This window comes from Streptomyces sp. PA03-3a, assembly GCF_033792735.1.
Taxonomy (GTDB): domain Bacteria; phylum Actinomycetota; class Actinomycetes; order Streptomycetales; family Streptomycetaceae; genus Actinacidiphila.
This window is the reverse complement of the sequence record NZ_JARAVM010000013.1, coordinates 55457-111951: the sequence shown is the minus strand read 5'-3', so window position 1 is coordinate 111951 and position 56495 is coordinate 55457. Positions and strand designations below refer to the sequence as shown.

Genomic DNA, 56495 nt, shown 5'->3' with positions numbered 1-56495 from the left:
GGCCGCTGCCGCTACACGACGATCCAGAACTGGTCGAACAACGTGTACAACCTGGTCACCAAGCGCGCCGTGGCGTACGAGGGCGCGACCATGGAGTGGGTCGACGGCAACATCGGCTCCAAGGTGACCATGAAGTACCCGGCCGTCTACCTGATGGGCGAGCACGCCAAGGGCGAGACCCTGTCGATCGCCTTCGCGGGCGAGGGCCAGCACCAGGACGCCGGCGCCAAGATGGTGCACATGGCGCCGAACACCTCCTCCTCGATCGTCTCCAAGTCGGTGGCCCGCGGCGGTGGCCGCACCTCCTACCGCGGTCTGATCGAGATCGGCGAGGGCGCCGCCGGCTCCAAGTCCAACGTGCTGTGCGACGCGCTGCTGGTGGACACGATCTCCCGCTCGGACACCTACCCGTACGTGGACGTCCGCGAGGACGACGTGTCGATGGGCCACGAGGCGACCGTCTCCAAGGTCAGCGAGGACCAGCTCTTCTACCTGATGAGCCGCGGCCTGGAGGAGACCGAGGCGATGGCCACCATCGTCCGCGGCTTCGTGGAGCCGATCGCGCGCGAGCTGCCCATGGAGTACGCGCTGGAGCTCAACCGGCTGATCGAGCTGCAGATGGAGGGCGCGGTCGGCTGACGCCGCCCCCTCCGCCCGGGGACACCCCCTGGCATGGCAACCCCGTCAAGCTCGTGAGCGAGCCGAAGGGCGCGCCGCCGCCGACAGTGACGAGACCGAGCGACCGAGGAACGAGGGAGCGAAGTGTCGAGGGACGTCGGCGGCGGGTCAGAGCGCCCGGAGGCCAGCGAACACAGAAAGAGGCAGTAAGACAGCCATGGCTGAAACCATCCCGGCCGCCGGTGCCACCACCGAAGGCGCCATCCAGGTCGGCCAGCCCCGGGACGCCCGGGTCAGCGCGCCCGCGTCCTACGACGTGGCCGACTTCCCCGTGCCGCTCGGCCGCGAGGAGGAGTGGCGCTTCACCCCGCTGGAGCGGCTGCGCGGTCTGCACGACGGCACCGCCGTCGCCACCGGTGGCGGCGTCAAGGTCGAGGTGAGCGCCCCCGCCGGCGTCACCGTCGAGACCGTCGGCCGGGACGACGCCCGGGTCGGCAAGGCCGGCAAGCCGGTCGACCGGGTCGCCGCCCAGGCGTACAGCGCCTTCGAGAAGGCCGGTGTCGTCTCCATCCCCAAGGACGCGGTGCTCTCCGAGCCGGTGCGGATCTCCGTGCACGGCCAGGGCGGCGTGGCCTTCGGCCACCAGGTCGTCGAGGTCGGGGCCTTCGCCGAGGCGGTCGTGGTGATCGACCACACCGGTGACGCCACCGTCGCCGCCAATGTGGAGTACCTGATCGGCGACGGCGCCAAGCTGACCGTCGTCTCCGTCCAGGACTGGGACGACACCGCGGTGCACGTCGCCCAGCACACCGCGCTGGTCGGCCGCGACGCGACCTTCAAGTCCGTGATCGTCACCTTCGGCGGCGACCTGGTCCGGCTGAGCCCGCGGGTCGTCTACGGCGCCCCGGGCGGCGAGGCCGAGCTCTACGGCCTGTACTTCACCGACGAGGGCCAGCACCAGGAGCACCGCCTCTTCATCGACCACGACACCCCGCACTGCCGGTCCAACGTGGCGTACAAGGGCGCGCTGCAGGGCCGGGACGCGCACGCGGTGTGGATCGGCGACGTGCTCATCCGCGCCGAGGCCGAGGGCACCGACACCTACGAGCTCAACCGCAACCTGGTGCTCACCGACGGCGCCCGGGTCGACTCGGTGCCGAACCTGGAGATCGAGACCGGCGAGATCGTCGGCGCCGGCCACGCCTCGGCCACCGGCCGCTTCGAGGACGAGCAGCTCTTCTACCTGATGGCCCGCGGCATCCCGGCCGACGAGGCCCGCCGGCTGGTCGTGCGCGGCTTCTTCGCCGAGCTGATCCAGCAGATCGGTGTCGCCGACCTGCAGGAGCGCCTGCTGGAGAAGATCGACGCGGAGCTGGAGGCGTCCGTCGTATGACCACTGCTGAAGGCTTCGTCCGCGCCTGCGCGCTGAGCGAGCTCGAGGAGGACACGCCCAAGCGTGTCGAGCTCGGCGGCGTGCCGGTGTCGGTCGTGCTCACCGAGGGCGAGGTGTTCGCGATCAACGACATCTGCTCGCACGCGAACGTCTCACTGTCCGAGGGCGAGGTGGAGGACTGCCAGATCGAGTGCTGGCTGCACGGCTCCTCCTTCGACCTGAGGACCGGCAAGCCGTCCGGGCTGCCCGCGACGCGGCCCGTCCCCGTGTACCCCGTTCAGATCCAAGGGGACGATGTGCTCGTCTCCGTCACCCAGGAGTCCTGAGACACCCATGGCAACGCTTGAGATCCACGACCTGCACGTCTCCGTCGCGGCCGAGAACGGTCCGCGGGAGATCCTCCGCGGCGTCGACCTGACCGTGAAGCAGGGCGAGACCCACGCCATCATGGGTCCGAACGGCTCCGGCAAGTCGACCCTGGCCTACTCGCTGGCCGGGCACCCGAAGTACACCGTCACCGGTGGCACCGTGACCCTGGACGGCGAGGACGTGCTGGCCATGTCCGTCGACGAGCGGGCCCGGGCGGGCGTCTTCCTGGCCATGCAGTACCCCGTCGAGGTCCCCGGCGTCTCGGTCTCCAACTTCCTGCGGACCTCGGCCACCGCCATCCGCGGCGAGGCCCCGAAGCTGCGCACCTGGGTGAAGGAGGTCAAGGAGGCCATGGAGCGCCTGCACATGGACCCCTCCTTCGCCGAGCGCAACGTCAACGAGGGCTTCTCCGGCGGTGAGAAGAAGCGCCACGAGATCCTGCAGCTCGAACTGCTCAATCCCAAGATCGCGATCCTCGACGAGACCGACTCCGGCCTGGACGTCGACGCGCTGCGCATCGTCTCCGAGGGCGTCAACCGGGTGCGCGAGAGCGGTGAGGTCGGCACGCTGCTGATCACCCACTACACCCGGATCCTGCGCTACATCAAGCCCGACCACGTCCATGTCTTCGCCGCGGGCCGGATCGCCGAGTCCGGTGGCCCGGAGCTCGCGGACAAGCTGGAGGCCGAGGGCTACGAGGCCTATGTGAAGGGAGGCGCGTCCGCGTGACACCGCAGCTGCCGGGCCTGCTGGACGCCGAGGCGATCCGCAAGGACTTCCCGGTGCTGGACCGCCTGGTCCACGACGGGAAGAAGCTCGTCTACCTGGACAACGCCGCGACCTCGCAGAAGCCGCGCCAGGTCCTCGACGCCCTCAGCGAGTACTACGAGCGCTACAACGCCAACGTCCACCGCGGTGTGCACACGCTCGCCGAGGAGGCCACGGCGCTGTACGAGGGCGCCCGTGACAAGATCGCGGCCTTCATCAACGCGCCGAGCCGCGACGAGGTGATATTCACCAAGAACGCCTCGGAGTCGCTGAACCTGGTCGCCAACATGCTGGGCTGGGCCGACGAGCCCTACCGGGTGGACAGCGACACCGAGATCGTCATCACGGAGATGGAGCACCACTCCAACATCGTCCCGTGGCAGCTGCTCTCGCAGCGCACCGGCGCGAAGCTGAAGTGGTTCGGCCTGACCGACGACGGCCGGCTCGACCTGAGCGACATCGAGCGGGTCATCACCGACAAGACGAAGATCGTCTCCTTCACGCTCGTCTCCAACATCCTGGGCACGGTCAACCCGGTCGAGGCGCTCGTGCGCCGCGCCCAGGAGGTCGGCGCCCTGGTGCTGATCGACGCCTCGCAGGCCGCGCCGCACATGGTGCTGGACGTGCAGGCGCTGCAGGCCGACTTCGTGGCCTTCACCGGCCACAAGATGCTCGGCCCGACCGGCATCGGCGTGCTGTGGGGCCGCCAGGAGCTGCTGGAGGACCTCCCGCCGTTCCTGGGCGGCGGCGAGATGATCGAGACCGTCTCGATGCACGAGTCGACCTACGCGCCCGCGCCTCACAAGTTCGAGGCCGGTACGCCCCCGATCGCCCAGGCCGTCGGCCTCGGCGCGGCCGTGGACTACCTGAGCGCCATCGGCATGGACCGGATCGCCGCGCACGAGCACGCGATCACCGAGTACGCGCTGCGCCGGCTGAAGGAGGTGCCCGGGCTGAAGATCATCGGACCGGACACCCCCGAGGGCCGCGGCTCCGCGATCTCCTTCACCCTCGGCGACATCCACCCGCACGACGTGGGCCAGGTACTCGACGAGCAGGGCATCGCCGTGCGGGTCGGACACCACTGCGCGCGGCCGGTGTGCCTGCGGTACGGAATTCCCGCGACCACGCGAGCGTCGTTCTATCTGTACTCCACTCCGGCCGAGGTCGACGCCTTGGTCGAGGGCCTGGAGCACGTACGGAACTTCTTCGGCTGAGGGACGGACGGCGAAGCCTGTGAAGCTGGATTCGATGTACCAGGAAGTCATCCTGGACCACTACAAGAACCCGCACGGCCGCGGCCTGCGCGACGGTGATGTCGAGGTGCACCACGTCAATCCGACGTGCGGCGACGAGATCACCCTGCGCGTCAAGCTCGACGGCACGTCCATCCAGGACATCAGCTACGAGGGTCAGGGCTGTTCCATCAGCCAGGCCAGTGCCTCCGTGCTCAACGAACTGCTCGTCGGCCGCCAGGTCGACGAGGCCGTGAAGGTCCAGGAGGTCTTCCTGGAGCTGATGCAGTCCAAGGGCAAGCTGGAGCCCGACGACGCGATGGAGGACGTGCTGGAGGACGCGGTCGCGTTCGCCGGCGTCTCCAAGTACCCGGCGCGCGTCAAGTGCGCGCTGCTGAGCTGGATGGCGTGGAAGGACGCCACCGCCCAGGCACTGGGCGATGGCGCGGTCAGGGAGTCCGCATGAGCGAGAACGCAGAAGTGACGACGACGAAGCCGGCGAGCGAGGAGGAGATCCGTGAGGCCCTCTACGACGTCGTCGACCCTGAACTGGGCATCGACGTCGTCAACCTCGGCCTGATCTACGGCATCCACATCGACGACAGCAACGTCGCGACCCTCGACATGACGCTCACGTCGGCGGCCTGTCCGCTGACCGACGTCATCGAGGACCAGGCGAAGTCGGCCACCGACGGCATCGTCAACGACCTGAAGATCAACTGGGTCTGGATGCCGCCGTGGGGCCCCGACAAGATCACCGACGAGGGCCGCGATCAGCTGCGCGCGCTGGGCTTCAACGTCTGACCCCTCGCGAGGCCACGACTGCGGGACACCGCTCCGGTGAGGAGCGGTGTCCCGCAGTCGTATTCTCGTTTGCGCTCGTTTCCGCGGGCCCGCGAGTCTTCCGCGCATGAGCAATCACTTCGCCGCCATCGGACTCGGCGTGACCGACCAGGACTCCTTTCGCGCACTTGTCTCCGGGCTCCTCGAACGCGCCGCCGTGCAGACGGTCGGGGGCGACGTGCGGCAGCACGTGTGGACGGGCACCGGTGGTGCCCGGGTCGTGATCGAGACGTGACGGACTCCCCGGCGGCCGGGCACTGGGTCGACGGGGAGTTCTTCATGACCGGCTCGCTGGGGTCGGCCCCGGCGCCGGGTGCCGCCCGGAAGCGGTGGTGGTCGCGCCGGTCCTGAGGGGTCAGCCATGTGTACGGGTGTACACATCGATGTGTACGCTTGTACGCATGGCATACGCATTGCTGGGCGGGGCGATACTCGCCGAAGTGCTCGGTACGACGTCCATGAAGTACAGCGACGGCTTCACCAGGCTGTGGCCCTCCCTCGGCACCGCCGCCGGCTACCTGATCGCCTTCGCGCTGCTCGCGCAGACGCTCAAGTCGATGTCCGTGGGCACCGCCTACGCGATCTGGGCCGGCGTCGGCACCGCAGCGATCGCCGCCATCGGCATGGTCTTCCTCGGCGAGGCGGCCACCGCGGCCAAGCTGACGGGGATACTCCTGGTCATCGCCGGGGTGGTCGTCCTCAACCTGGGCGGCTCCCACTGATGGCCCGCCGGTACGACCCCGACCGGCGGCAGCGCCTCATCGACGCCGCGATCCGCGTGGTCGGCGAGCGCGGCATCGCCGGGCTCAGCCACCGGGCGGTGGCCGCGGCGGCCGACGTCCCGCTGGGCTCGACCACCTACCACTTCGCCACCCTCGACGACCTGCTCGTGGCCGCCCTGCGGCAGTGCAACGAGGCCTTCTTCCGCGAGGTCGGGGAACGCGCCCTGCTCGGCGCGCCCGGCGCCGACCTCGCCGCCGAACTGGCCCGGTTCGTCGAGGAGACGGTCTCCCGGGACCGCCCCCGTGCGCAGCTGGAGTACGAGCTCTACCTGGCCGCCGTCCGTCACGAGGCGGTGCGCCCGGTCGCCGCGGAGTGGGTGGACAACATGGCCGCCCTCCTCACCCGGTGGACCGATCCGGTCACCGCCCGCGCGCTGGCCGCCCTCACCGACGGTATGTGCCTGCAGGCGCTGCTGACCGGGCGCGACATCGACCGGGAGGAGGCCCGCGAGGTCTTCGCGCGGATCATCGGCACACCCGGGCGAGACTGCTGACCTATACCGGCCGCGACCTGATCCGGCATCCTCACGCGCCGCATTCACGCCTTCACGTGATCGATTCTTGTAGAGCGTCGATCGGAGGCCAGTAAATGAAACAGGCGATGAAGGACATACCGAAGGTGGTGTGGCTCCTTGCCACCGGCATGTTCTTCGTGGCGGCGGTGAGCTTCACCTTCGTCTACCTCTTCGTCTACCTGACCGGACCTCGTGGGCTCAGCACCTCCCAGGCGGGACTCATCGCCGGTGTCGGCGGCGTGGGCATGGTCGCCGGCAACTTCACCGGCGGGTGGTTCGGCGACCGCTTCGGGCACCGCCGCACCCTCATCACCGGCATGGTCGTGTCCGGTCTCGGCCTCGCGGCCCTGCCCCTGACGCCGACCGCCGCCCTCGCGGTGGTCTTCCCGGTCGCCCAGTACGCCACCGGCGTCACCCGTGCCTCCAACTCGGCGCTCATCGCCTTCTCCGTACCCGAGGGCTCCCGCCGCCAGGGCTTCGCCCTGCTGCGCTTCATGGCGAACCTCGGCGTCACCGTGGGCCCGCCGCTGGGCGCGCTGATCGCCACCTCCGTCTCGTACGACTGGCTGTTCGTCGCCGACGGCCTCGGCATGCTCTTCTTCGGCGTCTACGCGCATTTCATCCTGCCCGCGAACGGCAACCACCGGCCCAAGGGCGAGGCCTCGCCGGACGCTCCCGGCCTGTGGGCCGCGCTGCGCGCCCGGCCCGCCGTGCTGGTGCTGCTCGCCGCGATCCTGGTCGCCGACACGATCTACCGCCAGCAGTACTCCACCCTGCCCGTGTACCTGAAGGACCACGGCATCGGCACCGGCGTCTACGGCGCCCTGATCGCCGTCAGCGGCGCCCTGGTCATCCTCCTCGAACTCCCGGTCACCGTCGCCCTGCGCCGGCGCGCCCCGCTGCCGATCATCGGCCTCGGCGTGATGCTGGTCGGGCTCGGCTTCGCCGCGCTGGCCACCGGCCACTGGTACATCGCGGCCGCCGTCGTGATGATGATCCTGCTGACCGTGGGCGACATCCTCTACAAGTCGCCGTCCACGGCCTACGTCGCCGACAGCGCCCCCGACCACCTGCAGGGCCGCTTCCAGAGCATGTACGCGGGCGCCTCCATCAGCGGCGTGGTGCTGGCCGCCCCCCTCGGCGGCGTGCTCTACGAGCACGCGCCGGGCGCGCTGTGGCCGCTGTGCGCCGTCCTCGGCGTCGTCGCCGGGGCGGCCGTGCTCGGTGCCCAGCGGCTGCCGGGCGTACGGGACGAGGCCGTCGAGCCGGACGCGGTCAAGGCCGCGACGCAGTCCTGACCGCCTCCAGCGCCTCCGCCACGCTCGCCGTGATGTCCGTGACCGGGTAGAACACCCGCCGGACCACCCGGTCCGCGCCGACCACCAGCGTCAGCCGCTTCAACCGCGCCGTGCCGCCCGCGCGGAAGGTCGGCAGCCGCAGCGCCGCGGACAGCGTCAGCTCCGCGTCCGACAGCAGCGGGAAGGGCAACCGCTCCCGCTCGGCGAACTCGGCCTGCTCGTCCGGGCGCTGGGCGCTCACCCCATGCACGGCCGCGCCCGCCGCGGTGAACTCCGCCGACCGGTCGCGGTAGGTGCAGGACTCCAGCGTGCAGCCCGCCGTCCCCGGGATGTCACCCCAGCCCGGGGGGTAGGACGCCGGCCGCGCGAAGGCGCCGGGGAAGCAGTAGAGGACCGTGAACGGACGGTCCGCGGCCACCGGGTCGCGCGGTTCGCCGTCCGGGCCCGCGGGCAGCAGCAGCGCGGGCACCCGGGTCCCCGCGAGCGCGTGCACGCGCTCGGCCTCCGGCGAGCCGTCCGCCGCGGTGCCGGTGGTCGTGCCGTCGCCCAGCACCCACTGGTCGCCCCAGTCCTGGAGGGCGATCAGCACCGGCAGCAGCGCCCGGCCGCGCGGGGTGAGCCGGTACGCGTACCGCACCGGCCGCTCCTGGTAGGGCTCGCGGGCCAGCACGTCCGCGTCGACCAGCAGGCGCAGGCGTTCGGCCAGCACCTTGCGGGAGACGCCGAGTTCGCGCTGCAGGTCGTCGAAGCGGTCGACGCCGCGGGCGGCGTCCCGCACGATCAGCAGCGTCCACCAGTCGCCGACCACGTCGAGGGCCTGGGCGATGGAGCAGTTCGCGTCACCTAGGTGTGTGCGGCGGGCCATGCCGCTATCCTGCCAGCCGAGAGTGAGTTCCCAAAAGGAACTCACTGGGGCGGAGGAGGGAGTCGGGGTATGCGCGAGGTGCCCAGGGTCGTCTGGTCGCTGGCCGCGGGGGTCTTCACGAACGCGGTCGTGAGCTTCACCTTCGTCTACCTCTTCGTCTGGCTGACCGCGGTACGGGACCTGCCCGTCCCGCAGGCCGGGCTGATCGCCGGCACGGGCGGGGTGGGCCTGGTCGCCGGCAACTTCACCGGCGGCTGGTTCGGCGACCACCTCGGCCACCGCCGCGTCCTGCTCGCCGGATCCGCCGTCTCCGGCGCCGGACTCGTCCTGCTCCCCACCCTGCCCACCGCCGTGCTGCTGCCCGTCCTGCTGCTCGCGCAGTACGCGGCCGGCACCGTGCGCGCCGCCAACTCCGCGCTCGTCGCCGTCTCCGTGCCCGAGGGCGCGCGCCGCCAGGGCTTCGCGGTGCTGCGCTTCGCCTCCAACGCGGGCTTCACCGTGGGGCCGCCGCTCGGCGCGCTGCTGGCCGCCCACACCTCCTACACCTGGCTCTTCGTCGCCGACGGCGTCGGCACACTGCTCTTCGCGGGCTACGCCGCCCGCGCTCTGCCCGCGCAGGGCGTCCGCCGGGCCCGCGCCGTGCGCCCCGCGGACGCCACCGGACTGTGGACGGCGCTGCGCGCGCGGCCCGCGGTCATGCTGCTGCTGGCTACGATCCTCGTCACCGACACCGTCTACCGGCAGCAGTACTCCACCCTGCCCGTCTGGCTCGCCGACCACGGCATCGGTACCGGCGCGTACGGCTGGCTGATCGCCGTCAACGGCGGCGTCATCCTCTGCCTGGAGATCCCGGCCACCGTCGCACTGCGCCGCCGGCCGCCGCTGCCGATCATCGGCACCGGGCTCGTCCTCGTAGGCGCGGGCTACGCCGCCCTGGCCGGCGGGCCGTACATCGCCACGGCGGTGACCATGATGGTGCTCCTCACGGCGGGGGAGATCCTCTACAAGACCACCGCCACCGCCCACGTGGCCGACAGCGCCCCGGAGCACCTGCAGGGCCGCTTCCAGTCCCTGTACGCGGGCGCCTCCGTCAGCGGCACCGTCCTCGCCCCGCCCCTGGGCGGCGCCCTGTACGAGGCCGCCCCCGGCGCGCTGTGGCCGGTCTGCGCGGTGCTGGCCGCGCTCAGCGGGGCGGTGCTGCTGACGGCCGCCGCGCTGTGGCGGCGCGGTGCGGGGGGCGGGGACGGGGAGGCCGAGTTCGCGACGGGCGTGCCGGATGGGGCGGACGCGACGCGGCGGCGTTCCGGATGGCGGGCCGGTTGGGCAAGCGCGGGACGCAGCGACTAGCGTTCGACACATGACTGAAACGACCGCCACCTCTCGCGCCACCGGTGCCGTTGCCGCAGGCCTCGCCACGATCGCCGACGACGGCACCGTCCTCGACACCTGGTTCCCCGCGCCCGAGCTCGTGGCGGCCCCCGGCCCCGCCGGGACCGAACGGCTCACCGCGGACCAGGCCGCCGAACTGCTGGGCGACGCCGCCCCCAAGGCGCTGGGACCGGACCCGCGCCGCGGCGTCGAGGTCGTCGCCGTACGCACCGTCATCGCCTCGACCGACGACAAGCCGCTCGACGCCCACGACGCCTACCTGCGTCTGCACCTGCTGAGCCACCGCCTGGTCAGGCCCAACGGCCAGAACCTGGAGGGCATCTTCGGCCTCCTGGCCAACGTCGCCTGGACCTCCATCGGCCCGGTCCCCGCCGGGAACATCGAGCGCGCCCGCCTCGCCGCCCGCGCGGAGGGCCTGCACCTGTCGGTCTACGGCGTCGACAAGTTCCCGCGCATGACGGACTACGTCGTCCCCGCCGGCGTCCGCATCGCCGACGCCGACCGCGTGCGCCTCGGCGCCCACCTCGCGTCCGGCACGACCGTGATGCACGAGGGCTTCTGCAACTTCAACGCGGGCACGCTGGGCACCTCCATGGTCGAGGGCCGCATCAGCCAGGGCGTCATCGTCGGCGACGGCTCCGACATCGGCGGCGGCGCCTCGATCATGGGCACCCTCTCCGGCGGCGGCAAGTCCGTCATCTCCATCGGCGAGCGCTGCCTCCTGGGCGCCGAGGCCGGCATCGGCATCTCCCTGGGCGACGACTGCGTCGTCGAGGCCGGCCTCTACGTCACGGCGGGCACCCGGGTGTGCCTGCCCGACGAGACCATCGTCAAGGCCAAGGAGCTCTCCGGCGCCGACAACCTCCTCTTCCGCCGCAACTCCATCACCGGCGCGGTCGAGGTCCTCCAGCGCACGGGCTCGTGGGGCGGGCTGAACGAGATCCTGCACAGCCACAACTGACGGCGTGCGGCGCGCGGTCCGGGTACCGCGGCCGCGCCGGCCGTCCGACGAGCGCCCTCCCATGGCCGGTGGCCCGGGAGGGCGCTCGCGCGTTCAGCCCTCGTCCGGGCCCGAGGCCGTGTCGTAGTCCGCGGCCGCGGCCTGCCGAGAAGGGGGGCGGGCAGCCTGCCCGCGCAATTCCGGGTCCGCGCGGGCGACCGACGAGGACAGGCATCCGCGTGATGCTGCCCGAGAGGTCAGATGATGCCGGTCCAAGGGGAGGGGCAAGGTGGGCGTATACGTCTCCATCAGGGGGTGGCTGGAGTGCGACGAGCAGCAGCTCGCCGCCGTCCGCCGAGTGATCGCGGACCATTCCGACGGGCACTACAGCGACGGCTGGGGCTTTCCGGCCCGGCACTTCAACTGGACCTCGTACGTCTTCTATGGCGGCGACGTCCGTGTGTCGGCCGTGGACTGGTTCATGGACCAACTGCGGGCGATGGCCGCGATCCCCGCGTCCGACGAGGACGGGGACGGGGTCCGCGGGCTCTTTGTGGTCAGCAGCGAGGTGGCCGCGCAGGTGGAGTGGCAGGTGCGAGACGGATCGGTGACGGTCCGGCCGGCCGAGGCCGGTCTTGCCTACCTGGCCGAGTAACGCGGGCTGTTGCACGATGCTGCGGCGGCCGGCATCGCTGCCGCGACCGCTCCCCGGGGAGACGCGGGCGGCAGGACTCCGGTGGCGTTCCGGGGCCCGGGCGGGCATCGGGGGCCGGGAACTGCCGCGCAGCGGACCGTGGCCCGTCGAGGGCGGTCCGCCGCACCCCGGCGTCGGTCAGGTCGCGGTGGGTCCCGGAGGGAGAGCGAGCCGCAGGACGATCTCGCCGTCGTCGATGTCCCCGGTGGGCTCGAAGCCGAACTTCCGGTAGAAGGGCCAGGGCTCGCCGTCGCCGGGCTCGTAGCTGGTCAGCAGCTCCGTGGCGCCGTCCGCGCGGACCAGGTCGGCGATCTGCGTGAGCACCTCACGGCCGATGCCGTGCCCCTGGTACCGCTTGTCGATCAGGAGCCGCCAGATGAAGTGCCGCCCCCGGTAGGGGCCGGACGGCGGCTTCCACGACAGCATCACGAAGCCGACCGGTTCGTCGCCGCGGTACACGGCGCGGTACCAGGGACTGGCGTCCGGCATCTTCGCCGCCTGCTTCAGCGACAGGGACACCGAGGCGACGAACTGCTTCTGGCGGTGCCGGACGCGCAGGGCACGGACGGCCTCCCGGTTCTCGTCGGTGATCTCCCGGAGGTGAACGTCTGGGGACGCCATGCCACACCCTCTCCCGCCTGCCAGGTCGGCCGTCCTCGCAGCGTATGCGGCCCCGAAGAGCCGGAGGGGGACTGGCACGCCGGGCGCGGCCCTGGCGCTTGGGTGAACTGGTTGCCTGGGGCGCCATGTGACCCGCGGGGTTCGTGGTGGGCGGCCGGGGGCCGCCAGGCGGGACGGTTCGGACTCGGGGCCGTACGTCCGGAGGAGATGATCGCGGAGGCGCGGAAGGCGTTCTTCGTGGTGTTCGGCTTCCTGGCGGTCGTCTGGCTGCTGCAGGTGGCCAACTGCGCGGGCACTACGCGCTCTCGCGGGACTACGGGGTGGTCTCCAGCGACGTGGGCATGCTGCCGAACGTCCTGACCGCCCCTTTCCTGCACTGGAGCCGGGCGTGCATAGAGAGCACCTCCGGGCCGCTGGTCGTCTTGCCCTTCCTCGCCGCGTACGGCGGGGTGGGCCGCTTCCTCGCGCTCAGCCTGCTCGTCGCGGTGACCGGCGGCCTGGCGGTGTGGTTCTTCGAGCAGGGCAACGTGGACACGGTCGGCGCCGGCGGCCTGATCTTGGGCCACTTCGGCTACGTCGTGGTGCGCGGGCTCCTCGACCGGCACGTGATGGACACCCTCATCGGCGTCGTGATGGCGGCGTCCTTCGTCTACATGCTCGCGGTGGCCGTGCCGGGGACGCCGGGCGTGAGCTGGCTGGGTCACCTCGGGGGACTCTTCCGCGACCGGCGCGTTCCCGGCGACCGCCCGGCCCGCCGGGGCGGCGGCGGGCCGGCCGCCGTGACGCGCGGCTGCCTCCCGGTCCAAGGGACCGGGCGACCTGGGACTGCTGTAGGCGCCCGTACGTGCCGGCGGCCGGATCAGATCCAGGTGCTCAGCCACATCCGGGCGTGCCAGTCGTCGTAGGGGATCGTCCGCCCGGTGTAGATCGGGAAGAAGTAGATGAAGTTCCAGACGATCAGCAGGACGAGCACGCCCGCCGCAACCACCCCGTAGGTGCGGCGGCGTTCGGTCGCGCCGGGCCGGCCGATGAGCGCGCCGAGCGCCATGGCGAGGGCGAGGCAGAGGTAGGGCAGGAAGACGACGGCGTAGAAGGAGAAGATGGTGCGGTTCTGGTAGTGGAACCACGGCAGGTAGCCCGCGGCGACCGCGCACAGGACCGCCCCGGCGCGCCAGTCGCGGCGCAGCGCCCAGCGGTACAGCAGGTAGGCGAGGGCGAAGCAGGCGGCCCACCACAGCAGGGGCGTGCCGAGGGCGAGGATCTCGCGCGAGCAGTCGGCGACGCCGCAGCCGTCCTGTCCCTGCTTGGGAGACTCGTAGAAGAAGGACACGGGACGCCCGAGGACCAGCCAGCTCCACGGGTTGGACTGGTAGGGGTGCGGGTCCGACAGGCCGACGTTGAACTGGTAGACCCCGTACTCGTAGTGCCACAGGCTGCGCAGCGGTGCCGGGATCCACGACCACGTGCCGCCGCGGCCGTCGGACCAGTGCCGCCCGTAGCCGTCGTCGCTGAGGAACCACCCGGTCCAGGTCACCAGGTACGCCGCCACGGCGACCGGGACGAGGGACAGGAAGGACCAGCCGAGGTCGCGGCGGAGCACCGCGCGGTAGGGGCGGCGGGCCCCGGCCAGACGCCGGGCGCCGACGTCCCAGAGCACGGTCAGCAGCACGAAGAACGCCAGGTAGTACAGGCCGTTCCACTTGACGGCGGAGGCGAGGCCGAGGAGCACGCCGGCCGCGAGCCGCCAGGGCCGGGGGCCGGTTCCCGCGCGGGCGCCGGTGTCCTGGTCGGGACCGGCGAAGCCGTCGCCGTCCACCGGTAGGGCCGCGGCGAGCCGGGCCCGCGCGCGGTCGCGGTCGATCAGCAGGCAGCCGAACGCCGCCAGCACGAAGAACATGACGAACACGTCGAGCAGTGCGACGCGGCTCATCACGAAGTGCAGGCCGTCCACCGCCATCAGCCCGCCGGCCAGGCAGCCCAGCGCCGTGGAGCGGAACAGGCGGCGGCCGATGCGGCACAGCATCAGCACCGACAGGGTGCCGAGCACCGCCGCCATGAAGCGCCAGCCGAGCGGGTTCAGACCGAACATCCACTCGCCGAGCGCGATCACCCACTTGCCCATCGGCGGGTGCGCCATGAAGTGGCCGGTCTCGGAGAGGGGGATGATCTGGGGGTCACCCAGGATCTGCGGGTCCGAGACCTTGCGGTCGGGCCAGCCGCCCTCGTAGCCGAGCCGGAGCAGGGACCAGGAGTCCTTGGCGTAGAACGTCTCGTCGAAGACGATGGCGTGCGGGCTGCCGAGGCTCACGAACCGCAGTACGCCGGCGAAGACGGCGACCAGGACGGGGCCGAGCCAGCCCATGGCCCGTGCGGCACGGTACGCCCGCGCCGGGCCCAGGCCCAGGGCCTGCCACGTGCGGGTGCCCGGCTCGGGGAAGGGCGGGACCAGCCGTTCGCGGGTGTCGGTCCGGGGGCGTGGGCTGTGGCCGAACCGGCGCAGTCGCAGCGGCCAGTCGGCGGCGGTCGCCCCCCGGGGGTCGCCGGCGTCGTCGTCGGTGCGGTCCGGCGTAGCGGTGTCCGTCGTCACCCGCACATCCTAGGGACGTTGTCGGATGGTCATACCGGCACCCGTGTTCGAGGAGCCCCGCGCGCTGGTCGGACTCGCCGCACCGCCGGCCCGGCGCGCGGCTGGGGCGTCGTACCGGCCGCGCGCAGACGACCGGGGCCCGGCTGAGGCGTCGTACCGGCCGCGCTCAGACGACCGGGGCCCGGTGCAGGTCCAGCGGACGGATCCCCGCCTCGTCGAAGCGCCGCTCCAGCGCCTCGGTGCCGTGCTCGCGGCGGAAGGCGATCTCGGACGAGGTCACCGGCAGCAGCCACAGCAGACGGGCGTGGCCGCCCGGCAGGTGGCAGACCTCCAGGTCGGGGCCGTGGAGGTAAGGGAGGCTGACCAGGATGTGGTCGCAGGCCGATCCGGGGACCCAGGGCTCGCCGACCGGGAGGCTGTGGCCCACGTCGAGCAGGTGCGGCCGGGGACCGCAGTGGTAGTGGGCGGTCATGGCGATCAGGTCGGCGAAGCGGGGGTCGGGGACCGGGGCGGTCAGGACGAACTCCACGCCGTGGCCGTCGTCGTTCGCCCGGGACCAGCAGCCGGCCGTCACATAGGTCCAGTGGCCGCCGCGGGGACCCGGGCCCACCTCGATGACACGCAGGTCGGTACCGTGCCGCGGCGTCCGTCGCCCAGGTCGTGGGTGGCCGTGCCCACCGGATGCCCCGAGAAGGACTCGCGCACGTGCCGGTCGAGCGCCCGGTGCGCCTCGCTCGTCGTCATGGTGGGGATCATGACAGGCACCCCGCGGGGCGGCGCGCGGGGGGCGTTGTACGCCCTGTCGCGCACCGGTGCATCCGCGGCGCGCGGGCCGCCGGGGCGTGCGCACCGGCGTCCGGCTCCGGCGGTGAGGCGGAAGTGACACCGCTGACGTAGGGAACCGCGGTGCGCCTTCCTCGGGCGTCCCCTCGCCCGGCAATAGCGGCAACTCGTGCGTCCGTAGCGGTAATGGCGGGTGACGGAAAGCCGAAGCGCGCCCGCCGGGCGCCCACACGTCTAGGCTGGTGCTGCGCGTTCAGGCGCCCCTCGGACACCGCTGCATTGGAGACCCCGCCATGGCCGCTGACCGCCTCGAATTGCCGCCGGTGAGGCTGCTGCCCGAGGAGGAGCTGGCGCGGCTCGCACTCGCCGTGCCGCTCCTCGACCGCGCGGTACGACTGGCGCGCTGGTGCGCGCCGCACGTGACCGTGGACGCCATGGGGGAGCTGACCGCGCAGGACGTCCCGCGCGCCGTTCGTGAGCTGGGCCTGGAGCAGCAGCCGGACGGCGCGGCGGACGCGGCGCAGGCCTGGGGCGTGGCCGTGGACGCCGGGCTCGTCGACCTCGACATCGAGGACTCGGACGAGGACGAGGCCGACGAGGAGGCCGGCGCGGGGGGCGTGGCCCTGGACGAGCCCGCGGGGCGTGCCGTGCCCGGCGAGGCGCTGGGGCGGCTGGACGCGGGCGGGCCGCGCGAGGTGCTGGAGGTGTGGCTGGCCGCACTCGACACGGCGCTGGCCGAGGCCGCGACGCCCGACCTCGACGGCCTGCTGGAGGAGCTGGGCCCGGACGGCGAGGTCGACCTGGGCACCCTGGACTGGGACCCGGAGGAGGAGGCCGAGTTCCTCGACGGCGCGCTCGCCAACCTCTATCTCTTCACCGCCATGGAGGACTCCGGCGGCGACACCAAGGACGCCGTGCCGCTGCCGGTCCTGTCCGCCTCCCTCGTCGTCCCCGAGGACGTGGAGGAGCCGAGCGACGCACTGCTGGAGGACGTCACCGAGGTGATGGTGCGCCTCGACGAGCACTTCCGGCTGCTGACGACCATCGGGCTGTTGGAGTACCAGCCGCTGGACGAGGCCCTGATCGAGGAGGCCGAGTCCGAGGACGACGGGCCCGCCGAGGGCGCGGCGGTCTTCCCGGAGGAGATCGGGCCCGAGGAGGTCTCCCGCTACGGCCTGGTGCGGCTGACCCCGCTCGGCGTGTACGGCGTGCGGGCCCGGATGGCCGACGCCGGTATGCACGCCCCGGCCGCCGGCGACCTGGCGGGGGAGCCCGCCGCCGTCCTCCTGGAGGCGCTGTTCCAGTACCCCGACCAGATCGCCCGCCGCGAGGCCGACGCGTGGCTCGGCAACCGCAAGCCCTATGACGCGGCCCGCGAACTGCTGGAGGCGGCGCGCGGCGAGGACCGCAACGCGCCCGGCCGCCGCCTGGTCGCCCAGCAGACCCTGAGCCTGCTCGGCGACGAGGCCGAGCCGGCCCTGCGCGAGGTCCTGGCGGACCGCCAGCTCGGCGGACTGGCCCGGGTCTGGCTGACGGAACGCGAGGCGGCGGACGTCCCCGCCCCCGACGAGGACATGATCTTCTGGCTCACCGTCGACACCATCGCCGCCCAGCTCGACGCCGACGACGACCCCGAGTTGCTGCGCGAGCTGGTCACCGACCTCGTCGCCCGGCACGACGGTTTCTTCACCGCCGCCTGGCGGGTGGACCACCCGGCGACCGCCGACGTCCTGGAGGCCATGGGCCGGATCCACCCCGACAAGCGACTGGCCAAGGAGGCGCGCAAGGCCGCGTTCAAGGCCCGTTCGGCGGGAACCGCGGCGCCCTGAGCCGCACGCGGGCTCCGCCGCGAGGGCGCGGCGAAGGCCCGAACGTCTCGGGGAATGGGCGTCGGAATGTCCCGCTCAGTTCAACTCCCGTTCGCCGTGGGGCGGGAGCGTGACTGCGGCAGAACAGTGACCTTGTGGCCCCAGGAGAGAACGATGCCTCTCACCCGCAGAGACTTCGCCAAGCGCACGGCGATCACCGGCGCCGGAGTCGTGCTGGCCGGAACCGTCGACGTCCTCGCGACCGCACCCGGCGCCCTCGCCGCGGACGCCCCGGCGACCGCCGCGGCGGCCGGCGCGTCCCGGCACCACGGCGGGCTCGGCTACGGCGAGCTGGTCCCCGACCCCCAGGGCATCCTCGCGCTGCCCAAGGGCTTCTCGTACCGCGTCATCACCCGGACCGGCGTCACCAAGCTGGAGTCCGGCGAGTCGACCCCCTCCAACCACGACGGCACCGCCACCTTCGAGGGCCTGCGCGGCGCCACGCTGCTCGCCACCAACCACGAGCTGGCCGGTGCCCGCGCCGACTGGCCGCACCCGGTCCCGCTGACCGAGGGCCTGGTCTACGACTCCGGCGCCGCCGGCGGCGTGACCATCGTCGAGGTCGCCCAGCACGGCGGCCACGTCGTGGAGTGGGTCGGCGTGGCCGGCACCGCCACCAACTGCGCTGGCGGCCGCACCCCTTGGGGCACCTGGCTGACCTGCGAGGAGACCGAGGACAAGGCCGGCAAGAACGGCTTCCTGAAGGACCACGGCTACGTCTTCGAGGTCGACCCGTACGACCGCAGGGCCAACCGCGACCCCAAGCCGATCAAGGCGCTGGGCCGCTACGCGCACGAGGCGGTCGTCGTCGACCCCAAGCGCGGCCACCTCTTCCTCACCGAGGACGCCTCCAACCCCAACGGCCTGTTCTTCCGCTGGACCCCGCCGGCGGGCTTCCACCACGGCCGCGGCAAGCTGCGCGCCCTGCCCGACAGCGCGGGTGTGCTGCAGGCCTTCAAGTGCTTTGACTCCGGCGGCAAGTTCATCGACGACCTGTCCCGCGCCACGAAGATCGGCACGGTCTACGGCGTGGACTGGGTGGACGTCCCCGACCGCGACGCGAAGGCGACCTCCGTGCGCAAGCAGTTCGCGGCGGGCGAGGTCACCCGCGCCCGCAAGCTGGAGGGCATGTGGTGGGGCGACGGCGGCGTGTACGTCGTCTCCTCGTACGCCCGCGAGGAGAGCCCGGGCGCGTCCCACGACGGTGCCGTGTGGTTCTACGACCCCAAGCGCCGCACCCTGACCCTCAAGGTCCTCCTGGGCGTCAACCCCGACCCCTCGGCCGACGGCGCCTTCGACGGTCCGGACAACATCACCGTCTCGCCCTACGGAGGCCTGGTCATCGCCGAGGACGGCGAGGGCGTGCAGCACCTGTTCGGCGCGCTCGGCGACGGCCGTACCTACCCGATCGCCCGCAACGAGCTGAACATCGGCACGGCGGAGGAGCCGGAGTACAGCGAGTTCACCGGTGTGACCTTCTCGCCCGACGGCAAGACGCTGTTCGCCAACATCCAGGACCCGGGCATCATGCTGGCCATCACCGGCCCCTGGCGCCGCCAGGGCCACGGCGGCGCCTGCTGAGACCCGACCGCGTCACCCCGCGCCCGGTGGTCCGTGCCCCGCACGGACCACCGGGCGCACGCGCGTCCTCAGAGCGCCTGCGCGGCGGGCTTGACCATGCCCTTCACCGTGCGGGAGTCGACGAAGTCGCCCATCGCCGTCATCTCCCACTCACCGGAGAACTGGCGGATGAACTTGGCCATCATCACGCCTGTGCGGGGCTCGGCGCCGGTGAGGTCGAAGCGCACCAGCTCCTCGCCCGTCGCGCCGTCCATCAGGCGGCAGTAGGCCTTGGCCACCTGGTTGAACTTCTGGCCCGAGAAGGAGTTCACCGTGAAGACCAGACCGGTGACCTCGGGCGGCAGCCCGCCGAGGTGGACGGTGATGGCCTCGTCGTCGCCCGCGCCCGCGCCGGTGAGGTTGTCGCCGGAGTGCTGGATCGCGCCGTTCAGGATGGTGAGCCGGCCGAAGTAGCAGGACTCGATGTGGTTGCGCTGCGGTCCGTACGCGATGACCGAGGCGTCCAGGTCGATGTCCTTGCCGCGGTAGGCGGGCTCCCAGCCGAGGCCCATGCGGACCGAGGTCATCAGCGGCTTGCCGCCCTTGACCAGGGAGACCGTCTGGTGCTTCTGGAGGTTGACCCGTCCCTTGTCCAGGTTGATCTTGCCCGTGCCGACCGGAGGAGCGGGAGGGGCCGGCGGCGCGGCTGGAGGAGCGGGGGGAGGGGTCATGGCGGCGGCCGGAGGAGCGGGCGGCGGGGGAGCCACGGGCGGCGCCTGGGGCGGAGCCTGCGGCGCGGCGGCCACGGGCTCGTCCACGGAGACGCCGAAGTCGGTGGCGATGCCCGCCAGCCCGTTCGCGTACCCCTGGCCGACCGCGCGGGCCTTCCAGGCGCCGGAGCGGCGGTAGACCTCGACCACCACGAGCGCGGTCTCGGTGCTCAGCCCGGACGGGGTGAAGGTCGCGAGGACGGCCCCGCTGTCGGCGTCCCGCACGGTGGCGGTCGGCTCGGTGCCGGCGAAGGTGGCCCCGGGCGCGTCGGGGCTCGCCGTCACCACGATCTTCTCGATGGCGGCGGGCACGGCGGCGGTGTCGACCGTGATCGCGTCGGGGGAGGTGCCGCCACCGGACCGGTAGGCGACACCCGGCCCCGCGGGCTGGTTGTAGAAGACGAAGTCGTCGTCGGAGCGCACCTTGCCGTCGCCGGCGATCAGGAGGCCCGAAACGTCCAGCCGCACGGGCGCGGATACCTCCACTGTCACGCGCGCCGCGGAGAGCGGGATGTTCGAGCCGGGTGTCATTGCGGTCATGTTCCGCTTAACGATCGTTCCGGGTTTACGGTTCCATTACCGAACGGGGTTTTCGCCTGTCACGCATCGTGGTCGTCGGCGGTGGCTACGCGGGGACAGGCCTGGCCGTCGCGGAGGCCTCCGTCCGCGACGGGGACCAGGTCGCGCCGGTCGGACGGCGGGGGGACGTCCTGGACGAGGCGGTCGCCCGGCTGGGTTCCGGATCCGCCCTGGCGGTCCCGGCGGACCTGACCGACGAGACGGAGGCGGCCGGGGTCCGTGACCTCGTGGCCGGGCGCTTCGGCCGGGTGGACGTCCTGGTCAACAACGCGGGCGGGAACGTCGCCCTCGGCGGCGGCGAACCGTCACTCACCGAGCTGTGGACGGGCAACTTCCGGTCCAACGTGCTGACCGCGGTGCTGCTCACGGAGGCGCTGCGCGACCTTCTGGCCGACGGCGGGCGGGTGCTGCTGCTCAGCTCCATCGCCGCCGTACGCGGCGGCGGCTCCGGCTCCTACGGTGCCGCCAAGGCCGCTCTGCACCCGTACGCCTACGACCTGGCGGCGGACCTGGGCGGGCGAGGGATCACGGTCAACGTCGTCGCGCCCGGCTTCATCGACGACACCGGGTTCTTCGGCGGCCGCATGACGCGGGAGCGGCGCGCGCTCCACGTCGGACAGACCCTCAACGGACGGGTCGGCGTTCCCGAGGATGTGGCCTCGCTCGTCCACTGGCTCGCCTCTCCCGGCGCCGCCCATGTCACCGCCCGGATCCACCAGGTGGACGGCGGGGCCGAGCGCGGACGCTGAGTGCCTCCGGTCAGTGGGGCCAGATGGGCGGGTGGGTGGTGAAGTGGCCGCCGAGGTGGGCGTGGTCCGGGTTCGCCGGGTCGAGTTCGCCCTGTGCGGCCACGAGCCCGGCCGCGAAGGGCTCGGAGTCGTCCCGCGGTTCGTAGCCGAGCGCCCGCGCGGAGGACAGGTCCCACCACAGGCGTGTGTTGGCGGAGCTGCCGTAGACCACGGTGTGCCCGACGCCCTCGGCGGTGAGGGCGGCGTGCAGCAGCCGCGCGCAGTCCTCCGGGCTCATCCAGACCGACAGCATGCGCACCGACGTCGGCTCGCGGAAGCAGGAGCCGATGCGGATCGAGACGGTCTCCAGGCCGTGCAGGTCCCAGTAGAGCTGGGCCAGGTCCTCGCCGAAGCACTTGGACAGGCCGTAGAAGGTGTCGGGACGGCGCGGGGTGTCGACCGGGATGAGCGGGTCGTCCCCGACCGGGCGCGGCGTGAAGCCCACCGCGTGGTTGCTGGAGGCGAAGACGATCCGCGGCACGCCCTCCTCGCGGGCGGCCTCGTAGAGGTTGTACGTGCCCTCGATGTTGGCGCGCAGGATCTTCTCGAAGGGGGCTTCCAGGGAGATGCCCGCGAGGTGGATGATCGCGTCGACCCCGCGCACGGCCTCGCGCAGGGCGGCGCGGTCCGCCAGGTCCGCGGTGATCGCGTCGGGCGCGCCCTCGACGGGCAGCATGTCGAGGAGGCGCAGCTCGTAGCCGTACGCCGGCAGCAGCTCGCGCATCAGGGTGCCCAGGCCGCCTGCGGCGCCGGTGAGCAGGACGGTGCGGGGAGCGGGCATGCGCGGGTCTCCTCGATCGGACGTCCACGTTCATGGACCTCATTCATATTCATGGACACGCTAAGGAGCGCTTGTCGAAGCGTCAAGACTCCACCACCTGCGGCTGTCTTCCTTGACCCTTCCCTTGTGCTGCCTTAGCGTGAACGCGTTCATGAATATAGACATCGATCAGATGAGCGCACAGCCGCCAGTCTTCAGGGAGAAGCCGATGACCGATGCCGCCTCACTGTCCGCGCGCCTCGACGGCCTGCTGTTCTTCCCCGTGACGCCCTTCGGCCCGGACGGCGCCGTCGACCTGGAGGTCTTCCGCGCGCACGTGCGCCGCGGGATCGAGGCCGGGGCGGGGGCGGTGTTCGCGTGCTGCGGCACCGGCGAGTTCCACGCGCTGACGCCCGAGGAGTACCGCGCCTGCGTCGCGGCGGCCGTCGAGGAGTCCGCGGGCCGGGTCCCGGTCGTCGCCGGCGCCGGCTACGGCACCGCCCTGGCCCTGCAGTTCGCGCACCTCGCCGAGGAGGCGGGCGCCGACGGGCTGCTCGCCATGCCCCCCTACCTCGTCGTTGCCGACCAGGCCGGACTGCTGCGCCACTACGCGGCGCTCGCCGAGGGCACCTCCCTCGACGTCATCGTCTACCAGCGCGACAACGCCGTCCTCACCCCCCCGACCGTCGCCGAACTCGCCCGCATCCCGCGCATCATCGGCCTCAAGGACGGCGTCGGCGACCTCGACCTGATGCAGCGCATCATCAGCGCCGTCCGCAGCACCGTCCCCGACCGCGACTTCCGCTACTTCAACGGCCTCCCCACCGCCGAACTCACCGGCCTCGCCTACCGCGGCATCGGCGTCACCCTCTACTCCTCCGCCGTCTTCTGCTTCGCGCCCGAGATCGCCCTCGCCTTCCACCGCGCCCTGACCGGCGGTGACGACGCCACCGTCAACGCCCTCCTCGACGGCTTCTACCGGCCCCTGGTGGAACTGCGCCACCAGGGCCGCGGCTACGCCGTCTCCCTGGTCAAGGCCGGGGTCCGGCTGCGCGGGCTCGACGTCGGCGAGGTGCGCCCGCCGCTGTCCGAGCCCGCGCCCGCGCACCTCAAGGAACTCGCCGAACTCATCGACCGCGGACTCGCCCTGCTCGGCGAGGACTGACATACGGTGACCCGCGACACTCCCCTTCCCCAGGAGCCGAGTTGAGAGCCTCCACCTTCGTCTACCCGTGGGACGTCATCGGCGACCCGGGCGCGGCGGACCGCATCGCCGGCCTCGGCGTGCAGCAGGTCACCCTCGCCTCCGCCTACCACTCCACCCGGGCACTGACCCCCCGCCACCCCGGGCACCGCGTCGTCACCGCCCGCCACGCCGCCGTGCTCTACCCGCCCGACGAGCGCCGCTGGGCAGGGCGCGCCCTGCGGCCGTACACCCAGGACTGGGCGGGCGCCGAGGACGCCTACGGCGAGGCCGCCCGGGCCCTGCGCGCGGCCGGACTGGACGTGCACTCCTGGGTCGTGCTCGCCCACAACTCCCGGCTCGGGGACGAGCATCCCCGGGTGAGCGTGCGCAACGCCTATGGCGACCGTTATCCGTGGGCGCCGTGCGTCGCGCAGCCGGAGGTGCGCGAATACCTCGTCACGCTGGCGGCGGAGGCCGCGGTGCGGCCGGGGACGGGTACGGAGGGCACGGAACTCGAGTCCTGCGGCTGGTACGGCCTCGCGCACCTGCACGCCCACGACAAGACGGGCGGCGTGCCGCTGCCCGGCGCCGCGCAGTACCTGATGTCCCTGTGCTTCTGCCCCGCTTGCGAGGCGGGGTACGCCGGGCTGGGCGCGGACCCGGAGGAACTGCGGGGGGCGGTGCGGGGCGCCCTCGCGCCGGTGTGGGCGGGGGAGTGGTCCCCCGGACCCGACGAGTGGGCCGACGTCGAGAAACTGCTCGGGGCGGACCTCGCGGGGCTGACCATGGCCTGGCGGGGTTCCGTCGCGCGGGACCTGCAGCGGGCCGCGGTGGAGGCGGTACGGGCCGCCGCCGCGCCGGGGTTCCAGGTGCTGCTCCACGCGGACCCGCACGCGCATCGCTGCGGGGCCAACGCCGGGGTCGACCCGGAGTGGGTCCTGGGCCAGGCGGACGGGCTCGTGCTGCCCGGGGCGGACCTGGTCGCGGCCTGCGTGCCGTACGCGCGGCCGGGGACCGTGCTGGCCGCCAACTTCCCCGTGGTCGCCGGGATGGGCGGCAGCCCCGGCACGCTGGCCGCGGACGCGGCCCGGGCGGGGGCCGCCGGGGCGACGGAGCTGCGGCTCTACCACGCGGGGCTCGCGTCCGCGGGGGATCTGGCGGCGGTGCGGGCGTTTTTGGCGGGGGTCGGCTGAGGCGTGTGCCTCCCGCGCGTAGCGCGGTTGGACCGGGGTCGGTGGTTGCGGCCGGTTGCTCGTGTGTGGGTTGCTTTGCGCCTGCGGGCAGCCCGGCGCAGCCGCCCGCAGGCGCAGACAACCCGCAGACACCAACCGGCCGCAAGGGGCACCCGGACCGCAACCACGACGGACCGGGCGCACCCCATTGACGTACCCCGCCCCCCGCTCTACTTTCATCGCGTCGTACTTCATACGTCATATATGAGACGCCATGCGCGAGACCCGAAAGAGCCCCCATGGACCTGCTCGCCGGCACCGCGCCGACGCCGATTCCGTCCCGTACCCAGGTCGTGCTGGAAACGGTCAAGCACGGGATACTCACCGGGCGGCTGAAGCCCGGTCAGGCCCTCGTGGAGGCCGAGCTGGCCGCGCAGTTCGGGGTGTCGAAGACGCCCGTGCGGGAGGCGCTCAAGACGCTCGCCGGCACCGGGCTGGTCGTGATGAGCCAGTACAAGGGCGTGACCGTGCGGACGGTGGACGCGGAGATGGCGCGTCAGGTGTACGACGTGCGTCTGCTGCTGGAGCCGGAGGCGCTGCGCCGTACCGTCACGCACCGCGCCCCGCTGGACGCCGCGCGGGAGGCGCTGTCGCGTGCCGACGAGGCGGGGGACCGGGCCGAACGGTCGCTCGCCAACCGGGAGTTCCACCGGGCGCTGTACACGCCGTGCGGCAACCCCCTGCTGGCCCGGATGCTCGACGACGTGCGGGACCAGGCGGCCCTGGTCTCGGCCGTGGTCTGGCAGGAGACGCCGTCGTGGGAGCAGGAGGCCCGCGAGCACCGGGAGATCCTGGCGCGTGCGCTGGACGGGGACGCGGGCGGCGCGGCGCGGCTGCTCCACGACCACATCGAGGGCTTCGTGGCCCGGGCGTTCCCCGAGGGCCGGGACGGCGGTGACGGGCCGGTCCGCTGAGCCGCGGGCGCGCGCGGGGGTGAGGGGACGGCCCCCCGCGCGCGCCCCCGCCGTAAGCCGCCCCCACCGCATCACGCAGCCAACCGAGTCGAAGGGCTACCGAATGTCATTCGCAGAGCAGTCGTCCGCGCTCGCCGATGTCGTGGCGATCCCGGTGACCCCGTTCGACGCGGACGGTGGCGTGGAGCGCACCGCGTACCGGGCGCTGCTGCGCAGACTGCTCGACAGCGGGGTGCGGACGGTCACGCCGAACGGCAACACCGGGGAGTTCTACGCCCTCGACCCGGCCGAGCGGCGGCTGGTCGTCGAGCTGACGATGGCGGAGGCGGACCCGGACACCCAGGTCGTGGTGGGCGTCGGCCACGACGTGCCGACGGCGGTCGCGGCCGCGCGGCACGCGCGGGACGCCGGGGCGCAGACGGTGATGGTGCACCAGCCGATCCACCCGTATGTGTCGCCGGAGGGCTGGGTGGACTACCACCGCGCCATCGCGGAGGCCGTCCCGGAGACCGCGGTGGTCCCTTACGTCCGCAACCCGCTGCTGGACGGCGGCCCGATCGCGCGCCTCGGCGCGCTGTGCCCGAACGTCGTCGGGGTGAAGTACGCGGTGCCCGACGCCGCCCGCTTCGCGGCGGTGGCGCGGGACGCGGGGCTGGACCGCTTCACCTGGGTCGCCGGTCTCGCCGAGCTGCACGCCCCCGCGTACTGGGCGATGGGCGCGACCGGCTTCACCTCGGGCCTGGTCAACGTCGCGCCCCGGGTGTCACTGGAGATGCTGCGCGCGCTCCGCGACGGCGACTACGCAGCGGCGATGAAGGTGTGGGAGCAGATCAGGGAGTTCGAGGACCTGCGGGCCGAGCAGGGTTCCGCCAACAACGTGTCGGTGGTGAAGGAGGCGCTGGCGGTGCTGGGACTGTGCCGCCGCGAGGTGCGCCCGCCCAGCCGCCTGCTGACCGGGGACCGGCGCGAGCGGGTGGCCGCCCTGCTCGCCGGCTGGGACCTGTGAGCCGGGAGGGGACGGAGGGCCGCCATGAGGAAGCCGGAAGAGCTCCGCAGCCACCAGTGGTTCGGTACCGAGGGCCTGCGCTCGTTCAGCCACCGGGCCCGCACCCGGCAGCTGGGCTACCTGCCCGAGGAGCACCTGGGCAAGCCGGTGATCGCGGTCCTCAACACCTGGAGCGACATCAACCCCTGCCACGTCCACCTCCGCGAGCGGGCCCAGGCGGTCAAGCGCGGGGTGTGGCAGGCGGGCGGCTTCCCCCTGGAGTTCCCCGTCGCGACGCTGTCGGAGACGTACCAGAAGCCGACGCCGATGCTCTACCGCAACCTGCTCGCGATGGAGACCGAGGAGCTGCTGCGCTCCTACCCGGTGGACGGGGCGGTCCTGATGGGCGGTTGCGACAAGTCCACGCCGGCGCTGCTGATGGGCGCCGCGAGCGCCGACCTGCCGGCGGTGTTCGTGCCGGCCGGACCCATGCTGCCCGGGCACTGGCGCACCGAGGTGCTGGGCTCCGGCACCGACATGTGGAAGTACTGGGACGACAAGCGGGCCGGGCTCATCGGCGACTGCGAGATGGCCGAGCTGGAGAGCGGGCTGGCCCGCTCCCCAGGTCACTGCATGACCATGGGCACCGCCTCCACGCTGACCGCGGCGGCCGAGGCGCTGGGGATGACGGTGCCCGGCGCGTCGTCGATCCCCGCCGTCGACTCCGGGCACGACCGCATGGCGGCGGCCTCCGGGATGCGGATCGTCGACCTCGTGCGGGAGGACCTGCGGCCGTCGGCGATCCTCACCCGCGAGGCGTACGAGGACGCGGTGGCCACCGTGCTCGCGCTCGGCGGATCGACCAACGCCGTGATCCACCTGATCGCGATGGCGGGGCGCAGCGGCGTCCCGCTGACCCTGGACGACTTCGACCGCATCGCCCGCACGGTGCCGGTGCTGGCGAACCTCCGGCCGGGCGGCCGGTACCTGATGGAGGACTTCCACTTCGCGGGCGGCCTCCCCGGGTTCCTGACCCGGCTGCGGGACGCCGGCGTCCTGCACCTCGACCGGCCCACCGTCGCGCACAAGACCCTGGGCGAGCAGCTGGCCGGGGCGCTGGTCCACGACGACGACGTGATCCGCCCGCTGGACGCGCCGCTCGCGGCGGAGGGCGGCGTCGCCGTCCTGCGCGGCAACCTGTGCCCGGACGGCGCGGTCGTCAAGCACATCGCGGCCGAGCCGCATCTGCTCGAACACACCGGCCCCGCAGTCGTGTTCGACGACTACCGGACCCTGCAGCGCACCATCGACGACCCGGGCCTCGGCATCACCGAGGACAGCGTCCTGGTGCTGCGCGGTTCCGGTCCGCTCGGCGGACCGGGCATGCCCGAGTACGGGATGCTGCCGCTGCCCGACCACCTCCTGAAGAAGGGGGTGCGAGATATGGTGCGGATCTCCGACGCCCGGATGAGCGGCACGAGTTACGGCGCGTGCGTGCTGCACGTGGCGCCCGAGTCGCACGTGGGCGGTCCGCTCGCCCTGGTCCGCACCGGCGACCTGATCACCCTGGACGTCCCGGCGCGCACCCTGCGCCTGGAGGTCGACGACGCGGAACTGGAACGCCGCCGCGCACAGTGGCAGGCACCGCCGCCCCGCTACGGACGCGGCTACGGCGCGCTGTACCAGGACCAGATCACCCAGGCCGACACCGGCTGCGACTTCCGCTTCCTGGCCCGGCCCGGAGAAGTGCCGGAACCCTACGCGGGCTGACGCCCCGCCTGCGCACCACCCCGTCGGCCGGCCGTCCCCGGCCGGCGGCGGGTCACACCGCCGAGGCGCCCTCGGGGGCCGCGGTCCGGGCCTTGCGGCCCTCGTACCAGAGGGCCGCGCCCGTCACCAGCGCGCCCACGCCCTCCCACACGCCGACGCCGAGGAAGCCGGAGGGGGCCCGGCCGATCACCACGGCGGTGGTGAAGACGGTGAAGGTCAGCAGCCGGAACGGGACAGTCCAGCGGAAGAAGGCCCGCCAGTCGGCGAGGGCCGCCAGGACGTAGTAGACGCCCATGTTGAGCGCCGCCATCGAGGAAGCCGTGAGGAAGACAAGGGTGTAGTCGCCGGCCGCGCGGTGGTCCGGCCGGTGGAAGCCGAGCAGGGACAGCTGTACGGCCGGCGAGACGATCCCGACGATGCCGAGCGCGGCGGCGAGCAGGCCGAAGACGGCCATGGTCCAGCCGGAAAGGGAGCGGGGGAGACGCACCGGTCCTCCAAGTTTGGGGGCGACGGCTGCGGCGCCCCAACTCCCATGATCCTAGGGGATGTTCAGGCCGACCCCCGCCGCACCGGCTCCGTCGGAGGATCACCCCGGCGGGCTCGTCACCGGCGATGCGGGCGAGCAGCAGCCGCACCATCTCGGCGCTGATCCGGTCCCACGGCCGGCGGATCGTGGTCAGCTGCGGCAGCGTGGCCAGCGCTGCCAGTGGCGCAGGGTCGCCATGATCACGGGGCCACTGGACACCCCGGCGGTGTCCAGCGGTTGGCGGGCTACCGGGATCGCCAGGATGACGGGCGGCATCAGCACCCCGTCAGCAGGACGTCGAAGATCGCCTCACGGCCGCGGAAGCGGTACTTCGCCGGCGCGTAGCCGCTGATCGCGGACACCGCCGCCGACAGCAGCGCCCCGAAACCGGCGCAGAACGGGGAGTTGGGCATCCACCCGCCGGTGGACGCCGTCGCGGGACGCGGACAGCGCCGAGAGGTTGTCCACCAGACCCGTGCCCGGGCAGGAAGGTGAACGTCGCGAAGAGCTCGCGGCTGCTCTTCGTCGACGCCACCAGCACCCGCGCCACCGGGAGCGGGCAGTACGCGGCGCCGAGCAGCAGGACGACGGTCGGGACGAGGCCGGCACGGCGTTGGCGCCGGGCCGCCGGTCCCGAGCGGCCGGATCAGAGGCGGCGCGTCGCCAGTGTGAGGCGGTCGCGCGCGTCGAAGAGGGCGTCCTTGATCAGCTGCTCGTGGGCCGGGGTCAGCCGGGCCACCGGCACCGAGCAGCTGATCGCGTCACGTGAGGGCGTGCGGTAGGGGACGGCCACGCCGAAGCAGCGCAGGCCGAGCGTGTTCTCCTCACGGTCCACGGCGTAGCCCTGCTCGCGGATCTGGTGCAGCTCGGCGATCAGCTTCTCGCGGTCGGTGTGGGTGTGCTCGGTGAGCGGCTCCAGCGTCTCCGGCAGCAGCTTGCGGACCTGCTCGTCGGGGTACGTGGCGAGCAGTGCCTTGCCGAGCGAGGTGGAGTGGGCCGGCAGCCGGCGGCCGACCCGGGTGAACGGCCGCAGGTAGTGCGAGGACTGACGGGTCGCCAGGTAGACGACGCTGGTGCCGTCGAGGCGGGCGAGGTGGATGGTCTCGCTGGTGTCGTCCGAGAGCCGGTCCAGGGTCGGGCGGGCCGAGGCCACGACCTCGTCGCCGTCGATGTACGAGGTGCCGACCAGCAGGGCGCGCACGCCGATGCCGTAGCGGGTGCCGGTGGCGTCGGTCTCGATCCAGCCCAGCTCGACGAGCGTGCGCAGCAGCATGTACAGGCTGGACTTGGGGTAGCCGACGGCCTCCTGCACGGCGGCCAGGCTGTGCATGCCGGGCTGCCCGGCGAAGAACTCCAGCAGCTCCACCGTCCGCACCGCGGATTTGACCTGCGCCCCGCCCTCACCTGCAGCCATCTCGGAGGACCCCTCTTGTTCGGCCGGGACCCGCGCAAGTAGGCTCCCGAACAGATTCACAGTTGCGGATGCTGTTCAGCATATCGAACGAAAGGCCTGGAGGTACCCGCGGTGGCCGTACCAGTGTGGAGCGTCGACCCTCGAACCGGGAAGCAGCGGGAGCAGGTCGCCGTCGAAGCCACCGCCGAGGAGGTCGACGCCGCGGTACGCGCCGCCGCCGCGGCGTTCCCGGCGCTCGCCGACCGCGAGGTGCGGGCCCGCCTCCTGCGCACCGCGGCCGACTTCCTCGAGGAGGCCGGCCCCCGCATCCTGGAGGCCGCCGACGCGGAGACCGCCCTCGGTCCCGCCCGCCTCACCGGCGAACTCGGGCGCACCGCCTACCAGCTGAGGGCCTTCGCCGAGATCGTCGAGGAGGGCGCCTTCCTCGACGTCATCATCGACCACGCCGACGCGACGCTCGCCCCGCCCCGGCCGGACCTGCGGCGCTACAAGATCCCGCTCGGCGTCGTGGCCGTCTACTCCGCCAGCAACTTCCCGCTCGCGTTCTCCGTGCCTGGCGGCGACACCGCCAGCGCGCTCGCGGCGGGCTGCCCCGTCGTCGTCAAGGCCCACCCCGACCACCCGGCGACCAGCGAGCTGTGCGCGGACGCGCTGCGCCGTGCCGCCGTCGAGGTCGGGCTGCCCGCCGACGTCGTCTCGGTCGTCCACGGCTTCCAGGCCGGCATCGACCTCATCAAGCACCCGCTGGTCTCCGCCGCGGGGTTCACCGGATCCGTACGGGGCGGCCGCGCCCTCTTCGACGCCGCGGCGGCACGACCCGTGCCGATCCCGTTCCACGGCGAACTCGGCAGCCTCAACCCGGTCGTCATCACGCAGGCCGCGGCCGAGGAGCGCGCCGAGCAGATCGGCGCGGGGCTCGCCGGGTCCGTGACGCTCGGCGTCGGCCAGTTCTGCGTCAAGCCCGGCCTCGTGCTGGCCCCGGCGGGGGAGGCGGGCGACCGCCTCCTCAAGTCCCTGGCGGCCGCGGTGGGCGACGTCGCCCCCGGCACGCTGCTCGACGCCCGCATGCGGGACAACTTCATCGCGGGCGTGCGCGAACTGACCACGCTTCCCGAGGTGGAGGCGCCGGTCGAGCCCGGCGACGGCGGCGAGCACCTGGTGCGCGCCGGCTTCGTCTCCGTCCCGGCCGCCCGGCTCGCGGAGGGCGGCGAACACGACGCGCTGCTGGAGGAGCACTTCGGGCCCGTCACGGTCGTCGCGCGGTACGGAACCGCGGAGGAGGTCGAGGGGGTGCTCGGGCGGCTCCCGGGGAACCTCACGGCGACGGCGCACCTGAGCGAGGCCGAGGCGTCCGGCGGCGACGGGGACGCCGCCTCCGGCGCGGAACTGCTGCGCCGGCTCACCCCGCTGGCGGGGCGCGTCGTGGTGAACGGCTGGCCCACCGGCGTCGCGGTGGCCCCGGCCATGCACCACGGGGGGCCGTACCCGGCGACGACCTCGACGTCCACGTCGGTCGGCGGTACCGCGATCGAGCGGTGGCTGCGGCCCGTCGTCTACCAGGACGCGCCGGAGGGGTTGCTGCCGGCGGAGCTGCGCGACGGCAATCCGTTGGGGTTGCCGCGGCGGTTCAACGGGCGCCGCGAAGCCTGAGGCTTGCGCCTTCCGCGCCGGGTGGGGTGTGGTTGCGGTCCGTCGTTGTGCGCGGGTTGTCTGCGCCTGCGGCGGGCCGTTTCCCCGCCCGCCCTATGCGCGGGCGGCTGACCACGAACCGTGCGAGGCCCGCACCAACCGCGCCGGATGGGGGTCCCCCCGGCCGAAGGCTGGGGGAGGGAGGGCGGGCGGGGGATGCCCGCCGCAGGCGCAAAACAACCCGCACACGACAACCCACCGCACCCAGACCCCCCCGCAGGGCTAGCGCACAGGCGTGAAGTCGCGCGCCCCGATGAACTCGGGCCGCCGCACAGGCGCCGCGAACGGCTCGACGGCCGTGTTCTCCACGCTGTTGAAGACGATGAAGACGTTGCTGCGCGGGTACGGCGTGATGTTGTCCCCCGAGCCGTGCATGCAGTTGCAGTCGAACCAGACCGCGGACCCGGGCTGCCCGGTGAAGAGCCGGATCCCGTGCCGGCCCGCCAGTTCCGTCAGGGCCGCGTTTGAGGGCGTGCCCGCGTCCTGCATCTGGAGGGACTTCTTGTAGTTGTCCTCCGGCGTCGCGCCCGCGCAGCCCAGGAACGTCCGGTGCGAGCCCGGCATGATCATCAGGCCGCCGTTGGTGTCGTGGTTCTCGGTCAGCGCGATGGAGACCGAGACCGCGCGCATACGGGGCAGTCCGTCCTCGGCGTGCCAGGTCTCGAAGTCGGAGTGCCAGTAGAAGCCGGAGGCGCCGAAGCCCGGCTTGACGTTGATCCGGCTCTGGTGGACGTAGACGTCGGAGCCGAGGATCTGCCGGGCGCGGCCTACGACGCGGGGGTCGCGGACCAGTTCGGCGAAGACCGGGCTGATCTTGTGGACCTCGAAGACCGAGCGGATGTCCTGGGACTTCGCCTCCACGATGGACCGCTCGTCCGCGCGCACGGCCGGGTCGGCGCACAACCGCTCCAGCTCGGCGTGGTAGCGGGCCACGTCCCCGGGGCCGATGAGCGCGTCGACGGGCAGGAAGCCGTCGCGGTCGAAGTCGCCGAGCTCGGACGGCTGGAGCGGGCCGCTCGTGTCGGGTCCGCCCCAGACGACCGGGTCCTGGCGCGGGGTCAGCACCTCGGCGGTGCCGCGGGTGGGGTAGAGGTCGGTGGTGGGGCCGGTCGTCGTCGCGGTGGTCATCGCTGGTCACGCTCCCTCGGTGAGCAGGGGGTAGACGCCGTTCTCGTCGTGCACCTCGCGCCCGGTGACGGGCGGGTTGAAGACGCAGACGAAGCGCAGGTCGGTCTCGGGGCGCATGGTGTGCCGTTCGTGGCCGTCGAGCAGGTAGAGCGTGCCGGGGGAGATCCGGTGCCTCTCGCCGGTCTCGTCGTCGGTCAGCTCGCCCTCGCCCTCGACGCACAGCACCGCCTCGACGTGGTTGGCGTACCACATGGAGGTCTCTGTCCCCGCGTACATCACGGTCTCGTGCAGTGAGAAGCCCACGCGGTCGTCGGCGAGGATGATGCGCTTGCTGCGCCAGGTGCCGGTCTCGGCGGTGACATCCCGTTCGGTGCCCTCGATGTCCTTCAGGGTTCGCACGATCACGGTGGGACGGTTCCTCTCGTCAGGCGGTCTCGCGGACGGAGCGGGCGAGGGTGCGCAGCCCCTCGTCGAGCTCTTCGGAGGTGATGGTCAGGGCGGGCAGCAGTTTGACGACCTCGCCGCGGGGGCCGGAGGTCTCCAGCAGGAGGCCCAGTTCGAAGGCGCGGGCGCAGACCCGGGAGGCCCGGCCGGGGTCGGTGAACTCCAGGCCCCAGACCAGGCCGCGGCCCCGGTAGCGGGCGCCGGAGCGCGGATGCTCGGCGCATATCTCGCGCAGGACCGCCTCGGCCTGCTCACCGCGCTTGAGGGTCTGCTTCTCCATGCTCCCGCCGTCCGCCCAGTAGGTGTCGAGGGCGGCGGTGGCGGTGACGAAGGCGGGGTTGTGGCCGCGGAAGGTGCCGTTGTGCTCGCCGGGCTCCCAGATGTCCAGTTCGGGGCGGAAGAGCGTCAGCGACATCGGCATGCCGTAGCCGCCGATCGACTTGGAGAGGGTCACGATGTCCGGCACGATGCCCGCCTCCTCGAAGGAGAAGAACGGGCCGGTGCGGCCGCAGCCCATCTGGATGTCGTCGACGATCAGCAGCATGTCGCGGCGCCGGCACAGGTCGGCCAGGCCGCGCAGCCACTCGGGACGGGCGACGTTGATGCCGCCCTCGCCCTGGATCGTCTCGACGATCACCGCGGCGGGCTGGTTGAGACCGGACCCCTGGTCCTCCAGCAGCCGCTCGAACCACAGGAAGTCCGGGACGCGGCCGTCGAGGTAGTTGTCGAAGGGCATCGGGGTGCCGTGCACCAGGGGGACGCCGGCGCCGGCCCGCTTCATCGAGTTGCCGGTGACGGCGAGCGCGCCCAGCGACATGCCGTGGAAGGCGTTGGTGAAGGACACCACGGACTCACGGCCCTTGACCTTGCGGGCCAGCTTCAGCGCCGCCTCGACGGCGTTGGTGCCGGTCGGTCCCGGGAACATCACCCTGTGGTCCATGTCGCGCGGGCGCAGGACGACGTCCTGGAAGCGTTCCAGGAAGGCGCGCTTGGCGGTGGTGCTCATGTCCAGGCTGTGCGTGATGCCGTCGCGCTCCAGGTAGTCGAGCAGGGCGCGTTTGAGTACGGGGTTGTTGTGCCCGTAGTTGAGGGCGCCGGCGCCGGAGAAGAAGTCGAGGTAGTCGTGGCCGTCCTCGTCGAAGATGCGGCTGCCCTGCGCGCGGTCGAAGACGGCGGGCCAGCCGCGGCAGTAGCTGCGGACCTCGGACTCGAGGGTCTCGAAGACGGACGTGGCGGGCGGGGTGATGGTCACCGTGCATTCCTTCTGTGGGGGAGGAGGAGTCGGGCGGGGACGGCCGGGTCAGACGAGGGGCCCGATGCGGTACAGGACTTCGGGCCGGTGGTCGTCGGGGAACAGCGCCGTGTCGAAGAGCACCCCGCGCTCGGTCCGCGCTCCGTGGCGGGCGGCGAAGGACGTGAACAGGCGGTGCGAGGCCTCGTTGTCCGGGGTGATCGTGGTCTCGACCTCGCGGACGCCGGCCGCGGCGGCCCGTTGTGCGAGGTCGTCGAGCATCGTGGCCGCGAGCCCCCGGCCGCGGTGCGCCTCGTCCACGGCGACCTGCCAGACGACGAGGGTTCGGGGGCGCTCGGGGCGGACGTAGCCGGTCACGAAGCCGATCGGTTCGCCGTGCGCCGTACGCGCCACCACGGAGGTGCCGGCGAAGTCCCGGCACCACAGCAGATAGCTGTACGGGGAGTTCAGGTCCAGGGTCCGTGAATCACGGGCGATGCGCCACAGTGCGGCGCCGTCCTCGATTCCCGGGGTGTCGAGCAGCAATTCCCTAGCGGCGGTCATGCGGAGACAACGTAGCGGGAGGAATTCCGAATTGCATGCCGCGTGGGCCTTGTGGCGTGTGGGCGCCACTGATATCAGGCGCGCGGAGGCAGCCGGGATGGGTTCCTTTGCCCGGACATTTCGGGGTGGAAGGGTGGTGTTGTGGGCTCGGTCACATCCTCGAAATCATCACGCGGTGTCGATGAAATCTTGGCGTTTGAAGCGGTGATCCCGGGGCAGGAGTGGAATGCGGAATACCTTCGGTGTTGCGCTGGACAATTACTCGGAATTTCCCCGCCGTCAAGCCGGTGTGGAATTCCGGATGCCGTATGCAAAGGGGCCGTCCCCGCCGTTCGCGACGGCGGGGACGGCCCCTGGGGAATGCGGTGCGGTCAGACCCGCCAGGCGGCCTCGGCCGCCGCCACCGCCGGCTCGGGGTCCGCCTCCAGGGCGCCGGCCAGCGTGCGCAGCGTACGGACGACCACGGCGGGGTCGGCGTCCCGGCCGTAGTGGTTGACCCGGATCATCTCCTTGGCCAGTGCCCCGCCGCCGGCGACCAGCGGGAGCCCCGGCTCCAGGGCCAGGGCGCGGGCGACCAGCCCGTCGGCGGCGACGCCGTCCAGGGTGCGCAGCGTCGTCGCGACCGGCGCGGCGTCCGCGTCCCGGTACACGTACGGCTCGACGGCGGCCAGCGCGGCCGCACCCGCCCGGGTCGCCGCCGCGGCGGCGCGGTGCCGGGCGATCACCGTGTCGAGTCCGGCCTCCTCGATCCGCTCCAGGCAGGCCTCCAGCGCCAGCATCTCCAACTGCGCGGGAGCGTGCGGCAGTGCCCTGCGCCCGGCGTCGATCCAGCGGTCCTTCCAGTCCAGCAACGACAGGTACGAACGGCGCGGCGCCGCGGGGTTGTCCGCCAGGCGCCGCCACGCCCGCTCGCTCACCGACACCGCCGACACCCCGGCGGGCCCGCCCATCGCCTTCTGGGCGCCGATCACGCACAGGTCCACGCCCCACGCGTCCACCAGCAGCGGCTCGGCCGCCACCGAGGCGACCGCGTCGACCATGAACAGCGCCCCGTGCGCCCGGACCACCTCGCCGATCTCCGCCACCGGGTTGGTGTTGCCGGTGGCGGCCTCCGCGTGCACCAGCGACACGAAGTCGATCTCCGGGCGGGCGGCCAGCGCCCGCTCGACGTCCCGCGCGCTCGCGGCGGCGTGGAAGGGCACCTCCAGGTCGACCACGGTGGCGCCCGCGTCCCGCAGCCAGTTGCCGAAGGTCTGGCCGTACGGCCCGGTCACCACGTTCAGCGCCGTCGAACCCGGCCGCGCCCCGCCGCGGATGCAGCCCTCCAGCGGCAGCAGGGCCTCGCCCTGCGTGATCACGACGTCCTGCTCCGTGTGCAGCAGCGCGGCGACTCTCCGCTCGATCGCGGCGAAGCGCTCGGCGGTCAGCGGGGGCAGGTCGAGCAGGGGGTGGGACACGGTGGCGCCGCTTCCTTCGTCGAGGGGGTGTACGGCCCGAGGGTATCCGGCGGCTCGTAGAGTGCTGACATGGCTGTTCGCGAGGCGTCGCAGGCGCTCCACATCAAGGGCCGCATCCTGGCCGGGCCGCAGGACGTCCGGGACGAGCTCTGGGTGGTCGGCGGGCGCGTCACCTATGAGCGTCCCGCCGGTCTCCGCGACCTCACCACCGTCGAGGGCTGGGCCCTGCCCGGGCTGGTCGACGCCCACTGCCACGTCGGCCTCGACCAGCACGGCCCCGTCGACCCGGGCACGTCCGAGAAGCAGGCGCTCACCGACCGGGACACGGGCACCCTGCTGCTCCGCGACGCGGGTTCGCCCTCCGACACGCGGTGGATCGACGACCGCGAGGACCTCCCGCGGATCATCCGGGCCGGTCGGCACATCGCCCGCACCCGCCGCTACATCCGCAACTACGCCTGGGAGATCGAGCCCGAGGACCTGGTCGCCTACGTCCGCCGGGAGGCCCGGCGCGGGGATGGCTGGGTCAAGCTGGTCGGCGACTGGATCGACCGCGACGCCGGCGACCTCACCGCCTGCTGGCCGCGCGGCGCCGTCGAGGCCGCCATCGCCGCCGCCCACGAGGAGGGCGCCCGCGTCACCGCCCACTGCTTCGCCGAGGACTCCCTGCGGGACCTGGTCGAGGCGGGCATCGACTGCGTCGAGCACGCCACCGGGCTCACCGAGGACACCATCCCGCTGTTCGCGGAGCACGGCGTGGCCATCGTCCCCACCCTGGTCAACATCGCGACCTTCCCGGACCTCGCGAACGGCGGCCAGGCCAGGTTCCCGCGCTGGGCGGACCACATGCGCCGGCTCCACGCCCGCCGCTACGACACAGTCCGCGCGGCCCACGACGCCGGTATCCGGATCTTCACCGGCACCGACGCGGGCGGCTCCCTCGCCCACGGGCTCGTCGCCGCGGAGGTCGCCGAGCTGGTCACCGCGGGCCTGCCCGCCCTCGACGCGCTCTCCGCCGCCACCTGGTCGGCCCGCGAGTGGCTCGGCCGCGACGGCCTCACGGAGGGAGCCTCCGCCGACCTGGTCGTCTATCCGGAGGACCCCCGGGCCGACGTCCGCGTGCTGACCGCGCCCCGGCGCATCGTGCTGCGCGGTCGCGTGGTGGGGTGAGGCATGGGCCACCGCATGCCTCCGCGCGCCCTTCCCGGGTCCCAACCGCCGCGGGGCTAAGGACTCCTGGCGGAGTTCCTCGCCTGGGCTTGGGACAACTACGAGGAGGAGGCCGAGGCGGGCGTCGCCGAGAGCATCGAGAAGGACTTCGAACTCCTCGACCGGTTCCGCGCGAGCGAGCCCGCCGCGCCGGGTGGCGCCGACGGCCCGGGCGCCCTCCCCGTCGCAGGCGGCATCGTGGTCGAGGACCCGCGCGACGTCGACCCCCGATCCTCGTGCTCGGTCCCGGGGAGGTCAGGGAGGCCGCGAGGTTCCTCGACGGGGGTGCCCTTCGACGCGCTGTGGGCATCCGGCGGGACGGCGGTCACGGCCGGTTTCCGGGGACGGGACGAAGCCCGGGTCCGTGACGAGGTCGTGAGGCCCCTGCACGAGGGGCTGCGGACCCTCCGCACCCGCGCCGCGGCCGAGGAGCACACAGTAGTGAAGTGCTCCTGGTTCTGAGCCCCGAATGATCCCAACGCCCCAATTCGGGTGATCCTGGGCGGGTTCGCCCCGTCCGTCCCCGCTCTGCGTGCTGCCATCGGTCCTACCGGAATCCGCAACGGGACGGGGAACGACCATGACCAGGCAGGGACCGCAGAAGTACCCGGGCGCCTCGCGAAGGTACTGGTACCAGGACGACTACGGCGGCGACGCGATGGAGGTCAACGCCCTCGTGCTGCACACCACCGAGGGCCGCAGCGTGCCGACGTACGGGGGCGGCGGCAGCGCGCCCAACCTGACGGCGAAACCGGACTTCGAGGACGAGAAGCTGGTCTGGTACCAGCACTTCGACATCGACATCTCCTCGCGCGCCCTGGTCAACCGGCCCGGCGGGGTGGAGACCAACACCCTCAACGTGTGCCAGGTGGAGCTTGTGGGCACCTGCGACCCCGAGCGGCACGAGGACTGGGGCACCGCCAACCGGCACATCTACTGGCCCAAGGCCCCGCAGTGGGCGCTGCGCGAACTCGCCGAGTTCCTCGCCTGGATGCACACCCACCACGGAGTGCCCCTGAAGGGGCCGAAGCTCTGGCTGCCCTACCCCCGCTCGTACGGGAACGCGGGCGGCCAGCGGATGACCGGGCGGGAGTGGAACGCCTTCCGCGGGGTCTGCGGCCATCAGCACGTGCCGGAGAACTGCGTGCACCCCGACACCCCGGTGCTCCGGGCCGACCTGAGCTGGGCGCGGGCGGCCGAACTGGCCGTCGGGGACGAGATCGCCTGCTTCGACGAGGAGGACGCCGAGGCCGCCGGGGGCGGGCAGGGGCGACGCCGGCTCCGCCGCGGGGTGGTCACCCGCAACGACCCCGCGCGCAAGGACTCGTACCGGGTGGCGACGGCTCGGGGCGAGGTCGTCGCGACGGCCGACCATCCGTGGCTGGTGCGGCTGCCGCACGGCGACGCGTGGGTGACCAGCCGTGAACTGACCCCGTTCAAGCACCGGATCGTCACCGTCGCCGACCGGCAGGGCGCCCCCGCGGGCGCCTGGGAGGGCGCCGTCGTCGCCGAGGTCACCGGCGAGGCGGAGGTGCTCGCGGTCGAGCCCCTGGGGGAACAGCCGATCGCCTCGCTGTCGACCTCGGCCCGTACCTACGTGGCGCGCGGGCTGCTGTGCCACAACTCCCACGGGGACCCCGGCGCGCTCGACTTCGCCAAGCTGCTCGAATACGCACGATCGCAGGTGTGACGCACGGGAACGCGTGTGCCGCAGGTTTCGAATACGGGGACGAAAACCACCCTTTGGAGTGAACCGGGCCCAGGCGGGTGCCGGTTCACTCTCCGTACGTAAATCATTACGGGGTCGAGGTCGCCCCGGCGAGCGCGCTGTCCCCTTCAGCGGCGCCGCGGCGACTCCATGACCATTTGGGGGTTTTCCACTGTGTCCAGCTCTCCCTTCAGCATGCCCGCGCGCCGTCCCGCCGCCGCGCTGGGGGCCGCCGTCGCGCTGACGGCGGGCGCCCTCGCGCTGGGGCCCGCGACCCCGGCCGCCGCGACCGGGGGGACCCACGGCTCGTCCGGCAAGGCCGGCGCGGTCGTCCTGCGGACCGGCCTGGACGTCTCGCTGCTCCGCAAGTCCGTCGACGTGCCGCTGAACCTGACGCTCAACGAGGTCCACGCACCGGCGAGCGCCGACGAGACCGCACTGACCGCCACCCTCGACGGGGTCGACCGCGGCAGGCCGTTCAGCGTTCTGCGCGCCGACGTCGCCACCGCCCGGGCCACCGTCGACCGCCACAAGGCGGAGGGCTACGCCAAGCTCGTCAAGGCGCGCGTCAACCTGCCCGGACTGCCGCTCCTCGGGCTCGTCAAGGCCGACCTGATCTCCGCCCGCGCCACGTGCGCGGCCGGTCGCAAGCCGGTCGCCGACGTCGAGATGCCCGGCCACGTCGTCGTCCTCGGCAAGCGCGTCGCCGTCTCGGCCGGCGGCACGACTCTGGTGAAGGTGCCCGGTGTGGGCGAGGTCCGCCTCGACCTCGCCAAGAAGACCGTCACCTCGCGCAGCGCCGCGGCCACCGCACTGGAACTGTCGGTGGAGGTGAACCCGCTCAAGCTCGGCGTCGCCGAGGTGAGCGGCACCGTCACCCTCGCCGGGGCCACCTGCGAGACCCCCCGCCGCGGCGGGCACGGTGGCGGCGGTGGTGGACACCACGGCGGCGGTGGCAACGGCGGCGGCGGCAACGGCGGCGAGGACTCCGGTGGAGGCGGCGAGGAGCCGCAGACCGGGGGCGAGTCCGAGCAGCCCTCGCAGTCCGCGGAGCCCACGCCGTCGTCCGAGCCCTCCGAGTCCGCGCGCGCCGAGCAGTCCCCGCAGGCCGCGCCCGCGGCGACCGGCGACCTCGCCGAGACCGGCAGCAGCTCCATGACCCCGTACCTCGCGGGCGGTTCGGTGCTGCTGTTCGCCGCCGGATTCCTCGTGATCCGCAAGACCCGCCGCAGGCCGGCGGCCGAGAGCGCCCGGGACTGACGACCCCGGGTCGACCCCAGGGGGCGGACCAGGGGTGAGGGGGGAAGTGGAGGGCGGCTGAGTGTCCGGAGCCGTCCTCCACGCGTTCTCCGCCGCCGCCCCGCGCCCCTCGCGCCGGTCTGCGAGCGTCTGAAAAGGGTACTTTCCACTACCCTGTTGGGAGTGTTCGCGCGCCCGTCGCGGACGGGGCCGGGGGGTCGCATGTTCGGGGGACGGTACGAATTACGGGCCCTGCTCGGCTCCGGCGGCATGGCTCGGGTCCACCTCGCGTACGACACCCGGCTCGGCCGGACCGTGGCCGTCAAGACGCTTCTGCCGGAGCTGGCCCGCGACCCCGAGGCACGGCGCCGCTTCGCCCGCGAGGCCCGTGCCGCGGCCGCGCTCAACCACCCCGGCATCGTCACCGTCCACGACCAGGACGAGGTGACCACGGACGACGCGGTCGTGCCGTACCTGGTGATGGAGCACATCGAGGGCCGCACCCTGGCCGAACTCGCCCGCGAACAGGCCCCGATGGAGATCGAGCGGGCCGTCCGCACCACCTGCGAGATCCTGGACGCACTCGCCCACGCCCACGCCCGCGGCCTCGTCCACCGCGACGTGAAGCCCTCCAACGTCCTGATCACCACCGGAGGCGCGGTCAAGGTCGCCGACTTCGGCATCGCCCGGGTCGTCCACTCGCTGTCCCGCATCACCGGCACCGGCTCCGCCATCGGCACCCCCGGCTACATGGCCCCCGAGCAGTGCGCCGGCGACTCCGTCGACGCCCGCAGCGACGTGTACGCGGTCGCCTGCATGCTCACCGAACTCCTCACCGGCACCGTCCCCTTCGCCGGGGCCACCCCGCTGTCGGTGATGTACGCCCACGTCCACCAGACGCCGGTGCCGCCCTCCGCGCGCAATCCGCTGGTGCCGCCCGAACTCGACGCGATCGTGCTCGGCGCGCTGTCGAAGAACCCGGCACTGCGCCCGCGCAGCGCCGCGGAGATGCGGAACGCCCTGAGCGGCTGGCTGGCCTCGCGGACCCCTCCCACGGGCCCGCCGGCCCTGCCCCCGCCGCCCGCGCGGCCCCCCGCCGTGCCCCACCCGGCGTACAACCCGCCCTCGTTCGGCCCGCCGTCCTACCCCACCCGGCCCGCCTGGGACACCCCCGTCCCGGGGCCCCGGCGCCGCCGCGGGGGCGTGGTGGCCGCGGTGACCGCGGCCGTCGTGGCCCTCCTGGTCACCGTGACGGTCCTCGTGGACCCCTTCGGCGACGATCCGAAGAAGCCCGTCAGCCGCACCGCCCAGGACCTGATCGCCGCCCGCAGGCCGACCGGCGGCTACAACGGCGCCCTCACCGGCGCCGTCAACCCGTCGACCGCCGGGGGCGGCACCCTCAGGCTCATCTCCGCCCATGCCCCCGACTCCCTCGACCCGGCCCGCACCTACTCCCCGATCGTGTGGAACCTCGGCCGCCTCTACCTGCGCAAACTCGTCGACTTCGCCCCGCAGCCCGGCGCCGCGGGCACCCGCCTCGCTCCCGACCTCGCCACCAGCACCGGCAGCATCTCCGACGGCGGCCGCACCTACACGTACACCCTCAAGGAGGGCGTCACCTTCGAGGACGGCACGCCGATCACCTCCCGTGACGTCAAGTACGGCATCGAGCGCACCTTCGCCAGGGACCTCTACCCGGGCGGCCCCACCCACCTGCGCGACCTGCTCGACCAAGGGCAGGACTACACCGGCCCCTACAAGGACACCGACCCCGACGGGCTCGGCCTCAAGAGCGTCGAGACCCCCGACGCCCGCACGATCGTCTTCCACCTCGACGCACCCTTCGCGGACTTCCCCCACGTCCTGGCGCTGCCCATGTCCTCGCCCGTCCCGAAGGCGAAGGACACCAAGGAGCACTACCAGGACCAGCCGGTCGCCAGCGGCCCCTACCGCATCGCCTCCTACGACGCCGCCGCCGGGCTGCGCCTGGTGCGCAACGACAAGTGGGACCCGGCGACCGACGCGATACGCACCGCCCTGCCCGACGAGGTGGAGCTCACCATCGCCGCGGACGCGGCCGCCGTGGACACCGCCCTGATGAACGGCACCGCCGACCTCGACCTCGCCCAGACCGGTCTCCAGGAGGCCACCAGGACCCGGGTCCTCGCCGACGACTCGCTCACGTCCCGCGTGGACCTCGTGCAGACCGGCGCCGTCCGCTACTTCTCCCTGCAGACGGCCGTCGCGCCCCTGGACGACTACCGCTGCCGCTGGGCCGTCCAGTACGCCACCGACCGCAGCCTGCTGCGCAACGCCCTGGGCGGCCAGGACGCGGGCGACGTCGCCGGCGGCATGCTGCCGCCGACCATCGGCGGCCATGACCGGCACCTCGACACCTATGGCACCGTGAGCGGCGGCTCCTACCCCGAACAGGCCCGGCGCTTCCTCGGCGAATGCGGCCGCGCCAAGGGGTTCAGCACGGTCGTCGCCGTGTCCGGCAGCGACCCGGCCGCCCGCAAGGTCGCGCAGTCCCTGGCCGGCCAGCTCGCCGAGGTGGGCATCAAGGCGACCGTGCAGACACCCGACGCCGCCGACTTCTACGCCGCCCTCACCGACCAGCAGCAGATCAAGGACAAGGGCTGGGGCATCGTCTTGACCACCTGGCAGTCCGACTGGCCCTCCCCGGCCGGATTCCTGCGCCCGCTGCTGCTGCCGGACAGCCCCAGTAACTACGCGGGCCTGGACGACCGGGAGATCAACTCCCTGATGAACGAGGCCGACTCCGAGCCCAGCCGCAACGCCGCGGACAACCTCTGGCGCACCGTCGACTCCACCGCCCAGGACCGCGGCACGCTGCTGCCCTTCCTCTACGACCGCCGCCTCAACTACCGCTCCGACCGCCTGACCAACGCCTACGTCCACCCGGCCCTGGGCGGCCTCGACATCCAGGCCCTGGGGGTCAAGGGCTGAGCCGGGGTGGACCCGCTCCCTGGGCTCGCCCGGCGGCTCCGCGTCAGCCGTCGAGCGCCTTCGACAGCGCGGTCGCGAAGCGGTCGGTCGTGGCGGGGTCGCGGACGGCGATGCGGAGCCAGTCGGGGGAGAGCCCGGGGAAGGTGTCGGCGCGGCGGACGGCGAAGCCGAGTTCGCGCAGGCGGGCGCGGACGGAGGCCGCGCCCGGCAGGCGCAGCAGGACGAAGGGGCCGCGGGCCGGGCCGGCGACCTCGACGTCGGCGAACTCGGCGAGCCGGCGCAGCAGGTGCTCGCGGTCGGCGGCGGTCCGGCGGGCCGCCTCCTCGGCCTCCGCCAGGGCCGCGGGGGCGCAGCAGGCCTCGGCGGCGGTGAGGCCGGGCGCCGAGACCGCCCACAGGGGCTGGGCGCGGCGCAGCGCCGCCACGCGCTCGGGGTCGCCGAGGACGTAGCCGACCCGCAGGCCCGCCAAGCCCCAGGTCTTGGTGAGGCTGCGCAGCACCACCAGGCCGGGCAGGTCGCGGCGGGCGGCGACGCTCTCGGGCTCGCCGGGCACCGCGTCCATGAACGCCTCGTCGACGACGAGGGTGCGGCCCGGCCGGGCCAGGCGGGCGAGGTCCGCCGCGGGATGCAGTACGGAGGTGGGGTTGGTCGGGTTGCCGACGACCACCAGGTCGGCGGCCTCGGGTACCGCCCACGGATCGAGGCGGAAGCCGTCCGCCGCCCGCAGCACGACGCGGTGCACAGGATGCCCGGCGTCGCGCAGGGCCGCCTCCGGCTCCGTGAACTGCGGGTGGACGACGACCGCGTGGCGGGCCCGGGTGGTGCGGGCCAGCAGGACGAACGCCTCCGCGGCACCCGCCGTGAGCAGCACCTCCTCGGCCGGGCGGCCGTGGCGGGCGGCGACGGCCCGGTGCGCGGCGCGGTCGTCCGGGTAGCCGGCCAGCCCGTCGAGGGTGGCCGCGAGGCGTTCCCTGAGCCATGGCGGGGGTGTGCCGGCGCGCACGTTGACGGCCAGATCGGTGAGGTCGCCGCCGCCGTCGCGGACCTCGGCGTCGCCGTGGTGCCGCAGATCGTGCTCGCCGTCACCGTCGCCGGGCTCCGGCCGCCCGCCGCCGTCGCGCGCCGGCGCGTGCCGCACCTCGACCTCGGGGCGCGCCTCTGCCCAGCCCTCCGCCTGCTGCGCGACCCGCTCCTCCAGGGCCGCGTCCGCCGGGAAGCCGGTCAGCACCACGATCCGCCGGGCACCGAGCCGCGCGCAGCGTTCCAGGCCCGCGGGGACGTCCGGCGCCGCCGTCGTCAGGAAGGCGCTCTCCACGCCCGCGTAGCCCCGGCCCTCCCACAACAGCCGTGCGGAGCGGGCCACTTCGGCGTTGTCCGCGGCCTCGGGGGAGCCGGCGCCGACCAGCAGCACCATCGTCGCCGCCCGGTCCAGGGGCGTACGGCGGCCGCCGCCGAGCGCGGCGTCGACGCGCCGCTCCAGCACGTCCTCGGGCCGGTTGATCACGGTGCCGTCTCCTCCGTCGTGCCGTGCGTGCCGTGCTCGGGTGTACGGTGCCGGGCCACCGCCGCGGTCGCCCTCGCCGTACCGCCCCCGGGGGCGGACTTCCTCTTCGGTACCAGCAGTTCGCCGCCGGGCGCGGCGGCCAGCGCCGCCGCCTCCGCCACGGAGGGTGTGCCGACCGCGGCCAGCGCCGCGCCCGAGGGGCTCGGCACGTCGACCGCCGCCAGCGTACGCGCGTCGTACGTCACCAGGGGAACGCCCAGCCGCTCGGCCGCCGTGACGAGGCCCGGCTCCCCGGCCTTGCCGTCGACGGTCGCCAGCGCCGTGACGGACGCCTCCGGAAGTCCGGCCTCGGCGAGCACGGACCGTACGAGCGCGAGCACTTCGGCCCCCGTCACACCGCGGGCCGCGCCCACACCGACGACGACGCTCACGAGGGCGCGCCCGCCCCGCCCGCGCAGGAGGCGACGAACCGCCGCGCCAGGGACGGCTCCGCCGCCCAGTGGACGTGCAGGTACGACGCGTGGACGCCGCCCCGCACGAAGCCCTCCACGCGCCGCTCCGGCCGTGTCAGGCCCCAGGCGGGGGTGGCGCCGGCGGCGGGTTCCACGACCGTGCGGTGGAACTCGTGGCCGCGCACCCGGGTCCCGGCGGCCGCCAGCGCGTTGTCGGCGATCGCGACCGCCTCGCGGTAGCCCAGCGTGAGCCGGTCCGACATGCGGGCTGTGGTGTCCAGCACCCCGCACATGGGACGTCCGTCCAGTTCCCGCCCGAGGTAGAGCAGGCCCGCGCACTCCGCGGTCACGGGACCGGCGAAGGCTCCGACGGCCTCCCGCAGCGGTTCGTTGGCGGACAGTTCGTGGGCGTACATCTCGGGGAAGCCGCCGCCGATGACCAGCCCCTCGGCACCGGACGGCAGCCGCTCGTCCCGCAGCGGGTCGAAGGTGACGACCTCCGCTCCCGCCGCGTCGAGCAGTTCGAGGTGCTCGGCGTACGAGAAGGTGAACGCCGCCCCGCCCGCCACCGCGATCACCGGCCGGGTGCCCGGCGCGGCCGCGCCGGCGGCCGCCTCCCGAGGGTCCCAGGGCTCGTCCGCGAGCGGGGGAGCGCTGCGTGCCAGGGCCAGCAGCGCCTCCATGTCGCAGCCCTCGCGCACCCGGGCGGCCAGCGCCCGCACCGCGTCGACGGCGTCCGCGCGCCGCTCCGCGACCGGGACGAGGCCCAGGTGCCGGGAGGGCGTGCCGACCGTGGTGTCGCGCCGCAGCGCGCCCAGCACGGGCACGCCCGCCCCGTCGAGGGCGTCGCGCAGCAGTTCCTCGTGCCGGTCGGAGCCGACCTTGTTGAGGATGACGCCGGCGACCCGCACCCGCGGGTCCCAGGAGGCGAAGCCGTGCACCAGCGCCGCCACCGAACGGGACTGCGACGAGGCGTCCACCACCAGCACCACCGGCGCCCGCAGCAGCTTCGCCACATGCGCGGTGGAGGCCAGCTCACCCATTCCCGAGGCGCCGTCGAAGAGCCCCATCACGCCCTCCACGACCGCCAGGTCGGCCCCCCGTGCCCCGTGCAGGAACAGCGGCGCGATCCGCTCCGGGCCGCACATGTACGCGTCCAGGTTGCGGCCCGGACGGCCGGTGGCCAGGGCGTGGTAGCCGGGGTCGATGTAGTCGGGGCCCACCTTGTGCGGGGAGACCGCGAGCCCGGCCTCCGCGAAGGCGGCCATCAGACCCGTGGCGACGGTGGTCTTGCCGCTCCCCGAGGCGGGGGCCGCGACGACGAGCCTGGCTACCACTCGATGCCCTTCTGGCCCTTCTGGCCGGCGTCCATCGGATGCTTGACCTTGCCCATCTCGGTGACCAGGTCCGCGAAGTCCAGCAGGGGCTGCGGGGCGTTGCGGCCGGTGATGACGACGTGCTGCGTGCCGGGCCGGTCGCGCAGGACCGAGACCACCTCGTCGGTGTCGATCCATCCCCAGTGCAGCGGGTAGGCGAACTCGTCGAGCACGTACAGCCGGTAGGTCTCGGCCGCCAGGTCGCGCTTGACCTGCTCCCAGCCCTCGCGGGCGGCGTCCTCGCTCTCGGTGATGTCCCGCTGCACCCAGGACCAGCCCTCGCCCATCTTGTGCCAGGCGACACTGCCGCCCTCGCCGGAGGCGCCGAGCACGCGCAGCGCCCGTTCCTCCCCGACCTTCCACTTGGCGGACTTGACGAACTGGAACACCCCGACCGGCCAGCCCTGGTTCCACGCCCGCAGCGCCAGCCCGAAGGCGGCCGTCGACTTCCCCTTGCCGGTGCCGGTGTGCACCATCACCAGCGGCCGGTTGCGGCGCTGACGGGTCGTCAGGCCGTCCTGCGGCACGACGCTCGGCTGTCCCTGTGGCATTACGCGGCCCTCCGTACATCCCGTACCAGTGCCGCGACGCTGTCCGCGCGCAGCTCGTCCAACGTCACGGCGGTGCCGTGCAGTTCGCGCGCCAGCTCGCCCGCGAGCCCCAGCCGCACCGGGCCGGACTCGCAGTCCACGACCACCGAGGCGGTGCCCTCGGCCGCCAGCAGCCGCGCCGCGCGCCCGGCCGTGCGCACCGGCTCGGGGCCGCCGGTCGCCCGGCCGTCGGTGACCACGACCAGCAGCGGGCGGCGCGAGGCGTCCCGCAGCCGCTCCACGCGGAGCACGTCGTGGGCCTTCAGCAGCCCGGCGGCCAGCGGGGTGCGGCCGCCGGTGGGCAGCCTGTCCAGGCGGGCCGCGCCCGCCTCGACCGACGAGGTCGGCGGCAGCGCCAGCTCCGCCGTCGCGCCGCGGAAGGTGATCAGCCCGACCTTGTCGCGCCGCTGGTAGGCGTCGAGCAGCAGCGACAGCACCGCGCCCTTGACCGCACTCATGCGCTGCCGGGCGGCCATCGACCCCGAGGCGTCGACGACGAAGAGCACCAGGTTGCCCTCGCGTCCCTCGCGGACCGCCTCGCGCAGGTCGTCCCGGCGGATCACCAGGCCGGGGCCGCCGCGCCCGCGCGCCCGCTGGTGCGGAGCGGCGGCGTGCACGGTGGCGGCCAGGTGCAGTTTGGTCAGGGCGCCCTGGGGCCGCCGCGCGCCCGTCGTCCTGCCGTGCGCGGTACGGGCCCGGGATCGGCGGCCCGCGGCGCCCTCGCCGAGGCCGGGAACGGTCAGGGCGCGGGCCTTGAACGGCTCGGCCGCCGGCACCGCGGCCCGTTCGCCCACGCCGCCCTGCGGCGCCTGCGCGGGCTCGGGCTGGGCACCGGAGTCCGCAGGCTCCCTGGGCGGGGCGATGTCGGGCGCGGTGTCCGGGGCGCCGTCGTCGCCCTGGGGCAGGCGCCCGCCGCCGTCCGGTCCGCCGCCGTCCGGGCCGGGGTCCGGGTCCGGGTCCGGGGCGTCGTCCCCGCCACGGTTGCGTTCCAGGGTCTCGTCGAGCTTGTCCTCGTCGAGGCCCGGCGCGTCGAAGGGGTTGCGGCGGCGCCGGTGCGGCAGCGCGAGCAGCGCGGCCTGCCGCACGTCGGCGTCGGTCACCTCGGTGCGCCCGTCCCAGGCCGCGAGCGCGGTCGCCGTGCGCGCCATGACGATGTCCGCGCGCATCCCGTCCACCTCGAAGGCCGCACAGGTCGCGGCGATCTGGCGGAGCGCGCCGTCGCCGAGCGAGACCGACGGCAGCAGCGCCCGTGCCGCCGCGATGCGCTCCCGCAGCTCCCGCTCCTCGCCCCGCCAGGCGGCGGCGAAGCCCGCCGGATCGGCGTCGTAGGCGAGGCGCCGCCGGACGACCTGCACCCGCTCCTCGGTCTCCCGTGACGCCGCGACCTCCACCGTGAGACCGAAGCGGTCCAGCAACTGGGGCCGCAGCTCGCCCTCTTCGGGGTTCATCGTGCCGACGAGCAGGAAGCGCGCGGCGTGACGCACCGAGACGCCCTCACGCTCGACGTAGGAGGCGCCCATGGCGGCCGCGTCCAGCAGCAGGTCCACCAGGTGGTCGTGGAGCAGGTTGACCTCGTCCACGTACAGCACGCCGCGGTGCGCGTCTGCCAGCAGCCCCGGCTCGAAGGCCTTCACGCCCTCCGCCAGGGCCCGTTCGATGTCCAGGGCGCCGACGAGGCGGTCCTCGGACGCGCCGACCGGCAGCTCCACCATGCGCGCCGGCCGGCTCTCGCGGCCGGCGTCGGGGCCGTGCGGCCCGTCCGGGCACGCCGGGTCCGCTGCCGCCGGGTCGCAGCCGAAGCGGCAGCCGGGGACGACCTCAACGGCCGGCAGCAGCGCCGACAGCGCTCGCACGGCGGTGGACTTGGCGGTGCCCTTCTCACCCCGCACCAGCACACCGCCCACCGCGGGGCTGACCGCGTTCAGCAGCAGCGCCAGCCGCAGGTCCGCCATCCCGACGATCGCGGTGAAGGGGTAAGGGGTGCTCACGCGGCCTCCTGGGTCGAACGGACGTTGCGGCGGTGCTCATCGGGGACGGCCCGGCTCCGGGGCCGCGACAGGCCGCTCATGGCGCCCCCGGGGGGACGAAGGGCAGCCCCGCAGGGGGGCCCTGCTCGATCAGGCGGAGCAGCGCGCCGGTGTCGGCGTGCTCCTCGATCAGGTCGCCCAGCCGGTCCAGCTGCTCCTCGCGGAGCGCGCCGAAGGCGGTGCCGGGGGCCGGGACGAAGCGCCGCCCCGCGGCCTGCGCGACGCGGCGCAGGAAGGCGCGGCGGAAGCCGTCGCTCTCCAGGGAGCCGTGCCAGTGGGTGCCCCAGACCGCGCCGTTGCGGCAGCCGTCCAGGAAGGGCTCGTCGCCGCCGCGGACGTCGGCCACGCCGTGGTGGATCTCGTACCCCTCGACCGGTTCGCCGTACGCCTTCCCCGAAGGCCTGGCCAGGGTCTTCTCCATGGCGAAGCGGACGCGCGCCGGCAGCAGCCCGAGCCCGGGGACCGTACCGGCCCGCGACTCGACATCGTCCTCGATCGTCTCGGCGAGCATCTGGAAGCCGCCGCAGATCCCCAGCACCGGACGCCCCTCGGCGGCCCGGCGGACGACCGCGTCGGCCAGACCCCGCCGCCGCAGCCACTCCAGGGCCTTGACCGTGCCGCGGGTGCCGGGCAGCACCACGAGGTCGGCGTCGGCGAGCTCCTCCGGCCGGTCCACGAAGCGGACGAGGACACCGGGCTCGGCGGCGAGCGCGTCCACGTCGGTGAAGTTCGACATCAGCGGTACCGCCGCGACCGCGACCCGCAGGACGTCCTCGCCGTGCGGCGGCGCCGTGTCCGACTCCCGGACGCTGCCGCGCAGCGACATCCGCAGCCCGTCCTCCTCGTCGATGCCGAGACCGTGCCGGAACGGCAGCACCCCGTAGAAGCGGCGTCCGGTCAGCCCGCGCAGCATCTCAAGACCCGGCTCCAGCAGGGACACGTCGCCGCGGAACTTGTTGACCAGGTATCCGCAGACCAGTTCCTGGTCCTCCGGGGCGAGCAGCGCCGTCGTCCCGAAGAACGAGGCGAAGACCCCTCCCCGGTCGATGTCGCCGACCACGACCACCGGGAGCCGGGCGGCCCGCGCCAGGCCCATGTTGACGATGTCGCCCCGCCGCAGGTTGATCTCGGCCGGGCTGCCGGCGCCCTCGCAGATCACCGCGTCGTACCGCCCGCGCAGCTCCTCCAGGCAGCCGGTGACGGTCTCCAGCAGCTCCGCGCGGCTCCCGTTGTGGTAGCCGCGCGCACTCATCTCGCCCACCGGGCGCCCCATCAGGACGACCTGGCTCGTCCGGTCCCCGCCGGGCTTGAGCAGCACCGGGTTCATCAGGGCCGAGGGCTCCACGCGCGCGGCCTGGGCCTGCATCGCCTGGGCGCGGCCGATCTCGGCGCCCTCGCGGGTCACGTACGAGTTCAGCGACATGTTCTGCGCCTTGAACGGCGCCACGGACACGCCCTGCCGCGTCAGCCACCGGCAGATCCCCGCCGTGACGATGCTCTTGCCGGCGTCCGACGTGGTCCCCGCGACCAGCAGGCCCCCGCCCCTCATGAGTCCCTCCTCCGGGCGACCGCGCCCCACGCCAGGCGCCCGCCCACCGCGACCGCCAGCGCCAGCGCGCCGACCCGCCGCGACAACCGCGCCGCCCGTTCGATGTCCCGTACCTCCACCGGCCGGTTCCCCGCCCCCAGCACGGGCCGGTGCTCCACCCGCCCGCCATAGGCAAGCGTCCCCCCGAGGCGCACGCCCAACGCCCCGGCGAACGCGGCCTCCACCGGCCCCGCGTTCGGGCTGGGATGCCGGGAGCCGTCCGTGCGCCAGGCCCGCCACGCCCCCCGGGGGTCGGGGCCGGCCAGCACCGCGAGCGCGGCGGTCAGCCGGGCACCGGGGTAGCCGGCGACGTCGTCCAGCCGGGCCGCGGCCCAGCCGAACCGCCGGTGCCGCGGCGACTTGTGACCCACCATCGCGTCCAGGGTGTTGACCGCCCGGAAGCCCACGAGCCCCGGTACGCCGCCCAGCGCGCCCCACACCAGGGCCCCCACGACGGCGTCCGAGGTGTTCTCCGCGACGGACTCCACCACCGCCCGGGCCAGTTGCGCCTCGTCCAGCGCCTGCGGGTCGCGGCCGCACAGATGGGGCAGCCGCTCGCGCGCCGCCTCCATGTCACCGGTGGACAGGGCGGCACCGACGGTCCGTGCCTCGCGTACCAGGGAGGTCCCGCCGAGCACGGCCCAGGTCGCCGCCGCCGTCAGGGCGACGGACGCCGCTCCGGAACGGCGCACGGCACGCTGGAGCCCGGCCGCGGCCGCCACCGCGCCGCCCGCGCACAGGGCCGTGTGGAGGGCGCCGCGACCGCGGTGGTCGCGCCACAGCGCCCGCTCCAGGCGGGCGGCGGCGCGGCCGAACACCGCCACGGGGTGACCGCGGCGCGGGTCGGCGAGGGCCAGGTCGGCGAGCCAGCCGAGGGCGGCGCCGGTGGCGAACGCGCACGGCGCCGCGACGCCGGTGCCGGGTGAACGGCCGGAGCCGCGCATCACAGGAGTCCTCACTCAGGGTCCGCGCCCTGGTTCGACGTGACCGGCGACGAGAGTCTCCTGGCTCCCGGATCGGCGGCACCCCCGGCCTTCCAGCCCCGAGTCGGGGCCGTGGCCATGGGCGGGGGTCCGCTCCCCGGTGACAGTGGCGGGACCGCGCCGGATTCGCACCGGACTTCCTCTCCTGCCGCCGTTTGGCGGTTCCGATACCACCACGCCCCGCTCCGGCCCGTCAACTCATCGCGACAGCCTGTGGACAAGAAGAAACCCCAGCTCACGGCCGGAAGGCCGGGAGCTGAGGTCAACTTCACACCGCGGTGCGCGGGGACGTGCGGGTCAGGCGACGATCAGGTAGATCCCGTACGCCACCGCGGCCGCGCACAGCGCGAAGCACAGGTACGCGCCGGTGCGGGCCAGGGCGGTGGTGCCCCCCGCGGCGGAGGTGCCCGCCTCGCCGCCGCCGGCGGTGCCCTGCCTGGACAGGCCGACGATGCCGAGGGTGAACAGGCCGACGAGTCCGACGGTCACGGCGAGGCTGACGCCGAAGACGGAGCCGAGGGCAGCCCAGTCGATGTGCATGGTGCTGGTTCCTTCCGGGGCCGGTGCGGCTGCCGCCGTCAGGCGGAGGCCTTGGCGGGGTCGGTGCCGGCGGCGGTCGTGGTCAGGCCCGCGGGCGGCGGGATGACGGCGGCGATGGCCGTGGTGATGACGCCCGGCTCCTCGGCGTCGTGGCCCTCGTTGACGTTGGTGTGGTCGACGGGCTTGCGGCGGGAGGCGATCCAGATCGCGGTGCACGCGGCGAGCGCCAGGACGGCGACCGTCGTGACACCCCAGTCGCCCTGGTCGGCGAGGAGCGCGGCGCCCGCCGCGACCAGGCCAGCGGCAGGGAGGGTGAGCCCCCACGCGGCGAACATCCGGCCCGCGGTGCTCCAGCGGACGACACCGCCCTTGCGGCCGACGCCGGCGCCCATGACGGAGCCGGAGCAGACCTGCGTGGTGGAGAGCGAGAAGCCGAGGTGCGAGGAGGCCAGGATGACGGTCGCGGCGCCGGTCTGGGCGGCGAAGCCCTGCGGCGGCTGGATGTCGGTGATGCCCTTGCCCATGGTGCGGATGATCCGCCAGCCACCGATGAAGGTGCCGAGCGCGATCGCCATGCCCGCCGAGACGATGACCCACAGCGGCGGGTCGGAGTCGGGCGCGACGACGTTGCCGGTGATCAGGGCGAGGGTGATGACACCCATGGTCTTCTGTGCGTCGTTGGTGCCGTGGGCGAGGGAGACGAGGCCGGCCGAGGCGATCTGCCCGGCCCGGTAGCCCTTGGCGGTGGCGGCCGGATCGGCGTTGCGGCCGATGCGGTAGGTCAGCCGGGTCGCCAGCATCGCGCCGACCCCGGCGACCACCGGGGCGCAGACGGCCGGGATCAGGACCTTCATGACGACCGCGTCACCGTTGACCGAGCTGAATCCGGCCGAGGCGACGGAGGCGCCGATGAGGCCGCCGAAGAGGGCGTGGGAGGAGCTGGAGGGGAGTCCCGCCAGCCAGGTCAGCAGGTTCCAGACGATCGCGCCGACGAGTCCCGCGAAGATCACCTCGGGCTTGATGCCCGCGCTCTCGTCGAGGATGCCGCCGGAGATCGTCTTCGCCACCTCGACGGAGAGGAAGGCGCCGACGAGGTTGAGCACGGCGGACATGGCCACCGCCGTCTTGGGCTTGAGTGCGCCAGTGGAGATGGTGGTCGCCATCGCATTGGCGGTGTCGTGGAAACCGTTCGTGAAGTCGAACACGAGTGCGGTAATGATCACGATTCCGATCAGGAGCGTGATGTGTTCCATTGACCCAGGCATTCGTTCGATCGGACAGTGGCGGTGGCGACCGTACGGAGTCTGGATGAACGGAAGGTGAACGAGGGGAGGCGCGGCGGTGCCGGTGCGTGCGGGGGGTGTGGCCCGGCCCCGGCCCCGGCCCCGAATCCGGCCTTTCGCGTGCTTCGACCACCCCTTTCCGGAGGTCCGGAAGAGATCCTGGTCACCCGGCGACGGCCCGCTCCGCGCGCCGCCTGGCGGCATGATCGGGGGCGTGCCGGCGGTGGTCCGTGCGCGTTCGTCTCGCGCCCTGCGGGCGCACAGCGGCTGGCTGCGGAGGGGAGCGTGGGGTGCCTCTCCTCGGCAGTGTGCGGGTGGGCTCGTGGCCGGGTGCAGGCACCGGGGCTGGGCGGGTTTCCGATACCTGGGTCTCACCCCACGAACAACCGGCCCCGCTCCGGCGCCTGAACCCCGGCCATGAACCGACCAGCGCACCGCAGACGGGACCCGGCCCCGTCCGCCCATCCGCAGCCCGCCGCTTCGCGCCCGAAGGGCGGGAGACGGCGGTACGACCGACCCACCGGCGCGGCACCCACCGGGCCGCACGTACCGGCCGAATCTCCCTAGGCCGTGTCGTCACATGCCCTCCCCCGACCTTCGGCCGGGGGTGCCCCCGCTCAGCGACGCCTGGCACGGTACTCCCCCAGCTGACGCTGGGAGGTGCCCCCACGCTCGCTGCGTTGTCGAATCGTCCGAGTAGCCCCCTACGAGGACGATCCTCCGCCTTGCGATGCACCGCACCTGGGGCCCCTCCCAGCGTCAGCCGGGGGAGCTCATGTGACGACACGGCCTAGCGGCGGCCCGAGATGCGGTCCGCGATGCGGGCCACCCGGTCGGTCTCCACGCTGCGTCCGGCCTGCTCGCGCCGGTCGGCGCCGCGGTAGGCCGCGTACAGCCCGTGCACCCCGATCCACCGGAAGGGCTCGGGCTCCCAGCGGCGCACGCGGTGGTGCACCCACGGCAGGGCCGTCAGCTCGGTTCCGTGCGCCTGGCCGGAGTCCATCTGCACGAGGTCCCGCAGCGTCCGCGCCGCGAGGTTCGCCGTGGCGACACCGCTGCCGACGTAGCCGCCCGCCCAGCCCAGGCCGGTGGAGCGGTCCAGCTCGACGGTCGCGCACCAGTCGCGCGGCACGCCGAGCACCCCGGACCAGGCGTGGTCGATGCCCACCTGCCCCGTCGCCGGGAAGAAGCGCACCAGGATCTCGCGGAGCGCCTCCACCGTCGCCGCCTGGGTGCGGCCGTCGTTGTCCGTGCGCGAACCGAAGCGGTACGGCACCCCGCGGCCGCCGATGGCGATCCGGTCGTCGGCGGTGCGCTGCGCGTACATGTACGCGTGCGCCATGTCGCCGAGCGCCTCCCGGCCCTCCCAGCCGATGGTGTCCCAGACCTCCCGCGGCAGCGGCTCCGTCACGACCATCGAGGAGTTCATCGGCAGCCACGCCCGCTTCTGGCCCTTGAGCGAGGCGGTGAAGCCCTCCGTGCAGCGCAGCACGTAGGGGGCGCGCACGGTTCCGAACGGCGTGACCGCGTGCTTCGGCCGGATCTCCGTCACCGGGGTCGACTCGTGGACGACGACCCCGAGCGCCTCCACCGTGCGGGCCAGTCCCTGCACCAGCTTCACCGGGTGGATACGCGCCCCGTGCGGTGTCCAGGTGCCGCCGGCCGTCCCGGCGACCCGGATCCGCGCGGCGGACTCGGCCGCGCCCAGCAGCAGGCGGTCCTTCTCGCCGAAGGCGACCTCCGTCTCGTGGAAGGCCCTGAGCCGGGCAAGTTGCGCGGGGGAGTGGGCGACCTCCAGCACCCCGCCCTTGTGGACGTCCGCGTCGATGCCCTCCTCGGCGGCGACCCGGATCACCTCGTCCACGGTCCCGTTCATCGCGCGCTGCAGCGCGACCGCGGCCTCCCGGCCGTGCAGCGCGGCGTAGCGGTCGCGGCCGGCGATCCCGTTGTACAGCCAGCCGCCGTTGCGGCCGGAGGCGCCGTAGCCGCAGAAGCGCTGCTCCAGGACGACGATCCGCAGGAAGGGCACGGCCTTCTTCAGGTAGTAGGCGGTCCACAGCCCGGTGTAGCCGCCCCCGACGATGCACACGTCCGCGGTGGTGTCCCCGGGCAGCGGTTCACGCGGTACCGGGAGGCCTGACTTCGCGTACCAGAAGGAGATGCCGCCGTTGACGGTGGTCATGGTGCCCCTGCAATTCGTATGCGTGCTCGGTCCGGAAGGTGTGCCGGGACGTTACTGTGCCCCGAGAGCGGGCGGCAACGGCCAACCTGTCAGGATCAGCGCTCGGAGGTGGCACGGATGTCGGTGCGGAACACGGTGGCGCGGGCCTGGGCGGACCTGGTGGACACGGCCCGCCGCTCCGTCGACGACGGTCTCGTGGTCGGCACGTCCGGCAACGTGTCGGTGCGGGTGGGCGACGACCTGGTGCTCGTCACCCCCAGCGGGGTGCCCTACCACCGC

General features: G+C 73.4%; 52 protein-coding genes, 3 pseudogenes and 1 riboswitch (2 of these 56 running past the window's edge). Of the genes and pseudogenes, 29 read left to right on the top strand and 26 right to left on the bottom strand.

The annotated features are described in order from the left end of the window. From sufB to PV342_RS17925, 11 genes are all read left to right on the top strand, one after another. Window positions 1-639: the end of a Fe-S cluster assembly protein SufB gene (gene sufB, locus PV342_RS17975; RefSeq protein WP_018560673.1), read on the top strand. 783 nt of this gene lie to the left of the window's left edge; 639 of the gene's 1422 nt are visible here — the last part of the coding sequence; the start codon falls outside the window, past its left edge; it ends in the stop codon at window positions 637-639. 196 nt (window positions 640-835) lie between these two features. Next, complete coding sequence (sufD, locus tag PV342_RS17970; RefSeq protein ID WP_400803287.1) at window positions 836-2011, top strand: Fe-S cluster assembly protein SufD; 1176 nt, start codon at window positions 836-838, stop codon at window positions 2009-2011. Continuing rightward, on the top strand, window positions 2008-2337 hold the full coding sequence (locus PV342_RS17965; RefSeq protein WP_018560671.1) for a non-heme iron oxygenase ferredoxin subunit: 330 nt from the start codon (window positions 2008-2010) through the stop codon (window positions 2335-2337). The genes sufD and PV342_RS17965 overlap by 4 nt, the downstream gene beginning before the upstream one ends. Window positions 2338-2344: 7 nt before the next feature. Further along, window positions 2345-3109: a Fe-S cluster assembly ATPase SufC gene (gene sufC / locus PV342_RS17960; protein ID WP_386989561.1), complete on the top strand. Its 765-nt coding sequence runs from the start codon at window positions 2345-2347 to the stop codon at window positions 3107-3109. Continuing rightward, window positions 3106-4365 carry a cysteine desulfurase gene (locus tag PV342_RS17955; protein WP_386989564.1) on the top strand — a complete coding sequence of 420 codons (1260 nt, stop codon included), beginning with the start codon at window positions 3106-3108 and terminating at the stop codon, window positions 4363-4365. Before sufC ends, PV342_RS17955 begins: the two co-directional genes overlap by 4 nt. A 19-nt stretch (window positions 4366-4384) precedes the next feature. Further along, complete coding sequence (sufU, locus tag PV342_RS17950; protein ID WP_018560668.1) at window positions 4385-4849, top strand: Fe-S cluster assembly sulfur transfer protein SufU; 465 nt, start codon at window positions 4385-4387, stop codon at window positions 4847-4849. Next, entirely contained in the window at window positions 4846-5187 is a 342-nt protein-coding gene (locus PV342_RS17945) for a metal-sulfur cluster assembly factor (RefSeq protein ID WP_018560667.1), read from the top strand. The genes sufU and PV342_RS17945 overlap by 4 nt, the downstream gene beginning before the upstream one ends. Window positions 5188-5293: 106 nt before the next feature. Continuing rightward, complete coding sequence (locus tag PV342_RS17940) at window positions 5294-5461, top strand: hypothetical protein (protein ID WP_400803294.1); 168 nt, start codon at window positions 5294-5296, stop codon at window positions 5459-5461. 166 nt (window positions 5462-5627) lie between these two features. Continuing rightward, a complete protein-coding gene (locus PV342_RS17935) occupies window positions 5628-5948 on the top strand; it encodes a DMT family transporter (protein WP_026251297.1) in 321 nt (106 codons plus the stop codon). Beyond that, window positions 5948-6502: a TetR/AcrR family transcriptional regulator gene (locus PV342_RS17930; protein ID WP_392605742.1), complete on the top strand. Its 555-nt coding sequence runs from the start codon at window positions 5948-5950 to the stop codon at window positions 6500-6502. Before PV342_RS17935 ends, PV342_RS17930 begins: the two co-directional genes overlap by 1 nt. A 107-nt stretch (window positions 6503-6609) precedes the next feature. Continuing rightward, window positions 6610-7821, top strand: coding sequence for an MFS transporter (locus PV342_RS17925; protein ID WP_400803298.1), 1212 nt, complete (start codon window positions 6610-6612; stop codon window positions 7819-7821). On the opposite strand, the gene PV342_RS17920 is transcribed toward PV342_RS17925, so the two are convergent. After that, a complete protein-coding gene (locus tag PV342_RS17920) occupies window positions 7799-8686 on the bottom strand; it encodes a winged helix-turn-helix transcriptional regulator (protein WP_500317852.1) in 888 nt (295 codons plus the stop codon). The genes PV342_RS17925 and PV342_RS17920 overlap by 23 nt on opposite strands. A 69-nt stretch (window positions 8687-8755) precedes the next feature. On the opposite strand from PV342_RS17920, the gene PV342_RS17915 reads away from it, so the two are divergent. From PV342_RS17915 to PV342_RS17905, 3 genes are all read left to right on the top strand, one after another. Continuing rightward, a complete protein-coding gene (locus PV342_RS17915; RefSeq protein ID WP_400803304.1) occupies window positions 8756-10033 on the top strand; it encodes an MFS transporter in 1278 nt (425 codons plus the stop codon). 10 nt (window positions 10034-10043) lie between these two features. After that, a complete protein-coding gene (dapD, locus tag PV342_RS17910; protein ID WP_400803307.1) occupies window positions 10044-11036 on the top strand; it encodes a 2,3,4,5-tetrahydropyridine-2,6-dicarboxylate N-succinyltransferase in 993 nt (330 codons plus the stop codon). A 268-nt stretch (window positions 11037-11304) separates the two neighbouring features. After that, window positions 11305-11670 (top strand): hypothetical protein, encoded by a 366-nt coding sequence (locus tag PV342_RS17905; protein ID WP_500317851.1) that lies wholly within the window; start codon window positions 11305-11307, stop codon window positions 11668-11670. Window positions 11671-11847: 177 nt separating this feature from the next. On the opposite strand, the gene PV342_RS17900 is transcribed toward PV342_RS17905, so the two are convergent. Continuing rightward, window positions 11848-12330, bottom strand: coding sequence for a GNAT family N-acetyltransferase (locus tag PV342_RS17900; RefSeq protein ID WP_018560659.1), 483 nt, complete (start codon window positions 12328-12330; stop codon window positions 11848-11850). A gap of 320 nt (window positions 12331-12650) precedes the next feature. Here PV342_RS17900 and PV342_RS17895 point away from each other — a divergent pair, with 320 nt between their 5' ends. Next, complete coding sequence (locus tag PV342_RS17895; protein WP_500317849.1) at window positions 12651-13235, top strand: rhomboid family intramembrane serine protease; 585 nt, start codon at window positions 12651-12653, stop codon at window positions 13233-13235. On the opposite strand, the gene PV342_RS17890 is transcribed toward PV342_RS17895, so the two are convergent. Both PV342_RS17890 and PV342_RS17885 read right to left on the bottom strand, forming a co-directional pair. Then, window positions 13190-14917 (bottom strand): dolichyl-phosphate-mannose--protein mannosyltransferase, encoded by a 1728-nt coding sequence (locus PV342_RS17890; protein ID WP_500317848.1) that lies wholly within the window; start codon window positions 14915-14917, stop codon window positions 13190-13192. The genes PV342_RS17895 and PV342_RS17890 overlap by 46 nt on opposite strands. A 166-nt stretch (window positions 14918-15083) precedes the next feature. Then, window positions 15084-15527, bottom strand: a complete 444-nt coding sequence (locus PV342_RS17885) for a suppressor of fused domain protein (RefSeq protein WP_500317847.1) — start codon at window positions 15525-15527, stop codon at window positions 15084-15086. A 466-nt stretch (window positions 15528-15993) separates the two neighbouring features. Between PV342_RS17885 and PV342_RS17880 the strand changes: the two genes are divergently transcribed. After that, window positions 15994-17529, top strand: a complete 1536-nt coding sequence (locus PV342_RS17880; RefSeq protein WP_500317846.1) for a hypothetical protein — start codon at window positions 15994-15996, stop codon at window positions 17527-17529. A 153-nt stretch (window positions 17530-17682) separates the two neighbouring features. Further along, on the top strand, window positions 17683-19149 hold the full coding sequence (locus tag PV342_RS17875; protein ID WP_400803327.1) for an alkaline phosphatase PhoX: 1467 nt from the start codon (window positions 17683-17685) through the stop codon (window positions 19147-19149). Window positions 19150-19217: 68 nt separating this feature from the next. Here the strand turns inward: PV342_RS17875 and PV342_RS17870 are convergent, their stop codons facing one another. Continuing rightward, window positions 19218-20429 carry a TerD family protein gene (locus tag PV342_RS17870; protein WP_400803357.1) on the bottom strand — a complete coding sequence of 404 codons (1212 nt, stop codon included), beginning with the start codon at window positions 20427-20429 and terminating at the stop codon, window positions 19218-19220. Window positions 20430-20494: 65 nt separating this feature from the next. Between PV342_RS17870 and PV342_RS17865 the strand changes: the two genes are divergently transcribed. Beyond that, entirely contained in the window at window positions 20495-21226 is a 732-nt protein-coding gene (locus tag PV342_RS17865) for an SDR family NAD(P)-dependent oxidoreductase (RefSeq protein WP_500317891.1), read from the top strand. A gap of 10 nt (window positions 21227-21236) precedes the next feature. Here the strand turns inward: PV342_RS17865 and PV342_RS17860 are convergent, their stop codons facing one another. Beyond that, window positions 21237-22046 carry an NAD-dependent epimerase/dehydratase family protein gene (locus tag PV342_RS17860; protein WP_400803330.1) on the bottom strand — a complete coding sequence of 270 codons (810 nt, stop codon included), beginning with the start codon at window positions 22044-22046 and terminating at the stop codon, window positions 21237-21239. Window positions 22047-22254: 208 nt separating this feature from the next. On the opposite strand from PV342_RS17860, the gene PV342_RS17855 reads away from it, so the two are divergent. The 5 genes from PV342_RS17855 to araD all read left to right on the top strand — a co-directional run bounded on the left by PV342_RS17855 (window position 22255) and on the right by araD (window position 28112). Continuing rightward, entirely contained in the window at window positions 22255-23190 is a 936-nt protein-coding gene (locus tag PV342_RS17855; RefSeq protein WP_400803333.1) for a 5-dehydro-4-deoxyglucarate dehydratase, read from the top strand. 41 nt (window positions 23191-23231) lie between these two features. Next, entirely contained in the window at window positions 23232-24404 is a 1173-nt protein-coding gene (locus tag PV342_RS17850; RefSeq protein WP_500317842.1) for a hypothetical protein, read from the top strand. A 278-nt stretch (window positions 24405-24682) separates the two neighbouring features. After that, complete coding sequence (locus PV342_RS17845) at window positions 24683-25357, top strand: GntR family transcriptional regulator (protein WP_500317840.1); 675 nt, start codon at window positions 24683-24685, stop codon at window positions 25355-25357. 103 nt (window positions 25358-25460) lie between these two features. Further along, on the top strand, window positions 25461-26363 hold the full coding sequence (locus PV342_RS17840; protein ID WP_400801891.1) for a dihydrodipicolinate synthase family protein: 903 nt from the start codon (window positions 25461-25463) through the stop codon (window positions 26361-26363). Between the two features lie 24 nt (window positions 26364-26387). Continuing rightward, the gene (gene araD, locus PV342_RS17835) at window positions 26388-28112 is read left to right on the top strand and encodes an L-arabinonate dehydratase (protein WP_400801889.1); all 1725 of its coding nucleotides are present in this window, start codon (window positions 26388-26390) and stop codon (window positions 28110-28112) included. Window positions 28113-28164: 52 nt separating this feature from the next. On the opposite strand, the gene PV342_RS17830 is transcribed toward araD, so the two are convergent. The 5 genes and pseudogenes from PV342_RS17830 to PV342_RS17810 form a co-directional block, all read right to left on the bottom strand. After that, the gene (locus PV342_RS17830; RefSeq protein ID WP_386997085.1) at window positions 28165-28566 is read right to left on the bottom strand and encodes a hypothetical protein; all 402 of its coding nucleotides are present in this window, start codon (window positions 28564-28566) and stop codon (window positions 28165-28167) included. A gap of 95 nt (window positions 28567-28661) precedes the next feature. Continuing rightward, a pseudogene (locus PV342_RS17825) lies at window positions 28662-28831 on the bottom strand (substrate-binding domain-containing protein); the annotation flags it as partial. Continuing rightward, window positions 28789-28914 (bottom strand): hypothetical protein, encoded by a 126-nt coding sequence (locus PV342_RS17820; protein WP_386997094.1) that lies wholly within the window; start codon window positions 28912-28914, stop codon window positions 28789-28791. The gene PV342_RS17820 and the pseudogene PV342_RS17825, both read right to left, overlap by 43 nt. After that, window positions 28888-29221: pseudogene (locus tag PV342_RS17815) on the bottom strand (ABC transporter permease family protein); the annotation flags it as partial. The gene PV342_RS17820 and the pseudogene PV342_RS17815, both read right to left, overlap by 27 nt. A gap of 63 nt (window positions 29222-29284) precedes the next feature. Then, a complete protein-coding gene (locus tag PV342_RS17810) occupies window positions 29285-30052 on the bottom strand; it encodes an IclR family transcriptional regulator (protein WP_500317838.1) in 768 nt (255 codons plus the stop codon). A 111-nt stretch (window positions 30053-30163) separates the two neighbouring features. On the opposite strand from PV342_RS17810, the gene PV342_RS17805 reads away from it, so the two are divergent. Then, the gene (locus PV342_RS17805; protein ID WP_386997010.1) at window positions 30164-31702 is read left to right on the top strand and encodes an aldehyde dehydrogenase (NADP(+)); all 1539 of its coding nucleotides are present in this window, start codon (window positions 30164-30166) and stop codon (window positions 31700-31702) included. Window positions 31703-31963: 261 nt separating this feature from the next. On the opposite strand, the gene thpD is transcribed toward PV342_RS17805, so the two are convergent. The 5 genes from thpD to PV342_RS17780 form a co-directional block, all read right to left on the bottom strand. Continuing rightward, window positions 31964-32869, bottom strand: coding sequence for an ectoine hydroxylase (thpD, locus tag PV342_RS17800; RefSeq protein WP_400801884.1), 906 nt, complete (start codon window positions 32867-32869; stop codon window positions 31964-31966). 6 nt (window positions 32870-32875) lie between these two features. Beyond that, entirely contained in the window at window positions 32876-33274 is a 399-nt protein-coding gene (locus tag PV342_RS17795) for an ectoine synthase (RefSeq protein WP_400801882.1), read from the bottom strand. Window positions 33275-33293: 19 nt separating this feature from the next. Then, window positions 33294-34565 carry a diaminobutyrate--2-oxoglutarate transaminase gene (ectB, locus tag PV342_RS17790; RefSeq protein WP_500317837.1) on the bottom strand — a complete coding sequence of 424 codons (1272 nt, stop codon included), beginning with the start codon at window positions 34563-34565 and terminating at the stop codon, window positions 33294-33296. A 48-nt stretch (window positions 34566-34613) separates the two neighbouring features. Then, on the bottom strand, window positions 34614-35108 hold the full coding sequence (gene ectA / locus PV342_RS17785) for a diaminobutyrate acetyltransferase (RefSeq protein WP_386997017.1): 495 nt from the start codon (window positions 35106-35108) through the stop codon (window positions 34614-34616). Between the two features lie 371 nt (window positions 35109-35479). Beyond that, a complete protein-coding gene (locus PV342_RS17780; RefSeq protein WP_500317835.1) occupies window positions 35480-36565 on the bottom strand; it encodes a pyridoxal-phosphate-dependent aminotransferase family protein in 1086 nt (361 codons plus the stop codon). Window positions 36566-36634: 69 nt separating this feature from the next. Here PV342_RS17780 and PV342_RS17775 point away from each other — a divergent pair, with 69 nt between their 5' ends. From PV342_RS17775 to PV342_RS17760, 4 genes are all read left to right on the top strand, one after another. Beyond that, window positions 36635-37735: an amidohydrolase family protein gene (locus tag PV342_RS17775; RefSeq protein ID WP_500317833.1), complete on the top strand. Its 1101-nt coding sequence runs from the start codon at window positions 36635-36637 to the stop codon at window positions 37733-37735. A gap of 619 nt (window positions 37736-38354) precedes the next feature. After that, window positions 38355-39464 (top strand): Hint domain-containing protein, encoded by a 1110-nt coding sequence (locus PV342_RS17770; protein ID WP_500317831.1) that lies wholly within the window; start codon window positions 38355-38357, stop codon window positions 39462-39464. Between the two features lie 213 nt (window positions 39465-39677). Then, complete coding sequence (locus PV342_RS17765) at window positions 39678-40742, top strand: SCO1860 family LAETG-anchored protein (protein WP_500317889.1); 1065 nt, start codon at window positions 39678-39680, stop codon at window positions 40740-40742. 201 nt (window positions 40743-40943) lie between these two features. Next, window positions 40944-43691 (top strand): ABC transporter substrate-binding protein, encoded by a 2748-nt coding sequence (locus PV342_RS17760; RefSeq protein ID WP_500317829.1) that lies wholly within the window; start codon window positions 40944-40946, stop codon window positions 43689-43691. A gap of 43 nt (window positions 43692-43734) precedes the next feature. Here the strand turns inward: PV342_RS17760 and cobC are convergent, their stop codons facing one another. From cobC to PV342_RS17710, 10 genes are all read right to left on the bottom strand, one after another. Further along, the gene (gene cobC / locus PV342_RS17755; RefSeq protein ID WP_500317887.1) at window positions 43735-45105 is read right to left on the bottom strand and encodes an Rv2231c family histidinol phosphate aminotransferase CobC; all 1371 of its coding nucleotides are present in this window, start codon (window positions 45103-45105) and stop codon (window positions 43735-43737) included. An 86-nt stretch (window positions 45106-45191) separates the two neighbouring features. Next, entirely contained in the window at window positions 45192-45626 is a 435-nt protein-coding gene (locus PV342_RS17750) for a cobalamin biosynthesis protein (protein WP_400801871.1), read from the bottom strand. Continuing rightward, window positions 45623-46984, bottom strand: a complete 1362-nt coding sequence (locus PV342_RS17745) for a cobyrinic acid a,c-diamide synthase CobB (RefSeq protein WP_500317827.1) — start codon at window positions 46982-46984, stop codon at window positions 45623-45625. The genes PV342_RS17750 and PV342_RS17745 overlap by 4 nt, the downstream gene beginning before the upstream one ends. Next, window positions 46978-47574, bottom strand: coding sequence for a cob(I)yrinic acid a,c-diamide adenosyltransferase (gene cobO, locus PV342_RS17740; protein WP_026251293.1), 597 nt, complete (start codon window positions 47572-47574; stop codon window positions 46978-46980). The genes PV342_RS17745 and cobO overlap by 7 nt, the downstream gene beginning before the upstream one ends. Then, window positions 47574-49601, bottom strand: a complete 2028-nt coding sequence (locus tag PV342_RS17735; protein ID WP_500317825.1) for a putative cobaltochelatase — start codon at window positions 49599-49601, stop codon at window positions 47574-47576. The genes cobO and PV342_RS17735 overlap by 1 nt, the downstream gene beginning before the upstream one ends. A gap of 76 nt (window positions 49602-49677) precedes the next feature. After that, window positions 49678-51189: a cobyric acid synthase gene (locus PV342_RS17730; protein WP_500317824.1), complete on the bottom strand. Its 1512-nt coding sequence runs from the start codon at window positions 51187-51189 to the stop codon at window positions 49678-49680. Further along, on the bottom strand, window positions 51186-52172 hold the full coding sequence (locus PV342_RS17725; protein WP_500317823.1) for a cobalamin biosynthesis protein: 987 nt from the start codon (window positions 52170-52172) through the stop codon (window positions 51186-51188). Before PV342_RS17725 ends, PV342_RS17730 begins: the two co-directional genes overlap by 4 nt. A 54-nt stretch (window positions 52173-52226) precedes the next feature. Further along, window positions 52227-52353: riboswitch (cobalamin riboswitch) on the bottom strand. Between the two features lie 155 nt (window positions 52354-52508). Further along, a complete protein-coding gene (locus PV342_RS17720; RefSeq protein WP_018560621.1) occupies window positions 52509-52751 on the bottom strand; it encodes a hypothetical protein in 243 nt (80 codons plus the stop codon). Window positions 52752-52789: 38 nt separating this feature from the next. Then, window positions 52790-54004, bottom strand: coding sequence for an inorganic phosphate transporter (locus PV342_RS17715; RefSeq protein ID WP_386997030.1), 1215 nt, complete (start codon window positions 54002-54004; stop codon window positions 52790-52792). 820 nt (window positions 54005-54824) lie between these two features. Then, complete coding sequence (locus tag PV342_RS17710; protein ID WP_400801860.1) at window positions 54825-56216, bottom strand: NAD(P)/FAD-dependent oxidoreductase; 1392 nt, start codon at window positions 56214-56216, stop codon at window positions 54825-54827. 117 nt (window positions 56217-56333) lie between these two features. Here PV342_RS17710 and PV342_RS17705 point away from each other — a divergent pair. Next, window positions 56334-56495: pseudogene (locus PV342_RS17705) on the top strand (class II aldolase/adducin family protein); its annotated part runs 486 nt beyond the window's last position; the annotation flags it as partial.

Coding starts and splice junctions, on each gene's coding strand:
- sufD (WP_400803287.1), top strand. CDS start 836: ATGGCTGAAACCATCCCGGCCGCCGGTGCCACCACCGAAGGCGCCATC.
- PV342_RS17965 (WP_018560671.1), top strand. CDS start 2,008: ATGACCACTGCTGAAGGCTTCGTCCGCGCCTGCGCGCTGAGCGAGCTC.
- sufC (WP_386989561.1), top strand. CDS start 2,345: ATGGCAACGCTTGAGATCCACGACCTGCACGTCTCCGTCGCGGCCGAG.
- PV342_RS17945 (WP_018560667.1), top strand. CDS start 4,846: ATGAGCGAGAACGCAGAAGTGACGACGACGAAGCCGGCGAGCGAGGAG.
- PV342_RS17940 (WP_400803294.1), top strand. CDS start 5,294: ATGAGCAATCACTTCGCCGCCATCGGACTCGGCGTGACCGACCAGGAC.
- PV342_RS17935 (WP_026251297.1), top strand. CDS start 5,628: ATGGCATACGCATTGCTGGGCGGGGCGATACTCGCCGAAGTGCTCGGT.
- PV342_RS17930 (WP_392605742.1), top strand. CDS start 5,948: ATGGCCCGCCGGTACGACCCCGACCGGCGGCAGCGCCTCATCGACGCC.
- PV342_RS17925 (WP_400803298.1), top strand. CDS start 6,610: ATGAAGGACATACCGAAGGTGGTGTGGCTCCTTGCCACCGGCATGTTC.
- PV342_RS17920 (WP_500317852.1), bottom strand. CDS start 8,686: ATGGCCCGCCGCACACACCTAGGTGACGCGAACTGCTCCATCGCCCAG.
- PV342_RS17915 (WP_400803304.1), top strand. CDS start 8,756: ATGCGCGAGGTGCCCAGGGTCGTCTGGTCGCTGGCCGCGGGGGTCTTC.
- dapD (WP_400803307.1), top strand. CDS start 10,044: ATGACTGAAACGACCGCCACCTCTCGCGCCACCGGTGCCGTTGCCGCA.
- PV342_RS17900 (WP_018560659.1), bottom strand. CDS start 12,330: ATGGCGTCCCCAGACGTTCACCTCCGGGAGATCACCGACGAGAACCGG.
- PV342_RS17880 (WP_500317846.1), top strand. CDS start 15,994: ATGGCCGCTGACCGCCTCGAATTGCCGCCGGTGAGGCTGCTGCCCGAG.
- PV342_RS17875 (WP_400803327.1), top strand. CDS start 17,683: ATGCCTCTCACCCGCAGAGACTTCGCCAAGCGCACGGCGATCACCGGC.
- PV342_RS17870 (WP_400803357.1), bottom strand. CDS start 20,429: ATGACACCCGGCTCGAACATCCCGCTCTCCGCGGCGCGCGTGACAGTG.
- PV342_RS17860 (WP_400803330.1), bottom strand. CDS start 22,046: ATGCCCGCTCCCCGCACCGTCCTGCTCACCGGCGCCGCAGGCGGCCTG.
- PV342_RS17855 (WP_400803333.1), top strand. CDS start 22,255: ATGACCGATGCCGCCTCACTGTCCGCGCGCCTCGACGGCCTGCTGTTC.
- PV342_RS17845 (WP_500317840.1), top strand. CDS start 24,683: ATGGACCTGCTCGCCGGCACCGCGCCGACGCCGATTCCGTCCCGTACC.
- PV342_RS17840 (WP_400801891.1), top strand. CDS start 25,461: ATGTCATTCGCAGAGCAGTCGTCCGCGCTCGCCGATGTCGTGGCGATC.
- araD (WP_400801889.1), top strand. CDS start 26,388: ATGAGGAAGCCGGAAGAGCTCCGCAGCCACCAGTGGTTCGGTACCGAG.
- PV342_RS17830 (WP_386997085.1), bottom strand. CDS start 28,566: ATGGCCGTCTTCGGCCTGCTCGCCGCCGCGCTCGGCATCGTCGGGATC.
- PV342_RS17820 (WP_386997094.1), bottom strand. CDS start 28,914: ATGCCGCCCGTCATCCTGGCGATCCCGGTAGCCCGCCAACCGCTGGAC.
- PV342_RS17810 (WP_500317838.1), bottom strand. CDS start 30,052: ATGGCTGCAGGTGAGGGCGGGGCGCAGGTCAAATCCGCGGTGCGGACG.
- thpD (WP_400801884.1), bottom strand. CDS start 32,869: ATGACCACCGCGACGACGACCGGCCCCACCACCGACCTCTACCCCACC.
- ectA (WP_386997017.1), bottom strand. CDS start 35,108: ATGACCGCCGCTAGGGAATTGCTGCTCGACACCCCGGGAATCGAGGAC.
- PV342_RS17775 (WP_500317833.1), top strand. CDS start 36,635: ATGGCTGTTCGCGAGGCGTCGCAGGCGCTCCACATCAAGGGCCGCATC.
- PV342_RS17770 (WP_500317831.1), top strand. CDS start 38,355: ATGACCAGGCAGGGACCGCAGAAGTACCCGGGCGCCTCGCGAAGGTAC.
- PV342_RS17765 (WP_500317889.1), top strand. CDS start 39,678: ATGCCCGCGCGCCGTCCCGCCGCCGCGCTGGGGGCCGCCGTCGCGCTG.
- PV342_RS17760 (WP_500317829.1), top strand. CDS start 40,944: ATGTTCGGGGGACGGTACGAATTACGGGCCCTGCTCGGCTCCGGCGGC.
- cobC (WP_500317887.1), bottom strand. CDS start 45,105: ATGGTGCTGCTGGTCGGCGCCGGCTCCCCCGAGGCCGCGGACAACGCC.
- cobO (WP_026251293.1), bottom strand. CDS start 47,574: ATGCCACAGGGACAGCCGAGCGTCGTGCCGCAGGACGGCCTGACGACC.
- PV342_RS17730 (WP_500317824.1), bottom strand. CDS start 51,189: ATGAGGGGCGGGGGCCTGCTGGTCGCGGGGACCACGTCGGACGCCGGC.
- PV342_RS17725 (WP_500317823.1), bottom strand. CDS start 52,172: ATGCGCGGCTCCGGCCGTTCACCCGGCACCGGCGTCGCGGCGCCGTGC.
- PV342_RS17720 (WP_018560621.1), bottom strand. CDS start 52,751: ATGCACATCGACTGGGCTGCCCTCGGCTCCGTCTTCGGCGTCAGCCTC.
- PV342_RS17715 (WP_386997030.1), bottom strand. CDS start 54,004: ATGGAACACATCACGCTCCTGATCGGAATCGTGATCATTACCGCACTC.
- PV342_RS17710 (WP_400801860.1), bottom strand. CDS start 56,216: ATGACCACCGTCAACGGCGGCATCTCCTTCTGGTACGCGAAGTCAGGC.